Genomic DNA, 42,103 nt, shown 5'->3' on the forward strand with positions numbered 1-42,103 from the left:
CCTCCCGCGTCAACACCTTCCCCCCCCCCCCCCGGGCCGGCCCCCCCCTCTCCCCCACCACCCCCCCCAACTCCCATTACCCGCGGGGCCCCCCCGCCCACAACCCCCGGGGGCCCACCGTCGGTGTCGGGCCTACTTCACATTGACGACGTGCTCGGGCGGCGTCGCGGCGTAGAGCTGCTCGATGTCGGCGGCGTACTTCTTCGCGATGGGGGTGCGCTTGAGCGACATCTTGGGGGTCAGCTCGTCACCGCCCGGCTCCCACAGCGTCTCCACGATGACGAAACGCTTGATCTGCTCCACTCGCGAGAGCTTGCGGTTGCCCGCGGTGATCGCGGCCTTGACCTCCTCGACGATCTCGGCGCGGCGCGCGAGCTCGGCGTGGGTGGCGTCGGTGGCGCCGAACTCCTTGGCGCGCAAGGCCGCCACATCGGGATCGAGCATGATCAGCGCGGTGATGTAGGGGCGTGCGTCACCGATCGCCACAGCCTGACCGATCATCGAGGACGCGGCCTTCATCGCGTTCTCGATGTTGGACGGGGCGATGTTCTTGCCCGCCTCGCTGATGATCAGTTCCTTCTTGCGGTCGACGATGCGCAGGTAGCCGTCGGCGTCGAGGGTGCCGATGTCACCGGTATGCAGCCAGCCCGCGTCGTCGATGGCCTCGGCGGTCTTTTCCGGCATGTTCCGGTAGCCGGGGGTGACGATCGGGCCGCGGATGAGCACCTCGCCGTCGGCGTCGAGCCGCAGTTCGACGCCGTCCATCACGCGCCCGACCGAGCCGGGGCGCGGCTTGTCGATCTCGGTGAAGGTGCCGACACCGGTGGTCTCGGACATGCCCCACACCTCGCTGACCGCGAAACCGAGGCCGAGGAAGTACTCCAGGGTCTCCGCGGGCACCGGGGCCGCGCCGGAGGCGGCGACCTTGAGCTCGGCGAACCCGAGCGCCGCGCGCAGCTTCGACAGCACCAGCGCGTCGGCGGCCTTGTGCTGCACGCCGAGCAGCAGCGAGGAACCCTCACCGGACAGCTTGGCCTTGGCCTGGGCCACGCCGACCCCGATCGCCCAGTTGGCCAGCGCCTTCTTCACCGGTGACGGCTCGACCGCCAGCTTGTTCTCGATACCGGCCTTGATCTTCTGCCACACGCGCGGCACGCCGAAGAACACGGTGGGCTTGGCGTCGGGCAGTGCGGCGGCGATCTCGCGGGGGTCGGTGACCGTGGTGATCTGGATGCCGGTCAGCAGGCTCATCGCGTGCGCGGAGATGCGGTCGGCCACGTGCGCGGCGGGCAGGTACGACACGGCCCGATCGTCGAAACCGACCGGCAGCGGACCCGACACCAGGCCGACCACCTGCGCGATCACATTGCTCTGGGTGAGCTCGACGCCCTTGGACGGGCCGGTGGTGCCCGAGGTGTAGATCAGCGTGGCCAGGTCGGTGGGCTGCACGGCCTGCCAGGCGGCGTCGAAATCGAAATCCGGCGCCGGGTCGGCTTCCAGTTCGGCCAGCCCGATCGTGCCCTCGGCGGTGCCGTCGACGAGCACCGTGTGCTCGACCTCGCCGCCCGCCTCGCGGATGACGTCGAGGAACGCCTGCTCGGTGATCACGACCTTGTTGCCCGCGTTGCCGAACACGTGCGCGATCTGCTCGGCGGAGCTGGTGTTGTACACCGAGAACGGGGTGGCGCCCAGGTGCAGGGCGGCGGTGTCGATGAGGTTGAACTCGGGCCGGTTGGTGAGCATGATGCCCACCGCGTCACCGTGGCCGACGCCGAGTTTCGCGAGGCCGGCCGCGAGTGCCCGCACCCGGGTCGCGTACTCGGCCCACGTGATCTCCTGGGTTCCGCCGACGGTGCGCAAGGCGACCTGGTCGGGCCGCAACGCGGCGGTCTGCTGGAAGGCGGCGGGCACGGTGTGCACCGTGACCCCGGAAGCGTGCGCGAAACCGATGTCTGTCATATCCCTGTTCCCGATAGGCCGTGCCGGATACCGAGCCAATGCGAGTGAATCTGTCTCATCGTCTCGAGCGATGGGCGTCAACAGTGGCGCGGCTCACTCATCGTAACCGGACATACGGGATTGTGGCGCGGGTTACCGACGACGGCCGAACAGCCACCGCCTGCGGGTTCGCGGTCGTTCCGCCGCGTCGGGCCGCGCCTGAGCGGTGTATTCGGGCGCCCACGGGCCGACCTCGCCCGGGATCATGTGCTTGCGTTGACGCACCTTGGCATCGAGGTAGCGTTGCCCGCGTTCGGTGGTCAGCCGCACCGCCAGCGGCAGCACCTCGACCTCGATACCCGCCTCGGCCAGCGCCTGGAGCTTGTCCGGGTTGTTGGTGAGCAACCGCAGCCGATGCACGCCGATGTTCAGCAGGGCCTTGGCGACCGGTTCGTATCGGCGCGCGTCGGGGTCGAGCCCGAGCTTGGCGTAGCTGTCGAAGGTGTCGAGATCGTAGCGTTCGCTGGTGCGGTAGCCGATCGCCTTGAGCACCAGGCCGGCGCCGCGGCCCTCCTGCTCGAGGTAGGCCAGCACCCCGGCGCCCTCGGCCTGGATCATGTCCATCGACAGGGCCAGTTCCGGACCGCAATCGCAGTCGTCGGAGCCGAGCGCGTCACCGTAGAGACAGCGCGAATGCACGCGGACCAGGGGCGCGGGACCGAGGTCGCCGAAGACCAGCAGATAGCCGCCGTTGTCGGAGTCGTCGATCTGGTGCACGCGCACGCGTAGCTGGGCGCCGCGGCGGCTGAATTGATGCTCCGGCTGCAGATCGTCCGCGCCGAGTCCGGGCGCCGCGATGGGCGGGACCGGGGTGGCGTCGATGATCGTCAAGCGCTCCTCCGAGACGGTGTCGGCATCGGGAATCCGCTGCGTGGACGGTATGGGGCAGGGCAACGGCGCGACTCTACTCCGGCTGTGTCGTCGCGCACATCAACCGGGGGTCACGCCGGTGTTACGGGTATCGGCGACGCCGGGCGCGTAGAGCTGCACGATCCGGTCCACCTCGGCGACATCGGGGAACCCGGCCGAAACCGCGCCGAGCTTCTGGGTCGGGATCATCGCCGCGGTCGCCCACCGGAAATCGTCGGCGGTGAGCGAATCGTCGGACCGCGCGACGCGATGGGCCAGGGCGGCGGCGAAGGCCGCGGCCGCGCCGACGGCGGCCTTGAGCACGCGCGGGAAATGGTCGATGACGATGTCGTCGTGATCGGAATACACCGTGCAGCCGAAGTTGTCGACGGCGCACACCACCGAGACACCGAGTCCGCGCAGCCTGCGCGCGGTGTCCGCGGGAGACTCGGTATCGACCTCTGGCAGCAGCGCGTCGAGTTCGACCGAGCTGCCCACCAGGTAGTCGACGACATCCAGGTACAGGTACAACCCTTGGGGGACAGCGATACTCGGGGCCGCGCAGACGATCACCTGGGGGCGCTCGGACAGCTCCCGCAGGAACGCGAGAACCCCTTCGATGATCGGCGCGGGCTGTTCGAAGGTGAGTACGACGACGTCGGAACCGGCCAGCGCGGCACGGATATCGGGCCGGGCGAAGTCCTCGTCGAGCAGTTGCACACGCGCGTCGCGGCAGGCGATCAGGCGCACTTCGCCGCTGTGGTTCATGACCACCGCCGTGACCAGGGTGGCCGCGGCGGGCACGACCTTCACCAGGTCGCGGGTGACGCCGAATTCGTCGAGCAGGCCGAGGATCTTGGCGCCGTTCTCGTCGTCGCCGACGGCCGCGATCAACCGGACGTCGAGGCCGAGCAGGGCGGCGGCGACGGCGCGATTGAGACCCTTGCCGCCGGGCTGGCCGGCGAAGGAACCGTCGACGGGGGCGTTGCGGCCGGGGAAGGTGTCGACCCGGTAGAGGTGGTCGATGACGGCGTCACCGACCACGGTCACCGTGCGGCCGGTGGGCGGGGCCGAGCGCGGGGTCTCGCTGGGGCGCGCGGGCGTGGTGACCGGGTCGGTGAGCAGTCCGGCGAGCGCGGTGAGAGCGCCGCGTTCGGCGGTGGTGCGCAGGCGTTTGACCGTCGGCGCCGCGGTGGTGAGCGGCGCCCCGATCGCGACGTGCAGGGCGTCCCAGCACTGGGCGAGGTATTCGCGGCGGGCGCCGAGATTGGCGGCGTAGAGCTGGTCGACGTCGACGGATTCGGCCGACAGCTCCCGCAGCAACCCCAGGGCCAGGGTCGCGTCGGCGATGAGCCGGTCGGCCGGCGGCAATTGCCGGGCGGTCTCGCGCAGGACCGGCAGCACGGCTTCTTCCCTGGAGATGCCCGAACGCCGCGCGCGGTCGCCGACGATCGGCAGGTCCAGGATCGGCTCGGCGCCGATCTCGGTGTGGCGCAGGCGTTCCGCGCTGAGGCCGGAGAACTTCCCCAGCCGGGCGAGGATGCCGCGTACCACGTCGGTTCGTGCGTCCTGCGGAATCATCGGCACGCGTTCGGCCCTCCACGGTCGGGACTTCGGTGGTTTATGCACCCGCTTCGCTGGCAATTATCAATGTACAGCGGCAATTGACCATCCCGAAGGGCAAATGCCACACTGGAACGGGGGATATCACCCACCAGGCAACGAGTTCCACCGGCATCGCCGTCGGAACTCAGGTGCGATTCGGCGCCGCCGACGCACACGCCGAACCCGCCACGCGCGCGTCCGGCACTCAGCACACCGGAGCCGCCAGCTCCCCTTCGTGGAATCGGAGCTTCCGATGACCATTCACATCACCCCGGACGACATGCGCAGCACCCACAGCCCCGAATACGCGGAACGGGTGAGTGCCGACCCCGAGATCTGGCGCCTGAGCTGGCTGCCCGAACGCAGGCTCAACCGGGACCAGGCCTACGCGGGCATGGAACTCGACGAGCTGATCAGCGATCTCACCGCCGCCCACGACCGCCTCACCCACGCCCAGATCAACGCCCTCGCCGACACCATCGGCATCGTCTGGGAGCAGGCGATCATCCGCCTCTACAAGCGGATGCTCGACCGTTTCGACACCGACGAGGCCGAGGAGGGCGCCCCACGCCCGCCGCTGACCAGGCCGCGGGCCACCCAGCTGTTCGGGCACGGCGGCACACGGCACGTCAACTACGGGTAGCGCCTCAGACCGAGCGCGCGCGGTGCTCGGCGCCGACCGCGTCGGCCAGGGAGGCGAAACCCTCCGCGCGCAGGCGGGCGGCGATGCCGCGATGGATGCGGGTGGTCCAGAACAGGCCACCGTAGATGAAGCCGGTGTAGCCCTGCAGCAGGGTGGCGCCGGCGAGGATGCGGGCCCAGGCCTGCTCGGGGGTCTCGATGCCACCGACCGAGATCAGCACGACCCGATCGCCCACCCGCGCGTAGAGGCGGCGCAGGACCTCGAGGGAGCGCTCGGCCACGGGCGCGCCGGACAGGCCGCCCGCGCCCATGGCCTCGACCTCGGCGGCCGGGGTGTTGAGCCCGTCGCGGCGGATGGTGGTGTTGGTGGCGACGATGCCGGCCAGGCCCAGTTCGACGGCGAGATCGGCCACCGCGTCGATGTCCTCGTCGGACAGGTCGGGGGCGATCTTCACCAGCACCGGCACCGAGACACTGTTGAGCACGGCCTGCAGGATCGGGCGCAGCGATTCCACCGCCTGCAGATCACGCAGGCCGGGGGTGTTGGGGGAGGACACGTTGACCACGACGAAGTCGGCGAGCGGGCCGAGCAGCCGGGCGCTGGTGGCGTAGTCGTCGGCGGCCTGCTCGGGCTCGGTGACCTTGGTCTTGCCGATGTTCGCGCCGATCGGCACGCTCGGGTGCGCGCCGTGCAGGCGGGCGGCGGCCGCGGCGGCGCCGTGGTTGTTGAAACCCATGCGGTTGATCAGGCCGTGGTCGGCGGGCAGCCGGAACAGGCGCGGCGCGGGATTACCCGGCTGGGCGTGCGCGGTGACGGTGCCGATCTCGGCGAAACCGAAACCGAGCGAACCCCAGGTGTTCGCGCCGTCGGCGTTCTTGTCGAACCCGGCGGCCAGGCCGAGCGGGGCGGGGAACTCGACACCGAAGGCGGTGGTGGCCAGGATCGGATCCCGCACCACGGTCAGCTTGCGGACCAGCCAGCGGGTCGGCGGGAACCAGGTGGCGAATCGCAGGGCGCCGAAGACCAAATGGTGCACCCGCTCCGGCGGCACCAGGAACATCAGGCGTAGTAACAGGGCGTACATGGGTCGGCTCACACTCCGGGTTCGGGCACAGGAAGGACGGCACTCTTGCGGCGGCGCAACAACACCCGGCGGCTGCCGTCGGTGTAGGCGCGTACCCGCGACAACTCCCAGCCACCGAATTCGGCCTGGATGGCCAGCCGCATCGAGGCGGTGACCCGGGTGACCTCGGGTGGCAGCCGCAGTGGCACGTATTCGTAGTCGTCGTTGCTGGTCTCCCAGCTCGGCGGAACCGCCGAGCGAGACCCGCGAGGCTTGGCCGCCATCACTGCCCCTTCCTCCGCTCCTGCGCGCCGATCCGCTGCAGGCCCTCGCCCGCGGCCGAGGCCACGAACAGGTCACCGGTGCGTTCGTCGACGGTCACCGCGTCGGGCTGGCGCACGGTGGGGAACCGTCCCACCTCGACACCGATCCCGGTGGACAGGTCGAAACCGACCACCTCGTTGCTCTGCGTGCAGGACACCCAGACCGTGTTCGACCGCGAGTCGTAGGCGAGCGCGTAAGGCGACGATGATACCGGGAAACGCTGACGCAGTACGAGCGGACCGGCCGTGTAGACGAGCAGTTCCCCGCCCGCGGTGTCGGTGACCAGAATGCGGCCCTGGGTGTCGGCGATCGCGTTGGTCGCGCCGTCGCCCGCGCGCAGCATCAGGCCGAGCGCGTCGTCACCGACGCCGACGACCGCGGTCTGCTCGCGGTCCAGGACGGTGATGTGGTCGCCGGTCAGGGCGAGCGCGTCGGCGGAGACCAGGCCGGTGACGGTGCGGACGGTGCTGCCGTCGGCGCGCAGTTCGCGGACGGTGCCGTCGGCGGTGCCGACCACGAGGTTGCCGTCGCTGCGAGTTTGCACGGTGTGCACGTCACCTTCGACGGCGGTCTCGGTGACCGCGCCGGTCGCGACGTCGACCCGCAGCACCCGGCCCGGCGCCGCGACGAGGATCTCACCCGCGCCGCCCTGCGCCAGCGCGGCACCCGGGGCGGGCAGCGTCACGGTGCGCGCGCTCTCCGGCGCCGCCGGGTCGATCAGCGTGAGCGCGGTGCCCGCGGCGTCCAGTGCGGCGACACGCCCGGACTCACGTTCGGCCAGCAGCGCCTTCGTCGCCGCGAGCGGGACGACCCGGCCCGCGGGTGCGGCCGTGGTGGCGGGGGAGGCCGCGGCGGTGGCCGGCTCGCGCGTCGGCACGTCGGGGCCGTCGTCCCCACCGGCACATCCGGTCAGCATCACCAGTGCCGCCGCGCCGAACAACGCTGAGGCGACCGAGCCGCGAGGGCGCATGCACCGTACTCCTAATCTCACGAGGTGACCGCTGATCACCATCTGACCATGATGACTCACCGGTAGCTTCGACCGGGTGGCGCGCGTCGGGCCTGTCGGTGACGCAGGTTACTGTTGACGTGTCGACAATCGAACGCCCGTCCACGGCAGGAGATCACCACGATGACCGACCGGACAGCAGCGGGTTTCGGCATCGATGACATCTCCGTCGGCCCCTTCGCCCACGGTTTCGGCACGACCGACGAGGGCAGCGCCTTCAGCTTCCGCACCAATCGCGGCATCCTGACCCTGCAGATCTACCGCGCCGACCTGGGCGAGGACGTGCCCGGCGCCGACGACGTGGTCGCGGTCGCGCGCGCTCAGGTCACCGACATCGATCTCGGCGACGAACGCAGCGTGGCCGCCTTCGTACGCGACCTGATCCCCACCGCGGTATCCGTCGCCCCGGCCGCCGGGCGCGACGCCACGGCGGTCCGGTCGCTGTTGGGACGGATCAGTTCCGTCATTGATGGTATGTAGATGGTGATGTCTTCCACACTTTCCGCCAGGGCCGCTGCGGCCACCGCCTGCCTCACGGCCCTCGTCGCCCTCACCGCCGCGTGCGGCGGGGGAGCCGACGAGGCCTCGGTCGACGCCGCACGGTCCTCGGCCAACGCCTCCCTGTCCGCCTCCATCGCGGTGTCGTCGAGCAAGGCCAACGCGCCGTTGCCCACCGCCGCCGAGCTCGACGCGCAGATCAAGCGCGCGCTCGACCCGAATCTGCCCGACGTCGAGCGCACCGACCTCATCGAGGACGGCGCCGCGTTCAAGGACGCCATCCCGGACATGTACAAGGCGCTGCGCGACAACCCGCACGCCGTCTACGGCGTCGTCGACCCCGTCTTCGACAATCGCGACGGCACCCTGACCGCCACGATGCGCCTGGACAAGGACGGCTCCGGCACCAATGTCCGCACGACCATCGTGCATTTCGTGCTGCTCGACGGGAAGTGGAAGATCTCGCGCACCGATCTGTGCGGCATTCTGCGCTCGGCCGACTACCGCACCGCCGCCTGCGGCTGACCATGCGGGAATCGCGTTCGATGCGGTGGGGCCGTTTCGTGCACCGGCACCGCTTCCTGGTGCTCGGCCTGTTCATCCTCGCGGTGGTGATCTCGGGCTGGTTCGGTCGTGACCTGGCGGGCCGCTACACCCAGGAGGGATGGTTCGACGAGTCCAGCGAGTCGGTGGCGGCCTCGAAACTGGCCGACGACACCTTCGGCCGCGACACCGACGGCGACCTGATCGTCATCTACACCGCGCCGCCGGGCACCACCGTCGACGATCCCGCGGTCCGCGGGCCCGTCGTCGCCGCGTTGAACGATCTGCGCGCCCGCTACGGCGAGCACATCCACAAGATCGACAGCTACTGGGACAGCCCGTTCTCGGCGAACGCCTCCGATCCGAGCAAACAGCACGCCTTCGCCAGCATCGGACTGGCCGGTGGCGGCGGGACGGCGACGGTCAACAACTACCTCGCGCTGAAGCCACACCTGAACGCCGAGGTGCCCGGCGGTGGACCCGGCGGAACCACCGTGCAGCTGGCCGGCTTGCAGCCCGTGGTGGAGGGCATCAACATCGGGATGCAGCACGACATCCGGCGCGCGGAGATCATCGCGTTGCCGATCGTGGCGATCCTGCTGTACTTCGTGTTCGGCGGGGTGATCGGCGCGCTGTTGCCGGTACTGATCGGTGGGCTCACCGTGCTCGGAACCTCGGGCATCCTGCGGGTGCTCACCGATCACATCGAGGTCAACGTGTTCGCCAGCGCCGTGATGACGCTGGTCAGTCTCGGCTTGGCGATCGACTACGGGCTGTTCACGGTGACCAGGTTCCGGGAGGAACTCGCCGCGGGCCGCAGCGTGGAGGACTCGACGGCCCGCACCGTCGCGACGGCGGGCCGCACCGTGCTGTTCTCGGCCGCGATCATCGCGCTGAGCCTGGGCGCGCTGTTCATCTTCCCCAACGGCGTCCTGCGCTCGGTGCCCTACGGCGGCATCTCGGCGGTCATGCTGGCCGCGCTGCTGTCGGTGACCGCGCTGCCCGCGGCGTTGAGCATCGCGGGGCGGCGCATCGACTGGCTCGGCTGGAAACGGTTCTCCCGCAGCAAGACCGAGGACGAGATCGACGCCGGGTTCTTCTCCCGGCTGGCGCAGTGGTCGATGCGGCGGCCGTGGGCGGTGGTGATCCCCATCGTGCTCGGCCTGCTGGCCCTGAGTATCCCGTTGCGCCACATCGAGTTCGGCGGCATCAGCGAGAAGTACCTCGCCCAGGACAACCCCGCGCGGGTGGCGCAGGAGGACTTCGACCGGCTCTTCCCCGGCTTCCGCACCGAACCGGTGAAACTGATCGTGGTGGGCGCCTCCCCGCAGCAACTCGGCGACATCCGGTACGAGGCCAATCGGATTCCCGGACTGACCGGGCGGTTCGAGCCCGCGTCGCCGACGAAGAACGACATGAACGTCCTCTCGGCGGGGCTGGCCGACAAGCGGGACGCCGACGCGGTGATCGGCGCGTTGCGCGCGCTCCCGGAACCGCCGGGGGTGCGGGTGATGGTCGCGGGGATCCCGGCGCTGGAACGCGACAGCATCAACGGTCTCATCGAGGGACTGCCGCTGCTGGTGCTGATCCTGATGGTGGCGGCGATGGCGATGATGGTGATCGCGTTCCGGTCGGTGATCCTGGCGGTGAAGGCCGTGGCGATGAGCGCGCTCAGCCTGGTGTCGACGCTGGGTGTGCTGACCTGGATCTTCGTGGAGGGACACGGATCCGGGGTCTTCCACTTCACGCCGGGGCCGCTGATGTTCGCGGTGGTGGCGTTGATCGTCACGGTGATCTTCGGGTTGTCCACCGACTACGAGGTGTTCCTGCTCTCGCGGATCGCGGAGAAACGCGCCGCGGGCGCCGACGCCACCGAATCCATCCGCTACGGCGTGGCCCACACCGGCAGCGTGATCACCTCGGCGGCCGCCATCCTCATCGTGGTCACCGGCGCGTTCGGATTCTCGGATCTGGTGCTGATGAAATACATCGCCTACGGGATGATCGTGGCGCTGATCATCGACGCCACGATCATCCGCATGGTCCTCACCCCGGCCCTGCTCAAGATCATCTGGCGGTGAGTGCCGCTCACCGTGAACGACCGGCGGGGCCGCGCTCGGGGAGCACCAGTTGGGCGCCGGTGCTCGGATGGTCGAAGACGTCGACCGGGTGGCGGTAGACGGCGGTGAGCAGTTCGGGGGTCAGGACCTCGCGCGGGGGGCCGTCCGCGGCGACGCGGCCTTCGTCGAGGACGGTGACGCGGTCGGCGTAGGCGGCCGCGACGCCGAGGTCGTGGACGACAACGACCACCGCGGCGCCCTCGGCGGCACGGGTGGCGGCCAGGCGCAGGACGGCCTCCTGATGGCCGAGATCCAGGGCCGCGGTCGGCTCGTCCAGGAGCAGGGTGGCGGTGTCCTGGGCCAGGACCCTGGCCAGGGCGACCCTGGCGCGTTCGCCACCGGACAGGGACGGGAACACCCGGCCGGCGAGGTGGCTGACGTCGGTCGCGGCGAGGGCGGCCGCGATGAGTTCCTCGTCGCGGCCGGCGGCGGGCGTGCGCAGCCACGGCGCGCGGCCCATCGCGACGACCTCCTGTGCGGTGAACGGGAATCCGACCGAGTGCGATTGCGGCAGCACGGCCCGCCTGCGCGCCATCTCGACGTGTGTCCAGTGGGTGAGGGCGTGGCCTTCCAGCTCCACCGTCCCGCTGCTCGGGGTGAGCTCACCGGCCAGGGCCGCGAGCAGACTCGATTTGCCCGCGCCGTTGGGACCGACGAGGGCGACGATCTCACCCGCGGCCACCTCGAAGTCGACCTTCTCCAGCACCGTGCGGTGGCCACGCGCGACGGTGAGATCTCGCGCCCGCAGCGTGACCGCGCCCGGTGCGGGCCGGGTGGGCAGGTCCGCGGTCCTGGCGAACAGGGTCCGCAGTGTCCGCCTCGCGCCGGTGGTCTCGCGCAGGTCGGTCATCCCCAGCCTCCCGCCTTGGCCCTGGTGCGGCGCAGCAGCCAGAAGAAGAACGGGCCGCCGATCAGCGAGGTCAGCATGCCCAGCGGCAGGTCGGCATTGTGCACGAGCGTGCGCGCCAGCACGTCGGCGCCGAGCAGCACCACCGACCCGAGGACCGCGCTGAGCGGCACCAGCACCCGATGCCCCGGCCCGACGAGCATGCGCACCACGTGCGGCACGATCAGCCCGACGAACAGGATGATGCCGCTGAACGCGACGCCCGCCGCGGTCAGCACGGCCACGATCACGATCACCTGCCTGCGCAGCCGCTCCACGTCCACGCCGAGGTGGCGGGCCGCGGAATCACCCAGCGCCAGCAGATCGAGCCGTCCCGCGATGACGATCGCGGTGGCGACACCGACCGCGGCCAGCGTCGCGACGACCCCGACCGCCGACCAGGTCGCCCCGTTGAGGCTGCCGAGCTGCCAGAACACGATCTGATCGCGCGCCGCGGGCGTGGCGACGAACAGCAACAGCGCGATCAGGCCGCCCGCGAACGCGTTGATCGCCACACCGGTCAGGATCAGCGTGACCACCTCGGTGCGGCCGCCGGAGCGCGACAGCAGATAGACCAGCGCCGTGGTGAACAGTCCGGCGGCGAACGCGGCCGCGGCCACCGACCAGGACGCCACGAAGGCGCCACCGATCACGATGACGGTGCCCGCCCCGACCGCGGCACCCGCCGACACCCCGATCACGCCGGGCTCGGCCAGTGGGTTGGCGAACACACCCTGCAACAACGCACCCGCTGTCGCGAGGGACGCGCCGACGAGTATTGCCAGCAGCACACGCGGGAAGCGCACCTCCCACAACGTCACCTCACCGGCGGGATGGGCGGGCATCGGGCCCAGATCCAGGCCGATCCGGTGCGCGACACTGCCGAGCACCTCGGCGGCTGTCGTCGGCACCTGTCCCAGCACCGCCGACACCACCGCCAGCGCCACCAGGGCGACCACGGCCGCGGCGAAGACCACGGTGACCCGGGTCCTCCGGTGCCGCGGCGAGGGCAGCGGATCGGGTGTCGCGTCGTCGATCCGCGGTGCGGTGGCGGGCTCGGTCAGGTCGGGCGTCTCGCTCATGCGGTCTTGCCGTAGACGGCCTCCGACAGTGCCGAGATGACGCGTCCGGTGTTGGGGCCGAAGCTCAGCAGCACCGCGTCGGCCATGTCGACGACTCGCTTGCCGCGCCCGGCCGGGGTCTGGGCGATGCCGGGGATCTTCACCAGTCCGTCGACGCCGCCGACCGACTTCAGGCCGTCCGACATCACGAGCACCACGTCGGGGGCGGCCGCGATCATGGCCTCGCTGGTGATCGCGGTGAACGGTTCGCTCATGCCCGCCGCGGTGCCGGCGTCGACGCCGCCGATCGCGGTGATCAGCGAGTCGGCGCCCGATCCCGGTCCGGCGATCATGGTGATCGCGGTGCTGCGCAGGTAGAGGAAGGCGATCTTGGGCGCGGGGTCCTGTTTCGGGACGCGCGCGGTGGCGGCGGCGATCTCGTCGCGGGTGCGCTGCCCGAGCCGGGTGCCCGCGTCGGGCACGCCGAGCGCGCCGGCGACCGCTTCGATCTGCGGCACCACACCGTCCATGGTGCGGTCCGGATCGAAATAGACGACGTTGACGCCGGCGGCACGTAACTGGTCGCGCACCGCGGGGGCGGCACTGGTGGTGTCGGTGAGGAACACCGACGGCCGCAGCGCCAGCACCGCCTCGACACTGAGCGCGCCGTTGCCGCCCGCGACGTTCGGCACATCGGCCACCGCCGGGAAGGAAGCCGAGGTGCTGCGGCCGACCAGGTTGGCGCCGAGCCCGAGGGCGTAGACGGTCTGCGCGAGGGTGCCGTAACGGTCAACGGCGATGATCCTGGACGCGTCGGTGACGGTCACGTCGCTGCCGTCGAAGGACTTCGCGGTGGCAGGCAGGCGGGGCGTGGGCGGCGGGCCGATCGGGACCGGGTCCAGGTCGGCGAGCTGGGCGGTCGCCGGGCCACCGGAAGTGGCAGTCGATGCGGGGTTGCTCGTCGTGCAGGCGACGGTGCCGGTGAGCACCGTCGCCGCGATCACCGTCGTCAGCACACCGCGCAGTCTCATGCAGGTAAGGCTAGCCATCATTCCGAACGCGCGCTCACGTCGTCCAGGGCCGCCGCGATCGCACGCGGCAACTCGAGTGTCTCCGCGGCCAGCACCCCGGTGAGCTGGCCGATGTCGCGGGCACCGACGATCATGCTCGCGATGCCGGGCCGATCCCGGATCCAGGCCAGCGCCACCGCCAGCGGCGAGGTGCCGAGTCCGTCGGCTGCGGTGACCAGGGCGTCGACCACGCGCACCGCCCGGTCGTCGTCGAGCCTGCGGCGGATCTCCGCGGCCGTCGCCTCGTCGGCGCCCCGGGAGTCGGCGGGCACCCCGTCGCGGTACTTGCCGGTGAGGATGCCGCCCGCCAGCGGCGCCGAGGCGATCACCCCGACCCCGTGATGCCGAGCGGCCGGAATCACCTCGGCCTCGGTGCCGCGCGCCAGCAGCGAGTACGGCGTCTGCGCCGCCGTCACCGGCGCGATCGCCGCGAGACTGGCCAACTGCCACGCCGAGAACCCGCGCACGCCCGCGTACCTGGTGCGACCGGAGCTGATCGCGGTGTCCAGAGTCGCCGCCACCTCGTCCAGCGGGGTGTAGGGGTCCCAGGCCGCGATACTCCAGATGTCGAGATGATCGGTGCCCAGTTCGCGCAGCGTCTGGTCCAGCTGGGCCAGCAGGGTGCGCCGCGACGCGTCCACGACCGGACCGGTCGCCGCGGGCGCCGGCACCGTGTCGCCGACGCCCGCGCCGGGACCGTGCCACACCACCCCGGCGCTGCCACTGAGCACCAGTTCGTCGCGCGAGACCAGATCACCGAGCAGGTCGGCCATGATCCGCTGCGCCTTGCCGTCGCCGTAGACGGGGGAGAGGTCGACGAGCGTCCCACCGGCCTCGGTGAACGCCGCCAACTGCACCGCGGCCTCGTCGGCGTCGGTATGGGTCCCCCAGGTATGGGTCGCCAGGCCGATTCGCGACACCCGCAGGCCGCTGCGCCCCACCGTTCGCTGTTCCATCACCGCGCCCGTGTTTTCGTCACGGCGCCCAGCCTAATGGGCGCACCGCCGGGTTCTCCGCCGACGACCCGCCGACAGCGCGCAGGGGCCGTGGACGGGTAGGGTCGCTGCGAGGTCGCGCCCACGGGGCGGGCCGACGTGGCAAAAGCCCAGGAGGACGACATCTTTCGGGCATGAAGCAGCAGGAGGACAGTTGGTGGGCGAGTCGATGACCTGGTTCCAGGCATTGCTGCTCGGGCTCGTACAGGGACTCACCGAGTTCCTGCCGATCTCTTCCTCCGGACATCTGCGCATCGTGTCGGAGGTGTTCTTCGGCAGCGACGCGGGCGCGTCGTTCACCGCGGTCACCCAGCTCGGCACCGAAGCGGCCGTGCTGGTGTACTTCGCCAAGGACATCCAGCGCATCGTCATCGCCTGGTTCACCACGCTGGCCATGCGCTGGCGGGAACGATCGCAGCAGTCGATCGCCGTCGGTGACCGCGTGACCACGAAATTGCCGGTGATGGATCGCAGCGCGCGCGAGGCCCACGAACGCGACACCCAGCGCGAACTGGACTATCGCATCGGCTGGTACGTGATCATCGCCACCATCCCGATCGGCGTGCTCGGCTTCCTGTTCAAGGACGAGATCCGCACCGGTGCCCGCAACCTGTGGCTGGTCTCCTTCATGCTCATCGCGTTCGCGCTGGTCATCGCCGCCGGTGAGCACTTCGGCAAGAAGGAGCGCTCGATCGAGCAGCTCACCACCCGCGACGGCCTGATCATGGGCTTCGCGCAGTGCCTGGCCCTGGTCCCCGGCGTGTCCCGCTCCGGCGCGACCTCCACCGCGGGTCTGTTCCTGGGACTCGAGCGGGAGGCGGCGGTGCGGTTCTCGTTCCTGCTGGCCATCCCGGCGGTGACCGCGTCGGGTCTGTTCAGCCTGCCCGACGCCTTCGAACCGGCCGGTGAGGGACTCAACGCCAGCGGCCCGCAGCTGCTGGTCGCGACGGTGCTGGCCTTCGTCGTCGGCTACGCCTCGGTCGCCTGGCTGCTGAAGTTCGTCAGCAAGCATTCGCTGTACTGGTTCGTCGGGTACCGCATCATCATCGGCCTGGTCGTGATGGGTTTGCTCGCCGCCGGTGTCATCTCGGCGACCTGAGCGGGCGGCAGGCGATGGTTAGGCTGGTCCCATGACGGTGATCCTGCTCCGGCACGGAGTGTCCACGTCCAACATCGGTCGCACCCTGGCCGGGCGCACCCCGGGTGTGGAGCTCACCGAGCGCGGCACCGAGCAGGCCGCCGCGGTCGCCGACCGGCTCGCGACGCTGCCGATCGAACACATCGCCAGCTCGCCGCTGCTGCGCTGCCAGCGCACCGTCGCCCCGCTGGCGGAGAAACTCGGCCTCGAACCCGAGCACGACGAACGGCTCATCGAGGTCGACTACGGCGAGTGGACCGGCCGCCCGCTGGCCGAACTGCTCACCGAACCGCTGTGGAAGGTCGTCCAGGGGCACGCTTCCGGCGCGGTCTTCCCCGGCGGCGAGGGACTCGCCCAGGTCCAGCAGCGCGCCGTCGCCGCCATCCGCGACATCGAGCGCAGGCTGGCCGACCGGGCCGGCCGCGACGTGCTGTGGGTGGCGTGCGCGCACGGCGACATCATCAAAGCCATCCTGGCCGACGCGCTCGGCCTGCATCTGGACAGCTTCCAGCGGATCGCGGTCGAACCCGCCTCGATCAGCGTGGTCCGATACGGAACCATGGGGCCGTCGGTGTGGAAGTTCAACGACACCGGGGCCGACCTGTCCGCGCTCGCCGTCACCGCCGCACCGGTGCCGGGCGGGGAGGTGTCACCCGCGCCCGGCGCGGATAATGGGAATGCGGGACACCGCGATTCTCCTTAGAGGGAATGTTGTTCGTGAGTGTCGATCAGGGTCACGTATCAGGAGGTGCATGTGTCACGCGCAATCCATGTATTTCGCACCCCCGATCGTTTCGTCGCCGGGACCGTCGGTGAACCGGGCGATCGTTCGTTCTACCTGCAGGCCGTGCAGGAACCGCGCGTGGTCAGCGTGCTGCTGGAGAAGCAGCAGGTGAAGGTGCTCGCCGACCGGATGGGACTGCTGCTCGACGAGGTCGCGCGCCGCTTCGGCGCCGATGTGCCACCCCAGGGCGACGACGTCCGCGACGTCGACCCCCTGGTGACGCCCATCGACACCGAATTCCGGGTCGGCACCATGGGTCTGGGCTGGGACGCCGACGCGGGCGCCGTGGTGGTGGAACTGCTGGCGATCACCGAGACCGAGGTCGACGAATCGGTGGTGCTCGACGACACCGACGAGGGGCCCGACGCGGTGCGGGTGTTCCTCACCCCCATCCAGGCGCGCGAGTTCGCGCTGCGCTCGGCCCGGGTCATCGCGGCGGGCAGGCCGCCGTGCCCGCTGTGCGGTGAACCGCTGTCCTCGCGCGGGCACATGTGCGTGCGCACCAACGGCTACAAGCGCGGCGAGATCTTCGGCGCGGCCGAGCTCGACGAGGAGTGATCGCGTGCCGGTGCTCACCGAGGGCGAGCTGGACATCGTCGGCCGGGTCGGTATCGCCAGCAATCTGACGCTGGTCTGCGAGATCGCCGCGCCCGAACCCGACGGCGCCCCGCTGCGCGTGGTGTACAAGCCGGTGCGCGGGGAACGCCCGCTGTGGGACTTCCCCGACGGGACCCTGGCCGGCCGCGAGGTCGCCTCGTATCTGATCTCGGAACATCTGGGCTGGGGCGTCATCCCGGAGACGGTGCTGCGCGACGGTCCGTTCGGGCCAGGCATGGTGCAGCGCTGGGTGACCGCCGTCGACAACCACACCGACACCAGACAGCGGCTGGACCTGGTCGATCTGGTGCGGCCCGGCACGGTGCCCGACGGCTTCTGCGAAGTGCTGCGCGCCCTCGACGGCGAGGGCAAGGAGGTCTCGCTCGTCCACGCCGACGATCCACGCCTGCAACGGATGGCGGTGCTGGATCTGCTGCTCAACAACGCCGACCGCAAGGGCGGACACGCGCTCGAAGGCGTCGACGGGCAGGTGTACGGCGTCGACCACGGCATCTGCCTACACAGTGAACCGAAGCTGCGCACGGTGCTGTGGGGGTGGGCGGGACGCCCGGTACACGAATCGCTGATCACCGACATCACCACGTTCGCCGCGAATCTGCCCGGCGCCGTGGCCGATTCGCTGGCTGCCCACATCACCGACGCCGAGATCACCGCGCTGATCGAACGCACGAAGGGGCTGCTCGAACATCCGGTGATGCCGGTGCCGAACTCGTCTCGCCCGATTCCCTGGCCCGCGTTCTGATCCGCGGGTAGCGCCGTTCCGGTGCGCGCACCCCCTGGCGTGGGGTATCGTGACGCTGTTTCCGGGTCGGGGCCGGTGCTACTGTGCTGCAAGCACTTTCGTCTTACCACGCGAGATCAGAGGAATTTCATGTCGACCCGATCCATCGTCACCACCACCGCTGCCGCGATGCTGCTCACCGGAGCGGCCGCCGCCGTCGCCGCGCCCGCCCAGGCGTTCCCCGCCGGCTGGTGGACCGAGAAGACCTTCGTGTGCACCGCCACCGACCGCAACACCGGCGCGGCGCTGCCCGAGGTCACCGTGGAGGCCGCCGACCAGGTCGGCGCCGCCTACTACGCGCTGCCCCACTTCGGCCAGAACGCCGACACCCTGAACGTGCAGTGCTACGAGCAGGCCTGATCCTGCGATGAGGTCGGTGTCGCCGCTCCCGACGCGCGGCGACACCGAACCCGTCACCGCCGGGCGTCCCGCTCGACGTGCGCGTCGAGGAACTGCCTGATCGGCACGGTCTGCTCCAGGATGGCGTGACCGACGCCGGGCAGGACGTGGACCTCGCCCCGTGTGAACGCCCCGCGGGCCCGCCGCGCGGTACGCGCCGAATCGAAGAGCGCGTCGCGCTCGCCGACGATCACCAGGACGGGGATCGCCACGGTGCGCAGGCGCTCGTCGGAGAAGATCGGCAGCCGCCCGGAACGCGCCGAGAAATGCGCGAACGTCACCTCGACATCATCGAGGATCGGCCCCGCCACCGCCTCGTCGAGCCCGAGCCCGGCGCGCGCCATGTCGCGCACGGTGCCGCGGCCGGCCAATCGCCGCAGCAGGCCCTTCACCATCCACCCGTATCGATGCGGCCCCAAGCCGCCCGGGCACAACAGCGCCAGCGCCGTGACGCGCCCCGGCCTGCGCAGCACGTAGTCCAGGGCCGTCCAGCCACCCAGCGACATCCCGACCATGGCGACCGTCGTCAGCCCGAGCGCGTCGATGACCTCGTCGAGCCAGCCCGCGGTCGCGTCGGTGTCGAGCGACAATCGCGCCGGTGCGCTGAAACCGGGCTCACCGGGCAGATCGACCGCGAACACCCGGTACCCGCGCGACCAGTCGGCGACGTCCCCGCGCCAGGCCGACGCGTTCGATCCCGATCCGTGCAGCAGGACCAGCGGTGGCGCGTCGACGGGCCCGGAGGCGACGACGAAGGTCTCGCCCGCGCGGGTCGGTACCCGCAACTCGTCGCGGGGGACCGGCCAGGCGTCGAGGTGGGCGCGATAGCGCTGCTCGACGACTCGTCTGCCCTCGGGGGTTTTGTAGATGCCGGTCATGAGCTGAGGACTCCGTCCATGTAGTCGAGCAGTCGGGCGGTGTCGGCGAGACCGCCGAGCACGATGACCTTCAGCCGCGAGCGTTCCGGGTCGTAGCCGGTTTCCACGCGCAGTGCCCGGCCGCCCGGACCCCGGGTGGCGGCGGTCGTGGTGAGCAGGGTGGTGATGCGGTCCGCGGTGGCGCGGTCGACGGCATCCACCTCGACGATGCAGGACACATCGGCCTGGTCGGCGGCGGCCGCGGGCGGCGGTGCGGTGAGGGGCAGTCCGGTGAACGCCTCGAGGTCGTCGTGGGCGATGCGGTACTGCTTGCCGATGCGCGCCGCGGGCAGTTTGCCGTCGCGCACATAGCTGCGCACGGTGCGCACATGCAGTCCGAGCAGGTCGGCGACTTGCTCCACCGAGTAGAGACGATCTGTCATAAACCGACCCTAAACGAACGTATTTATAGGGATAAATAGGGAAGTTAAGGTAATTGTGATGTGTGAGCATTGTCGCCGTCGCCCGAGCGTGGCAACCTGTTCGCCCAGGATCGCGGCCCGCCACCCGGATGGAGCCGCGTCCAGGGCTGTGACCTGGGAATCCGGCTGAGTACAACCCTTGACCGAACCGGCCGGACACGTTTGTGTGCAGGTAGCGGGCCGTTGCCACGACACCGTCAGCAACCCCCTGACCGGCCCGCGGACCGACCACTTCCGCGGGGGCTCTACCCTCGAATCATGCAGTCCTGGTCCGATATCGCCCTACCGACCGTCCCCGGAGCAGGGCCGCCGTTGCGGTTGTACGACACCGCCGATCGCCAGGTCCGCCCGGTCACCCCCGGCGCGACCGCGAAGATGTACGTCTGCGGCATCACTCCCTACGACGCCACCCACCTCGGCCACGCCGCCACCTACCTGACGTTCGACCTGATCAACCGGCTCTGGCGCGACGCGGGCCACGACGTGCACTACGTCCAGAACGTCACCGACGTCGACGACCCGCTGTTCGAACGCGCCGCGCGCGACGGCGTCGACTGGCGCGACCTCGGCAGCTCGGAGATCGCGCTGTTCCGCGAGGACATGACCGCACTCGGCGTGCTGCCCCCGCGCGACTATATCGGCGCCATCGAATCGGTCGACGAGGTCGTCGAGCTGGTGCAGAAGCTGCTCGCCGCCGGCGCCGCCTACATCGTCGACGACGCCGAGTACCCCGACATCTACTTCCGCACCGATGCCACCGAACAGTTCGGCTACGAATCGGGCTACGACCGCGCCACCATGGAGACCCTGTTCGCCGAGCGCGGCGGCGACCCCGACCGCCCCGGCAAGCGCGACACCATCGACGCGCTGCTGTGGCGTTCCGCGCGCCCCGGTGAGCCGTCGTGGCAGGCGCCGTTCGGAGACGGACGCCCCGGCTGGCACATCGAGTGTGCCGCGATCGCGCTCAACCGCATCGGCACCGAGTTCGACGTCCAGGGCGGCGGCTCGGACCTGATGTACCCGCACCACGAATACTCCGCGGCGCACGCCGAGGCCATCACCGGCACCCGCCGCTTCGCCCGCCACTACGTGCACGCCGGGCTGATCGGGCTCGACGGCGAGAAGATGTCGAAGTCCAAGGGCAACCTGGTGTTGGTGTCGAAGCTGCGCCGCTCGGGTGTCGACCCCGCCGCGATCCGCCTCGGGCTGCTCACCGGCCACTACCGGCAGGACCGGATGTGGACCGACGAGGTCCTCACCGAGGCACAGGCCAGGCTGGCCCGCTGGCGCGAAGCCGTGGCTCTGAGCTCCGGCCCCTCGGCCACCGACACCGTCGCCCGCCTGCGTCAGCACCTCGCCGACGATCTGGACACTCCGAAGGCGCTCGACGCGATCGATAACTGGGCCACCCAGGCACTGACCTACGGCGGTACCGACACCGCGGCGCCCGGCCTGGTGCGGGACGCGGTGAACGCGCTGCTCGGCGTCAGCATCTGACCGATCGCGGGTCCGTCGACCCGCGATCCCCGCGGAGTACTGTCGCGATCGTGTGAGGCGCGTGGCGCTGTCGCGTCGTGCGTTCGACCGGCGACAGGAGCGGCGATGCCAGACAGCGACGACCCCGCCACCCCCACGGCGACCGCCGTACTGCACGTCGGCGGGGTACTGCGGGCCAGCTCCCATCTGGTTCTCACCCGTGCTCTCGGCCGCCGCCCCGGCGTGCTCGCGGTCGACACCAACCCGGCCGCGCAGACCGCCACGGTCACCTACGATCCGGCGCGGACCTCGGTCGCCGACCTGCGCGGGTGGGTCCGGGACTGCGGCTACCACTGCGCGGGTCGCGCGGTACCGAACCACCTGTGCGACCCGCTGTCCGAACCGGCACCCACCGGTGACGGCGGGCAGGCGCGGCCCGACCTCGACACGTCCGGGCACCCACACGACGACCACGCGGGCGCGCGCAATGGTGCGTCCACCGGGCACGCCGGGGACGGGGCCGAGCACGATCATGCGCACGCTGGGCACCACGGTGGGCATGCGGCCATGTCCATGGACGACATGGCCCGCGACATGCGCAACCGCTTCCTCGTGGCCCTGGTCTTCTCCACCCTGGTGATGCTGTGGTCGCCGATGGCCACCCACATGCTCGGCGTTCACCTGCCGGTCCCGTTCGGCCTGCGCGTGGACGTGTGGACGCTGATCCTGAGCCTGCCGGTGATCTTCTACTCCTCGACGATCTTCTTCACCGGCGCGTGGCAGGCCTTGCAGGCACGCACCCTCGACATGATGGTGCTGGTCGCGGTCGGGATCGGCACCGGCTGGCTGTACTCACTGGGGGTGACTCTCACCGGCGGCGGCGAGGTCTTCTACGAGGCCGCGACCATGTTGGCGACCTTCGTGCTGCTGGGCCACTGGTTCGAGATGCGGGCGCGCGGTGGCGCCAACGACGCGGTGACCACCCTGCTGGATCTGTCCCCGCCGAAAGCCGTGGTCGTGCGGGACGGCAGCGAGATCGAGATCCCCACGGCCGACGTCGCCGTCGGCGACGTGCTGCTGGTGCGCCCCGGCGCGAAGATCGCCGTCGACGGCACGGTGGTCGGCGGCTCCAGCGAGGTCGACGAGTCGATGGTCACCGGGGAGAGCCTGCCGGTGCGCAAGGAACCCGGGTCCGCGGTGATCGGCGCGACCATCAACACCACCGGCAGCCTGCGGGTCCGCGCGACCAAGGTGGGTGCCGACACCGCGCTCGCCCAGATCGTGGAACTCGTGCAGCAGGCACAGAATTCGAAGGCACCGGGGCAGCGGCTGGCCGACCGGGCGGCGTTCTGGCTGACCTTGGTCGCCCTCATCGGCAGCGTCGCGACGCTGGTGGTGTGGCTGCTCGCCGGCGCGTCACTGAGCCGGGCGCTGCTGTTCGCGATCACCGTGGTCGTGGTGACCTGTCCCGACGCGCTCGGCCTCGCGACGCCGACCGCGATCCTGGTCGGCACCGGGCTCGGCGCGAAACGGGGTGTGCTGTTCAAGAACGCCACGGCGCTGGAGGACTCGGCCCGCATCGACGTGGTCGTGCTGGACAAGACCGGCACCCTCACCAGGGGTGCGCCGGAGGTGACCGACGTGGTGACGGCGCCAGGGATCGGCACCGACCGGATGCTGGCACTGGCCGCCGCCGTGGAACGCGAATCCGAGCATCCGCTCGCGCGGGCGATCGTCGACTACGCGAAAGCCCATGACGCGCAGACATTCTCCGTGGCCGACTTCCGGAACGTGCCGGGCCGGGGCGCGAGCGCGACCGTCGACGGCCACCGTGTCCTGGTCGGCAACCGCGGGCTGCTCGACGAGGAGCAGGTCGCGCTCGGCGACCTGGCCCGCCACCGGGACGAGCTGGCGGCCGCCGGGCACACCGCGGTCCTGGTCGCCGTCGACGGCGCGGCTGCCGCGGTGATCGCCCTGGCTGACGCGCCCCGCCCGAGCTCGGCGGCGGCCGTCGCGGCCCTGCACGATCTGGGTGTGGACGTGGTGATGCTGACCGGGGACAACCAGGCCACCGCCCAGCGCATCGCCGACGATCTCGGCATCGACACCGTCATCGCCGAGGTGCTCCCGGCCGACAAGGCCGACCGCGTGGCCGAACTCCAGCGGGCGGGCAGGAAGGTGGCGATGGTCGGTGACGGCGTCAACGACGCGCCCGCGCTGGCCCGCGCCGATCTCGGTATCGCCATCGGCGCGGGCACCGATGTGGCCATCCAGACCGCCGACGTGGTGCTCATGCGCTCGGACCCGTTCACGGTGTCGACCGCACTGCGGATCGGGCGCGGTACCGTCGGCAAGGAACACCAGAATCTCGCCTGGGCGGTCGGTTACAACGGTCTGGCCCTGCCGATCGCGGCCGGCGTGTTCGCACCGTGGGGCCTGACGATGCGCCCGGAGATCGCGGCCATGGCGATGTCGGGATCGAGCCTGATCGTCGCGCTCAACGCGCTGCGCCTGAAACGCCTTCCACTGCCGGAAGCCCCCGATCAGCAGCCGGCCGGACACCGCGGAGCCGAGGCGAGCGCGGGTTCACGATCGACCACCTAGCTCCGCGGACACCCGCTGTCGGGCGCGCACCGCGACAGCCACCAGTGGATCAGCACGCGCTCGCGCGGTGTCCGGGTGCCGCGATGGTGGCCCGGCGGCCCGGTTGCTGGGAGTATGCGCCGTTTATACTGTGGGCCAAGCGCAGCTGACCCGCCGTCGATCGGAGAGCGTCACATGGGGTACCAGCGCATCGTGGTGGGGACCAACGGCTCGGAATCGGCGCGTACCGCCGTCGCGGTGGCCGGCGAGCTGGCGCTACGCCTCGAACTGGGCATCACGGTGGTCAGCGTGTGGAAAGAGGCCACGCTCAAGGCGGGCACCGACGCCCCGTGGGCCGAGGCCGTCACCGGGAGCGCCGCCGAGGTGTTGCTGGAGGCCGGTGTCCCCGAGGTGGTGCGCCGCGAGATCCCCGGCACCGCGGGCACGATGCTGCTGGAGGAAGCCGCACGTGAACCCGACACGCTGTTGGTCATCGGCGGTGGCGGGCTGGGCAGTTCCAAGGCCCGGCTGCTGGGCTCCACCGCCAATCACGTGTCGCACCACAGCGAATCCGATGTCGTGTTCACCCACAAGATCCCGAAGCGCTGGACCACGGTCGGGCTGACCACCGACGGATCGGCCAGCTCGATCATCGCGGTGCGCCGCGGCTACGACGTCGCGGTCGCCCTGGGCGCCCGCCCGTTCCTGGTGACTTCCGCCAAGACCGACGACGACGGCGCCGACACCCTCGTCGAGGTCGAAGGCGCCGCCGGCGTCGACGATCCCGCGCTGTTCGGCCGCGACGTGCTCACCGGTGTTCCGGCGGCGGAGGCGATCTGCAACGCGGCCTGGAAATACGATCTGGTCGTGATCGGCAATCGCGGAATGAGCGGCCCCGCACGGCTGCTCGGTTCGGTCGCCAACAAGGTGACCCACGATATCGACACCAATCTCCTGCTGGTCAACACGACGCACGGGGCGGTGGAGCCCTGAGCCCGCATTGCGGGTTTGCTCCGGTTTAGCGGGTAACCGCGAAAGCCGCCCGAAACCTACGGGTCGGTCACTTATGATGTCCGGACGCGCGCGGTTCGGAACACGACGGAGTGGACGCCGGATGAATGCTGGGATCGAGGCGGCGGGCTTCTTCGGCCTGCTCGACTGGGAGAAGACGACCGGCCTGAGCAAGTTCTGGGTCGACATGATCAGCATTCCGATCTTCAGTGCGATGGCCGGTCTGATCACCAACTGGACCGGCGTGATCATGCTGTTCGCGCCGGTGCGATTCACGGGCTTCTACGTGCCCGGACTCAAGACGATCTTCCCGCTGCTGCCACGCAAGGTGCAGATCCTGCCCACCTTCGCCCCCGGCGGCATCCTCGGCTTCCAGGGATTCATTCCGGCGCGCGCGGAGAAGATGGCCAGCCTCATGGTCGACAACGCGGTCGCCAAGATCGGCACCGCCAAGGACTTCTTCGACCAGATGGATCCGCGCAAGATCTCCGCACAGGTCGCCCACGTCGCCCTGCCGAACGTGCGGTCGATGGTGGATTCGATCATGACCACCGAACATCCGCAGCTGTGGGCCGATATGCCGCCGCGCGCACGGGAAGTCGTGTACACCCGGGTCGAATCGGAACTGCCCGCCATCACCGACCGTGCCTTCGACTTCATCGGCGCCAACATCGATCAGCTGCTGGATGTGAAGCTGATGGTCGTCGGCTACCTGCGACGCCGCCCCGAACTGCTCAAGGACGTCATCTACGGGCTGGGCGCGCCGGAGCTGCGGTTCATGACCCGCAGCGGCGTGCTCGGCTTCCCGTTCGGGGTGATCGTGGCGCTGTGGCTGTCGCTGCTGCATTACAGCACCCCGCACGGGGACACCCCGGCCATGATCACGCTGCCCGGCTGGCTCTACGACATCCTGCACTTCCTGCCCGCCTGGTTGTGGGTGCTGCTCGGCGGCGCCGTGGTCGGTGTGCTCGTCAACATCATCGCGATCAAGGTGGTCTTCGAGCCCGCGTCACCGCAGCCGCGCTACAAATACCCGTGGCGGGTCGCGAAATTCGCCAAGCGGCAACATCAGGCGGCCGCCGATCTCGGGCACGCCATCGGGTATCAGATCGTCACCCTCGACGTCGTCACCGAACAGCTGCTCGACGGGCCGAGCGGGGACAAGACCCGCGCGGTCATCGCCCACTTCCTCAAGGTGGAGATCGACCGGGTGCTCGGGCCGCTGCGCTCGGTCACCAGGCTGGCGGTGGGCCCGGCCCACTTCGACGCCATCCAGGCCACCGCGGGCGCGAGCCTGGCCACGGAGATGAAGCCGTGGCTGGTCGAGGACGTCGAGTTCTCCCAGACCACCGCGGCCAGCGTCGACCGGCTCGCCACCGAGAAGCTGCGCGAACTGCCGCCGGACGAATTCGTCGAAATGCTGTACACCGCTATCGAACAGGACGCCTGGCTGCTCTACCTGCACGGCGGGGTCCTCGGTGTGCTCGTCGGCGCCCTGCACCTGCTGGTCTTCGGAGTGTGACCATGGACGAGCGCGACAACCTCCCCGCCCCCGAGCCCGAGCCCGGAATCCCCACGGACCTGGCCGGATTGGCGCGCATCGCCGGACTGTCGCTGCGCCACATCGTCGGCGCCGTCACCCGCGGTGCCCTGCACACCGCCACCGACCTGGCCGACGACATCCGCGCCGGCGAGCCGATCTCCCAGATCATCGACGAGCGAGTCGAGTCGCTGCGCAAGATCGCGCTCGCCGCGCTCGGCCTGACGAGCACCGCCTCGGGGGTGTACGGATCGGGCGAGAACTCCGTGGGCGCCGAGGATCTCAAGGCGATGGGCGACGCGATGATCACCGAGGGCTGGGACTCGGCCCAGCAGCCACGCGATCTGCACCCCTCGTTCGTGCCGATCCTGCACGACCTGACCCCCGACGAGGCCCGCATCCTGCGGTTCCTCGCCGTCGCCGGGCCGCAACCGGCCATCGACATCCGCACCAAGACACCGTTCGGGATCGGATCGCAACGATTGGCCGACGGCATCAACATGATCGCCTACATGGCCGGCTGCGCGCTGCCCGAACGCGATCACCACTACCTCGGCAACCTCTCCAGGCTGGGACTGGTGCGCTTCTCCACCGAGCCGGTCGCCGATTTCCGCCGCTACGCGTTCCTGGAGGCCCAGCCCAGCGCGCAGGCCGCCTACAAGTCGGTGAACATGCGCGCCATCAGCTCCTACCGCAGCATCTATCTGTCGGTGTTCGGAAAGCAGTTCTGCGACGCGTGTTTCGTGCTCGGCGACTACACCGGGGGCGGTTGGGCCAGCGACGATCGGGGTGACGTCTATCTGGGCAAGGGCCCCCGGCTGCCGTGAGCGTCAGTCCTTGCCGCGCAGCGCGGCCAGCACGCCGTCGAACATCACCGACTTGATCGCGGTCATCGTCGGCTGGTCCTTGCCGCCGTGGGGCGCGACCATCGCCAGGGCCGCGTCGAGTACCTCGGCTTCGGCGACGGCGGCGTCGACCAGTTCGTAGGCGGCCGCGTCGGTGCCGCCGAAGCGGCGTCCGGTGGTCATGGCCGCGATCGCGGTGCGGGGCGGGACCTTGGCCTGGATCAGCGCCGCCATCCCGTTGGTGAACGGGATGCGGATGTCGGCCTCGGGGAAACAGAAGAACCCGCGATCGGCCCGCATCACCCGGTAGTCGTGGGCGATCGCGAGCATCGCGCCCGCCCCGAAGGCGTGGCCGCCGATCGCGGCGGCGGTCGGCATCGGCAGGGTGAGCATCCGGCCGAAGAGCCGGTGCACCGATTCGACGTACTCGGCGGCCCGATCGCCGTTGGCGGACAACCAGTCCAGGTCGAGACCGTTGGAGTAGATCTTGCCGGTCGCGGTGGTCACCAGCGCCGCGGCGCCCTCGGCGACGGCGGTGTCGAGGTGGGCGTGCACCTCGGCCATGAAGTCGGGGGAGAAGCGGTTCTCGCCGTCACCGAGGTCGAGGATCGCGATCGCGTCGTGGTGGCGCAGGGTGGGCATGGTGGATTTCCTTTCGGGCGGCCGAGTTCTCAGCGGGGGCCGAGTTCGAGGACGGCACGGGCGGCGGCCCGCAGCTGCGCGCGGGCCAGGGGGTCGGTGAGCCGGTCGCGGCGCAGCAGCACCGCGGTCGGCAGGTCGACCAGGCAGGTGGTCACGGTGGCGACGCCGCGCCGGTCCGCGCGGCCCCAGAGGGCGCGTGCGAGCCGGGTCAGCGCGCTCAGCAACGCCTTCTCCGTGGCGGCGATGTCGTGGGCGAGGTCGGGCGGCAAAGCGCCCGCGAGCAGTTCGGCGCGGTCGACGAGCAGCAGCAGCCGCGCGGAGTCGGGGTGCGTGTCGGCCAGGCGCCCCGGCGTCTCGGCGGCGTCGACGACCGCGGCGATGCGGGCGGCCCGGTCGGCGGCGGCCACGGCACGCTCGACATCGAGGGCTTGCAGCGCGAGGAACCGGCGCGCCGCGCGTAACCAGGTGCGCGCCAGCACTTCCTGTCGCGATCCGAAGCTGTGGTACAGCGCGCCGTTGGACACCCCGGTCGCGGCGGCGACGGCGCGCACGGTCACGGCGGCCGGACCCGACCGCGCGGCGATGCGCTCGGCGGCGTCGAGGACGGTCTCCGGGTCGTGGGTGCGGGGTCTCGGCATGAACAATAGTTTACAGAGCGTCTGCTCTGTTATTCCATTCGGGAGGTCATGTCGGCAGGTAGGGCACCGATTATGTTCCGTCCCTTGGGATTTCGATCTCGCCGTCACGGATTCGGGCACAGAGTAGTCTTCGTTATGCTCGCGCGAGCCCTCGTTGTGATCGGGTACTGTTCGCATTCTTCGGTCCTGTCCGCACGAACAGATCGGCATCGCGATGTCCCGAGTGGTCACCAAGGAGCAGTACTACGACGCCGCCGTCACGGTGCTCGCCGAGTTCGGCTTCAAAGGTCTCAACATCGGAGTGCTGTGCCGTCGCCTCGGGGTCACCAGCGGCTCGTTCTATCACCACTTCGGTTCGTGGCAGGGATTCGTCGACACCCTGCTCGAACACTGGGAGAACCGGCAGATGCTCGAGCTACGCGCCCTCGACGTCGGCCACGGCGACCCCGACGCCGACGTGCGCGCCATGTCGGCACTGGCCAGCGGCCTCGAACACGGCGCCGAAGCCGCCCTGCGCGCCTGGGCCGCCAACGACGAATCGGTCCACGTGACGGTCAAGCGGGTCGACGAATCCCGCCGCCGCACCGTGCACCGTGTCATCGACGGTGTCGTCGGCGACGCCGACACCTCCAGCGTCGTCACCGAACTCGGGATAGCCATGCTGATCGGCTACCAGCAGCTCGCTGCCACCGGCGAACCGACCGAACTGGACCGGCTGCTCGCCGAATACGCCCGGCTGATCTACTCACACCGCCGTCAGCCGAGCAACTCGTCCACGTAGCACCAGCGCCACACCTCGCCCGGTTCGACACTGCGCATCACCGGATGCGCCGTCGCCGCGAAGTGACCGGTCGCGTGATTGCCCAGTGAGGACTCACAGCAGGCGATGTTCCCGCACGCGACACACATCCGCAGGTGCACCCACGTCAGCCCCTCCTCGACACACGCGCGGCATTCGAGCGCGCCGGCCGGTTCACGCAGCAGCGGAGCGTGTTCCAGATGCGCGCAGCCGTCGGCCGCGGCGGCGCCGGCCAGCGGTTCGATCCGCGGTTCGTCGTCGCGCTCGTCGAACCGATCGATCATCGACTCCTCGAGGTCCAGCCGGGCCAGCACGTGCTGGAGCACCTCGTAGTCGACCGAGCCCGCGTCGCGCACCCGCAGCACCGCGTCGCGTTCGGCGCCGAGCATGGCCAGCCGCAGCCGCCGGTACTCCGCGGTGGGGGTCACCTGTTCGGCCTCGGGGCGGCCCAGCCGTTCCCAGGCGGCGTTGGTGCGCCAGATCAGCCGCTGCCGCAGCGATTCGATCACCGGTTCCGGAGTGTCCGGGCCGATCCGCTTGTCCAGCTCGGCCAGGCCTGCGGCCGAGGCCTGTTGCAGCAGATCGGCTTTCGCGAGCGCGTCCTCGGCGCGGCTGGGACCACGCAACCGCAGCAACCGCACCAGCCACGGCAGCGACGTCCCCTGCACCAGCAGGGTGCCACCGACCACGACCAGCGCCAGCAACTCCAGCACCGGCAGGTGCGGGGTGGAAGCGGGCAGCAACAACACCGCGGCCAGGGTCACCACACCGCGCATGCCCGCCCACGACACCACCGCGGCATGGCTCCACGGTTCACTGCCGCGCCCGAACAACCTCGCCACCACGACCGGAGTGAAGACCCAGACGGGGCGGGCCAGCATCACCGCCGCCAGCACCGCCGCCGCGGCGACCAGCAGAGTCGTACGGTCGAGACCGCTGTGCCAGGCACCCTCCACGATCCAGCGCACCTGCAAGCCGATCACCAGGAACACCGCGCTCTCGAGAATGAACTGGATGGTGCGCCAGTTCGTCGTCTCGGCGACCCGCGAGGCCGCGCCCTGCCAGCGCTGCGCACCGTGGCCCAGGATCATCCCGCACACCACCACCGCGATCACCCCGGACGCGTGGAAGTGCTCGGCGGGCAGATACGCCACGAACGGCGCGAGCAGCGACGCCGAGGTGTCGAGCACCGGATCGCTGATGCGCTTGCGCACCAGCACCAGCGCGGCCGCCACGGCGGCACCGATCACCGCACCACCGACCGCGGCGAGCAGGAAGTCACCGCCGATCTGCACCACCGTCACCGCGCCCGCCATCGCCGCGATCGCACTGCGCAGCGACACCAGCGCCGTCGCGTCGTTGAACAGCGACTCGTCCTCGAGCACCGTGACGATACTGCGCGGCATCCCGGTGCGCCGCGCGATCGCCGTGGCCGCCACCGCGTCCGGGGGAGCGACCACCGCGCCCAGCGCCACCGCCGCCGCGAACGGGATCGGCAACAGCCACCACGCCACCACCGCCACCGCGAACGTGGTGAACAGCACCAACCCCACCGAGAGCGAGGCGATCGTGCGCAGGTTGTCCTTGAAGTCCACCAGCGAAGTGCGCAACGCCGCGGTGTAGAGCAGCGGCGGCAGCAGGCCGAGCAGCACCACCTCCGGCTCGAGGTGCACCTGCGGCACCATCGGCAGATAGGACGCGGCCACCCCCGCCAGAGTCAGCACCAGAGGTTCCGACACCCCGAATCGCCGGGCCAGCGCCGCCAGCGCGGTCGCCGAACCGATCAGGACCACCAAGCCGATCGCCACATGCACGACCAGCATTCTTCCACCGGGACTACTTCGGCAACGGCACCGAGGCGAACCGCGCCACCAGCGACCACAGATACACCCCGAGGCCGGCGCCGATGCCCAACCCCACGCACACCGCGCCCGCCTGCACGAAATAGCTCACGCCCGCGACCTCGTACACCGCCAGGATCAACCCCTGGCACACGATCAGACCCGGCAGCAACGCCCCGGTGATGCCGACCAGCGCCAGCGCCGACATCGGCAACCGCAACGCCTCCGACACCGAGGACGCCACGAACCCCAGCACCACCGCCGCCAGCGGACCCGCCCACGCGCCGGGCAGATGCGCGGCATGGATGAGGGTCTGGTTCACCGCGGCGGTCAGCAACCCGGCGACGGCCGCGGGCACCAGCAGCGCGGGCCCGCCCACATTGAACAGGGCGTTGCCCACCGCGCCGAGCACGGCGAACACGATGCCGAGCCAGATCGGCAGCACCGGCAGCGTGGGATCGGCCGCCACACCCAGATCGAAGCGCCACGCCAGCGACAGGATCAGCACCCCGCCCAGCGCGATTCCGGCGATGATCGAAGCCGCGCTCACCGCTCTCGCCAGCGCGGTGAGACTGTCGGCACTGATGAGATCGATCGCGGTCGAGATCAGTTGGGGCAGTGGGGCGATCAGCACCCAGGTGGTGGCGACGACGGTGGCCGCCTGCGCGACCGTCAGCCAGCCGAGCAGATGGAACGCGCCGCCGAAGAATCCGGCCAGCGCCGCCTGCACCGCCACCGCGAACAGTTTGGGCACCCGCGCCGCGCCGAAGCCGCGCGCGCTCAGGTTCACCACCAGCTGGCTCAGTGCCGCCAGCACACCGGCCAGCGGCTTGCCGCCGATCTGCACGCAGATGCAGAATGCCAGCACCATGCCACCGGCCTGGACCGACCACCACGGAAACGGCGGTGGGCCGACATCGGCCGAATCCAGTCGCGCGCAGGCCGAATCCGGGTCCAGCCGCCGCACCACCACCTCTCGCGCGACATCTTTGAGCCTGCGCATCCGGTCGCAGTCGAAACTGTCCAGCGCCGCCGCCTCGCCGAGCCGGGAGGTGGACCCGCCGCTCCCGTCGGCGCACTCCACGAGCACCACCCGCCCGATCCCGACCACGCGCACGTCGTCGAGTCCGAGCGCGCCCGCGCACGGCAGCACCATCAGCTCCATCGCCTCGGTCGCGTACCCGGATTCGAGCATCGAGGCGCCGAGCCTGGTCAGGAAGCGCAGCGCCGCCTCGACCCGGTGATGATCGATCGCGGGGGTCGCCATCTCGACAATCTACTGTCGGCATGCGGCCGCCCGGCCCGCACACGCCGGACTCAGCCCACGTGCTCGGCCCCGCCGAGATGGGCGACCTCGCCCCACACCCGCAAACCCAGTCGCGCACCCTCGCGGCGCCACTGCGACACCGACGCGTTCGGTACCGGCTCGAGTGAATCCGGTACCGCCGCACCCATTCCCGCCAGGATGTAGCGCATCGACGCCACGACCGCGTCGTGGGTGACCACCAGGACCTGTTCGCCGGCTGCCACCACATCCAGCTCGTCGAGGAAACCGCGCACCCGCACCGCCACATCGGCCAGCGACTCCCCGCCGGGCGGGCGATACACCCAGTTGCCGACCCGTTCCCGGCGCATCGCCTCCTCCGGGGCGCGGCGCCGGATCGCCTTGTAGGGATGTAGTTCGAACACCCCCATCTCGCGATCCCGCAGCCGCTCGTCGACCAGGGTGCGAATCGGGCGCAGGTGCCGATTGCGGGTCGCGGCGGCCTCGGCCATCACCGCCCACGTGAGCCGCGTCCGCAGATACGGCGAGCACACCACCAACGTCGGCGTCTGCGCGCTCGCCAGCCCGGCCAGCCATTCGCCCAAGCACCGGGCCTGCCATTGCCCGTACTCGGTGAGGTCCACCTCCGCGTCGGTGCCACGCATCGGACGCTGCTCGGTCGCCGGATCCGCGTACCAGGCGTTGGCCACGCTCTGGGCGTGCCGCACCGCCCACAGACCCCCGAGCGCGCGCGGCACCGCCAGTCCCTCCGTCACCGGCACCCACCCCCTTCGCTGCTCCATCGCCACCCGGACCCCCTCCGTGCTCGTCCCGTCGTGCTCGGACGCGCCAGGGAATAGCGGCGTCACTGCTGATGTTCGTCAGAGATGTTCGGCGGACCGCCGCCGAGAGGAGGCCCGCTTGAGCACCAGAGTAGAGATCTGGACCGACATCAACTGCCCGTTCTGCTACCTCGGCAAAGCCCGATTCGAGGCGGCACTGGCCGAATTCGTGCACCGCGACGACGTCGACGTCGTGCACCGCTCCTTCGAACTCGACCCCACCCTGCCCGCCGACGAGACCGGCCCCGTCATCCCGCGCATCGCCGCCAAGTACGGCATCCCCGTCGAGCAGGCCGCCGCCAACGAGCGCGCCATCGCCGCCCAGGCCGCCGAACTCGGCCTGCCGTACCAGAGCAGCGGCCGCGACTACGGCAACAGCTTCGACATGCACCGGCTCCTGCACTTCGCCCTCGACCAGGGCAAACAGGACGTGCTGCTCGACGCGCTCTACGCGGGCAACTTCGCCGACCCCGAACCCGTCTTCGGTGACCGGGAACGACTGGTCGCCCTCGCGGTCCGCGCCGGACTCGACGAGACCGAGGTCAGAGACGTCCTCGCCGACCCCGACGCCTACGCCGCCGCGGTGCGCCAGGACGAACGCGAGGCCGATCAGCTCGGCGTGACCGGTGTGCCGTTCTTCGTGTTCGACAACAAGTACGCCGTCTCCGGCGCCCAGCCCACCGAAGTGTTCACCCAGGCGCTGACCACCGCGTGGAACGACCGCCCCGCACCGCTGGTGCAGGTATCCGCCGGCGACGCACCCGCCTGCGGCCCCGACGGCTGCGCGAGCTGAGCCCTACAGGTCGATGACGACCTTGATGTCGGCGTGATCACCCGGATCGAACGCTTCGAGCGCCCGCTCCAACGGCAACCGCCGGGTGATCAGCCGGCCCAGCCACGCCGCGTCGGCCTTGGCCAGCGCCTGCGCGGCCAGCTCGTAGTGGTGCCGGTTGGCGTTGACCGACCCGAACACCAGCGCGTTGTCCAGCACGATATTGCGGTTGAGCGCGCCCACATCCACCGGCGCGTCGGTGCCCGGTGTCGAGACACCGGTCAGGCAGACGATCACGCCCGGATTGTTGATCTCGGCCGCGCTCAGCGCGACCGCGGGCGCGCCGGTCGCCTCGATCACCACGTCCGGATCGATCCGTTCGGCCAGCTCCGAGGCCGAACCCGTGTGGAAGGTGGCGCCGAGATCGGCGACCAGACCCGGCTTCGGTCCCTCCGTCGTCCGGTCGAGCACGTGCACATCCAGGCCACGCTGCACACCCAGTAATGCCGCGAGCAGCCCGATCGGGCCGGCTCCGGTGACCATCGCGGTCTTGGGCTCGAACCAGGCGCGCTGGTTGATCCGCTCGATCTGGTCCCAGGCCTTGGCCACCACTGTCGTCGGCTCCATCAGCACGCCGACCTGTTCGAGCGCGGGATCCAGCTTCACCGCGTAGTCGACCGGCACCACCCAGCTCGTCGAGCCGAACCCGTCGATCTGCTTGATCCCGCGCTCGACGTACTGCCCGTTGCGGCACATGTCGAACTCGCCGCGCGCACACGCGCCACACGGCACCGGATCCGGCCTGCGCACGATGCCGACCACGAGATCGCCCGCGGTGAAACCACTTCCGGCGGGCGCCGTGCGTACCCGCCCCAGCGATTCGTGTCCGAGGACCAGCCGCTCGCGGCCCGGCGGTGCCCACCCGTAGCTGCCCTCGGCGATCTCGCGGTCGGTGCCGCAGATGCCCAGCGCCACTCCGTCGACGAGCAATTCGTCCGGCCCTGGCTCCGGATCCGGTACCTCCGCGATGCTCAACGAGCCCGCCCGATTCGGAATCACGGTCAATGCACGCATGTCGGCAACCCTTCCGCCACCTCGGCGACGCTGTCGGAACCTGCACGAATACCTGCGACAACGCTACGGGAACCCCGCCCGGTCACGCAGTATCGACAAGATCGCGAATAGCTTGCGATGTGCCGGCGAATGCTGCCACGATCGAGGAAGCCGCCGACAGCTGCTCGACCACGACGTGGGAGGTAACAGTGCAGGCCGTCCAATATCGCACCCCGGGCTCAGCCCCCGAAGTCGTCACCGTGCCCGACCCCGAACCAGGCCCCGGCCAGGTCCTGCTGAAGGTCGCCGCCGCCGGTGTCTGCCACTCCGACATCGCCGTGATGGGCATGCCCGCCGACCAGCTCGGCTTCCCGCTCCCACTGACCCTGGGCCACGAAGGCGCCGGCACCGTCGCCGCGCTCGGCGCCGGCGTGGAAGGCATCGAACTCGGCGCCATGATGGCCGTCTACGGGCCGTGGGGGTGCGGCCGCTGCCGCATGTGCGCCAACGGCATCGAGAACTACTGCCTGCGCGCGAAGGAACTCGGGATCTTCCCACCCGGACTCGGCGCACCCGGCGCCATGGCCGAATACCTGATCGTCGACGATGCCCGCCACCTCGTGCCGCTCGGTGACCTCGACCCCGTGCAGAACGTCTCGCTCACCGACGCGGGCCTCACGCCCTATCACGCGATCAGCCTGTCGCTGCCCAAACTGGTCCCCGGCAGCACCTGCGTCGTCATCGGCGCGGGCGGGCTCGGCCATGTCGCCATCCAGCTGCTGCGCGCCATGACCGCGACCAGGATCATCGCCCTCGATCTGTCCGAGGAGCGGCTCGAGCTGGCCCGAGAGGTCGGCGCCCACGACACCGTCCTCTCCGACGCCGACGCGGCCGAGCGCATCCGCGCCCTCACCGACGGCGACGGCGCGCAGGTGATCCTCGACTTCGTCGGCGCCCCACCCACCACCGCCACCGCGGCGGCCGCCGCGGGCGTGGCCGCCGACATCACCGTCGTCGGGCTCGGCGGCGGCACGGTCGAGGTCGGGTTCGGCAGCCTGCCGTACGAGACCACCGTGTGTTCGCCGTACTGGGGAACCCGCTCCGAACTCATCGAGGTCCTCGACATCGCGCGCCAGGGCGAGGTATCGGTGCACGTGGAGACCTTCACACTCGACGAAGCGCCACTGGCCTACGAACGTCTGCACGCCGGAAAGATCACCGGCCGCGCCGTCATCGTTCCCGGCAGCTGAACCGTCACGCTACGGTGGACACCGATCGACCGTCGGCTGCTGGAGGCGTCTTGCGCATCATCGTCCCGATCCTGCTCGTGCTCGCCGCCTTCCTCGGCGCCACCGCACCCGCTTCGAGCGCACCGGCCCTCGACGACGTCACCAGCCGCAAGATCGACGAACTGCTGGCCGTCCGCGCCGAAGCAGGCGGCATCGACCGCGGCGAGCTGCTCGCCCGGCTCGGCGCGCGCCTGCTCGACACCCCCTACGGCGCGAACATGCTCGTCGGGTCCGCCACCCAACCCGAACAACTCGTCATCGACCTGCGCCGCGTCGACTGCTTCACCTACCTCGACTACCTCGAGGCCGCCTCCCGCTCCGGCGACCGCGACCAGTTCGTCGCCAACCTGCTCGCCACCCGCTACGTCGACAGCCGCGTGGAATTCGCCCAGCGCAAGCACTTCTTCACCGACTGGGCCGCCACCGGCCGCCGCGCCGCCACCGACATCACCGCGACCCTGAGCCCCGCCGCGGTCACCACCACCAAGCACCTCAACGCCAAGGCCGACGGCGGCACCTACCTGCCCGGCATCCCCGTCGGGGGGGGCCGCCCCCCCCCCCCCCCACACCCGCCCCGGCCCCCGCGCGGGGGGGGGCCGCCCCGCCCCCCCCCCCGCCCCCCCCCCCCGGGCCCCCCCCCCCCCCCCCCCAAACCCCCGCGCCCGCGGGCGCCGGGGGAGTGATCGCCGGCCTGCGCACCGGCGACTTCCTCGGCGCCTATGCGCCCGACACGGGACTCGACGTCACCCACGTCGGCCTGGTCGTGCACACGCCCAGCGGGCCGGTCTTCCGCAACGCCTCCTCCCTCGCGGAATACCGCGTCGTGGACACCCCACTGGCCGACTACATCCGCACCACCCCGGGCATCGTCGTCCTGCGCCCCCTGTGAACCACGCTGCGGCACTTGACTTCAGGTCGACCTGAAGCGGCACCGTGAACGCATGACCACCTTCGACCACGCCACCAGCCTCGGCTACGACCGCCGCGCCACCCGCCTGCTCGGCAGCCTCTACCGGCGCATCGCCGCCGACATCGACACCGCGACCGCTCCCGGCGCCCGCGTCGCCGACATCGGCACCGGCCCAGGACGGCTGCTGTCGTGTCTGGCGGCCCGCCGCCCCGACCTGCGCCTGCACGGCGTCGACCTGTCCCCACACATGATCGAGATCGCCCACCGCAACCTCGCCGGGCACCCGGTCGCACTCGCCGTCGCCGACGTGGGAGACCTGCCCTACGCCGACGCCTCCGTCGACCTGGCGGTGTCCAGCCTGAGCATGCACGAATGGCCCGACCTCGACGCCGCCGCCCGCGAACTGCGCCGCGTCCTGGCACCCGGCGGCGCCCTCACCGTCTACGACTTCCGGTTCGCGCGCACCACGACCGCCCGGCGCGCACTGGCCACCCACTTCGGCACCGTGCGGACCGCCGCCGTCCGCCTGCCGTGGCATCCGCTCGCGCTCGTCACCCGCTACCATGCCGCCGCCTAGGCTCGACGAATGACGGGGACCCACACCACGATCGGCGCGGCGGCGGCCCACTTCGGACTGGGCACCCACGTTCTCCGGCACTGGGAGGACTGCGGTCTGCTCACCCCCGACCGCGACGCCGCGGGCCGCCGCCGCTACCGCGACACCGACCTGGACACCATCGCCATGATCGTCCTCGGCAAGCAGGCCGGGCTCTCCCCGGATGATCTGGCCCTGCTGTTCACGGGTGCCCCCGACCGGGTCACCCGTACCCAGGTGCTGCGCGACCACCACGCCCGCCTCGCCGCACAGCTGGTCCGCACCAGGGCCGCCCTCGACGCGGTCGCCCACGTCCTCGACTGCGACGCCGACGACTTCCGCACCTGCCCACACTTCCGCGACCGGATCGCGGCCGTCCGCCGGGACGACACGATCGCTGAGCGGTAACCGGGCTGTGCGTATCCGCGCCGTCGTGAGACGATCACGCAGGTGACCAGCACGTCGGACCGGCCCCAGCACCTCAGGGATCTCGCGCTGCTGCGTCGCGTCCGCGACCGGATCGACCGCGACTACGCACAACCCCTCGACGTCGAAGCCCTCGCCCGCGGCGTTCACCTCTCGGCAGGGCATCTGAGCAGGCAATTCCGGGCAGCCTACGGCGAATCCGTGTACTCCTACCTGATGACCCGCCGTATCGAACGCGCCATGGCGCTGCTGCGCCGCGGCGACATGAGCGTCACCGAGGTGTGTTTCGCCGTCGGTTCGTCCTCGCTGGGCACCTTCAGCACCCGCTTCACCGAACTGGTCGGCGTGCCGCCCAGCGTCTACCGGCAGCAACAGGCCGAAGCCACCGAGGGGATGCCGTCGTGCGTGGCCAAGAAGGTGACCAGACCGATCAGGAATCGAGAAGCACCGACCACCAGCGGCCATTAGCGTGGTCGTCATGAACATCACCATTCACCAGACCTACCTGCCCCACGACGACCCCGACGCCGCCCTCGCCTTCTACCGCGACGCACTCGGCTTCGAGGTCCGCAACGACGTCGGCTACAACGGCTTGCGCTGGATCACCGTCGGCCCCGCCAACCAGCCCGACACCGCCATCGTGCTGCACCCGCCCGCCGCCGACCCCGGCATCACCGACGAGGAACGCCGCGTCATCACCGAGATGATGGCCAAGGGCACCTACGCCGGGGTCAACCTCGCCACCGAGGACCTCGACGGGCTCTTCGCCAAACTGCAGGCCGGTGACATCGAGGTCGTGCAGGAACCCACCGACCAGCCCTACGGCGTGCGCGACTGCGCCTTCCGCGATCCCGCGGGCAACATGATCCGGATTCAGCAGACGAAGTAAGTCGGACACCGAGACTACGATCGACCGGCGACGCCGAACGACCTAGGAGACCCATGAGTACGGCCACGAAGACCACCACCCCGACCGTGGAACCGGCCGACAGCCACGACCTCATCCGGGTACACGGCGCCCGGGTCAACAACCTGCGCGACATCAGTGTCGAGCTCCCCAAGCGCAGGCTCACCGTGTTCACCGGCGTCTCCGGGTCCGGCAAGAGCTCGCTGGTCTTCGGCACCATCGCCGCGGAATCCCAGCGCCTGATCAACGAGACCTACAGCGCCTTCGTGCAGGGCTTCATGCCCACCCAGTCGCGCCCCGACGTCGACGTCCTCGAGGGCCTCACCACCGCCATCCTCGTCGACCAGTCCCGCCTCGGCGCCGACCCGCGCTCCACGGTCGGCACCGTCACCGACGCCAACGCGATGCTGCGCATCCTGTTCAGCCGCCTCGGTGATCCCCACATCGGCTCCTCGCAGGCGTTCTCCTTCAACGTCGCCTCGATCAGCGGTTCCGGCGCCGTCGCCGTCGAGAAGAACGGCGTCACCGTCAAGGAACGCCGCAGCTTCTCCATCACCGGCGGCATGTGCCCCACCTGCGAGGGCAAGGGCACCGTCAACGACATCGACCTCACCCAGCTCTACGACGAGAACAAGTCCCTCGACGAGGGTCCCTTCACCATCCCCGGCTACAGCATGGACGGCTGGATGGGGCGCATCTACAAGGGCAGCGGCTTCTTCGACCCGGCCAAGCCGATCAAGAAGTACACCAAGAAGCAGCTCGCCGACCTGCTCTACAAGGAACCCACCAAGATCAAGGTCGAGGGCATCAACCTCACCTACGAGGGCCTGATCCCCAAGATCCGCAAGTCCATGCTGTCCAAGGACGTCGAAGCGCTGCAGCCGCACGTGCGGGCCTTCGTCGAACGCGCCGTCACCTTCGGCACCTGTCCGGACTGCGACGGCACCCGCCTGTCCGCCGAAGCCCGCTCCTCCAAGATCGACGGCGTCAGCATCGCCGACGCCTGCGCCATGCAGATCACCGATCTCGCCGAATGGGTGAAGAGCGTCGAGGACCCGTCGGTCGCGCCGCTGCTGGAATCGCTGCGCCAGACCCTGGACTCCTTCGTCGAAATCGGCCTCGGCTACCTGTCGCTGTCGCGACCCTCGGGCACCCTGTCCGGCGGTGAAGCCCAGCGCGTCAAGATGATCCGCCACCTCGGCTCCTCGCTCACCGACGTCACCTACGTCTTCGACGAGCCCACCGCGGGCCTGCACCCGCACGACATCCAGCGCATGAACGACCTGCTGCTGCGCCTGCGCGACAAGGGCAACACGGTGCTCGTCGTCGAACACAAGCCCGAGACCATCGTCATCGCAGACCACATCGTCGACCTCGGCCCCGCCGCCGGTTCCAAGGGCGGCACCATCTGCTTCGAGGGCACCGTCGACGGACTGCGGGCCAGTGACACCGTCACCGGTCGCCACTTCGACGACCGCGCCGCCGTCAAGGAGACCGTGCGTAAGCCCAAGGGCGCGCTGAAGATCCGCGGCGCGAAGGCCAACAACCTGCGCGACGTCGACGTCGACATCCCCCTCGGCGTGCTGGTGGCGATCACCGGTGTCGCCGGCTCCGGCAAGAGCTCGCTCGTGCACGGCTCCATCCCGCTCGACGAGGGCGTCATCTCCGTCGACCAGGCCCCCATCAAGGGCTCGCGGCGCAGCAACCCCGCCACCTACACCGGCCTGCTCGACCACATCCGCAAGGCCTTCGCCAAAGCCACCGGCGCCAAGCCGGCTCTGTTCAGCGCCAACTCCGAAGGGGCGTGCCCGAACTGCAACGGCGCGGGCGTCGTCTACACCGACCTCGCCATGATGGCCGGGGTGTCGACCGTGTGCGAGGTGTGCGAGGGCAAGCGGTTCATGGCCGAGGTCCTCGACTACACCTTCGCGGGCAAGAACATCAGCGAAGTCCTGTCGATGCCCGTCGACGAGGCCCGGGAGTTCTTCGGCGCAGGGGAGGCCCGCACCCCCGCCGCGCACAAGATCCTGACCCACCTCACCGAGGTCGGCCTGGGCTATCTCACCATCGGTCAGCCGCTCACCACCCTGTCCGGCGGTGAGCGCCAGCGCCTGAAGCTGGCCACCCACATGGCCGACAAGGGCGGCGTCTACATCCTCGACGAGCCGACCACCGGCCTGCACCTCGCCGACGTCGAACAGCTGCTCGGTCTGCTCGACCGCCTCGTCGACGCGGGCAAGTCCGTCATCGTGGTCGAACACCACCAGGCCGTGATGGCCCACGCCGACTGGATCATCGACCTCGGCCCCGGCGCCGGTCACGACGGCGGTCAGATCGTCTTCGAGGGCACGCCCGCCGATCTCGTCGCGGCCCGCTCCACCCTCACCGGCGAACACCTCGCCGACTACGTGGGCGCGTGACCCCGCTGTCCCCTCCCCGGCCGATGGATCGTGGGGGAGGGGACGGGTAGTGCCCTCGATGTGACGTATCTCGCCGCCGTGACCCCTGGTTCCGGTCGCACCCACCGGCCTAGCCTGGGTTTCTCGCACGCGAAATCGCCTGCACCAGAGGGATATTCGGTACCAATCGGACATTCCGGCGCTGGACGGTGCCGCGCTGATTTCGGCGTGCCCCGAGAGCGTGACCGCGCGGGCGGCATCGACCGGCCGAGCGGGACACGCCGCCCTGGACCGAGGAGTCGCGCCGGTGTCGCATCGAACAGTCCTGAATCGCCGAGGGGCGCTGGCCGCCCTGGCCCTGCTCGCCGTCGCGGGGGGGGGGGGGGGCGCTCCCCCCCCCCCCCCCCCCCCCGGGGGCGACGCCCCCCCAGGGCCCCCCCCCAGGGGCGCCCACGCCCAGCAGGAACCGCCCAGCCGCAACCGCCCCGCCCCCTTGGCGGGGGCCCCCCGGCGGGGGCCCCGCGGCCCGAGTCGGTGATCAGATAGTG

At 70.4% G+C, this 42,103-nt stretch carries 43 protein-coding genes; 25 read left to right on the forward strand and 18 right to left on the reverse strand.

Features of this window, described 5'->3' with window-relative positions; all coding sequences use genetic code 11:
• Positions 1-132: 132 nt before the first annotated feature.
• From QH270_RS05735 to QH270_RS05745, 3 genes are all read right to left on the reverse strand, one after another.
• Positions 133-1,959: an AMP-dependent synthetase/ligase gene (locus QH270_RS05735; RefSeq protein ID WP_280339317.1), complete on the reverse strand. Its 1,827-nt coding sequence runs from the start codon at positions 1,957-1,959 to the stop codon at positions 133-135.
• 132 nt (positions 1,960-2,091) lie between these two features.
• Positions 2,092-2,892 (reverse strand): GTP cyclohydrolase II, encoded by an 801-nt coding sequence (locus QH270_RS05740; RefSeq protein ID WP_280339319.1) that lies wholly within the window; start codon positions 2,890-2,892, stop codon positions 2,092-2,094.
• A gap of 36 nt (positions 2,893-2,928) precedes the next feature.
• On the reverse strand, positions 2,929-4,428 hold the full coding sequence (locus QH270_RS05745; RefSeq protein ID WP_280339367.1) for a PfkB family carbohydrate kinase: 1,500 nt from the start codon (positions 4,426-4,428) through the stop codon (positions 2,929-2,931).
• A gap of 277 nt (positions 4,429-4,705) precedes the next feature.
• On the opposite strand from QH270_RS05745, the gene QH270_RS05750 reads away from it, so the two are divergent.
• Entirely contained in the window at positions 4,706-5,095 is a 390-nt protein-coding gene (locus QH270_RS05750) for a hypothetical protein (protein ID WP_280339320.1), read from the forward strand.
• Positions 5,096-5,099: 4 nt separating this feature from the next.
• On the opposite strand, the gene QH270_RS05755 is transcribed toward QH270_RS05750, so the two are convergent.
• Genes QH270_RS05755 through QH270_RS05765 form a run of 3 tightly spaced genes read right to left on the reverse strand, consistent with a single transcriptional unit; the run spans position 5,100 to position 7,452 of the window.
• Positions 5,100-6,179: a quinone-dependent dihydroorotate dehydrogenase gene (locus QH270_RS05755; RefSeq protein WP_280339321.1), complete on the reverse strand. Its 1,080-nt coding sequence runs from the start codon at positions 6,177-6,179 to the stop codon at positions 5,100-5,102.
• A gap of 8 nt (positions 6,180-6,187) precedes the next feature.
• A complete protein-coding gene (locus QH270_RS05760; protein ID WP_110039982.1) occupies positions 6,188-6,442 on the reverse strand; it encodes a DUF5703 family protein in 255 nt (84 codons plus the stop codon).
• Entirely contained in the window at positions 6,442-7,452 is a 1,011-nt protein-coding gene (locus QH270_RS05765; RefSeq protein ID WP_280339322.1) for a YncE family protein, read from the reverse strand. Before QH270_RS05765 ends, QH270_RS05760 begins: the two co-directional genes overlap by 1 nt.
• A 162-nt stretch (positions 7,453-7,614) precedes the next feature.
• On the opposite strand from QH270_RS05765, the gene QH270_RS05770 reads away from it, so the two are divergent.
• Genes QH270_RS05770 through QH270_RS05780 form a run of 3 tightly spaced genes read left to right on the forward strand, consistent with a single transcriptional unit; the run spans position 7,615 to position 10,613 of the window.
• On the forward strand, positions 7,615-7,971 hold the full coding sequence (locus QH270_RS05770) for a hypothetical protein (protein ID WP_280339323.1): 357 nt from the start codon (positions 7,615-7,617) through the stop codon (positions 7,969-7,971).
• Between the two features lie 6 nt (positions 7,972-7,977).
• Positions 7,978-8,514 carry a hypothetical protein gene (locus QH270_RS05775; RefSeq protein ID WP_280339324.1) on the forward strand — a complete coding sequence of 179 codons (537 nt, stop codon included), beginning with the start codon at positions 7,978-7,980 and terminating at the stop codon, positions 8,512-8,514.
• Between the two features lie 2 nt (positions 8,515-8,516).
• Complete coding sequence (locus tag QH270_RS05780; RefSeq protein ID WP_432420302.1) at positions 8,517-10,613, forward strand: MMPL family transporter; 2,097 nt, start codon at positions 8,517-8,519, stop codon at positions 10,611-10,613.
• A gap of 7 nt (positions 10,614-10,620) precedes the next feature.
• Here QH270_RS05780 and QH270_RS05785 read toward each other — a convergent pair whose 3' ends face one another.
• The 4 genes from QH270_RS05785 to QH270_RS05800 are packed head-to-tail and all read right to left on the reverse strand — an operon-like array spanning position 10,621 to position 14,625.
• On the reverse strand, positions 10,621-11,502 hold the full coding sequence (locus tag QH270_RS05785; protein WP_280339327.1) for a heme ABC transporter ATP-binding protein: 882 nt from the start codon (positions 11,500-11,502) through the stop codon (positions 10,621-10,623).
• Positions 11,499-12,620, reverse strand: a complete 1,122-nt coding sequence (locus tag QH270_RS05790) for a FecCD family ABC transporter permease (protein ID WP_280339329.1) — start codon at positions 12,618-12,620, stop codon at positions 11,499-11,501. The genes QH270_RS05785 and QH270_RS05790 overlap by 4 nt, the downstream gene beginning before the upstream one ends.
• Complete coding sequence (locus QH270_RS05795) at positions 12,617-13,630, reverse strand: heme/hemin ABC transporter substrate-binding protein (protein ID WP_280339331.1); 1,014 nt, start codon at positions 13,628-13,630, stop codon at positions 12,617-12,619. Before QH270_RS05795 ends, QH270_RS05790 begins: the two co-directional genes overlap by 4 nt.
• A gap of 17 nt (positions 13,631-13,647) precedes the next feature.
• Positions 13,648-14,625, reverse strand: coding sequence for an aldo/keto reductase (locus QH270_RS05800; protein ID WP_280339332.1), 978 nt, complete (start codon positions 14,623-14,625; stop codon positions 13,648-13,650).
• Between the two features lie 208 nt (positions 14,626-14,833).
• Here QH270_RS05800 and QH270_RS05805 point away from each other — a divergent pair, with 208 nt between their 5' ends.
• The 5 genes from QH270_RS05805 to QH270_RS05825 all read left to right on the forward strand — a co-directional run bounded on the left by QH270_RS05805 (position 14,834) and on the right by QH270_RS05825 (position 18,345).
• Positions 14,834-15,763 (forward strand): undecaprenyl-diphosphate phosphatase, encoded by a 930-nt coding sequence (locus tag QH270_RS05805; protein ID WP_280339369.1) that lies wholly within the window; start codon positions 14,834-14,836, stop codon positions 15,761-15,763.
• Positions 15,764-15,794: 31 nt separating this feature from the next.
• Positions 15,795-16,505, forward strand: a complete 711-nt coding sequence (locus QH270_RS05810; RefSeq protein ID WP_280339334.1) for a histidine phosphatase family protein — start codon at positions 15,795-15,797, stop codon at positions 16,503-16,505.
• A 51-nt stretch (positions 16,506-16,556) separates the two neighbouring features.
• Positions 16,557-17,144 carry a DUF3090 domain-containing protein gene (locus tag QH270_RS05815; RefSeq protein WP_110040094.1) on the forward strand — a complete coding sequence of 196 codons (588 nt, stop codon included), beginning with the start codon at positions 16,557-16,559 and terminating at the stop codon, positions 17,142-17,144.
• Between the two features lie 4 nt (positions 17,145-17,148).
• Positions 17,149-17,946, forward strand: a complete 798-nt coding sequence (locus tag QH270_RS05820) for an SCO1664 family protein (protein WP_280339335.1) — start codon at positions 17,149-17,151, stop codon at positions 17,944-17,946.
• Positions 17,947-18,075: 129 nt separating this feature from the next.
• Entirely contained in the window at positions 18,076-18,345 is a 270-nt protein-coding gene (locus tag QH270_RS05825) for a hypothetical protein (RefSeq protein ID WP_232998897.1), read from the forward strand.
• A gap of 53 nt (positions 18,346-18,398) precedes the next feature.
• Here the strand turns inward: QH270_RS05825 and QH270_RS05830 are convergent, their stop codons facing one another.
• Entirely contained in the window at positions 18,399-19,262 is an 864-nt protein-coding gene (locus QH270_RS05830) for an alpha/beta fold hydrolase (protein ID WP_280339336.1), read from the reverse strand.
• Positions 19,259-19,684, reverse strand: a complete 426-nt coding sequence (locus tag QH270_RS05835) for a helix-turn-helix domain-containing protein (RefSeq protein WP_280339337.1) — start codon at positions 19,682-19,684, stop codon at positions 19,259-19,261. Before QH270_RS05835 ends, QH270_RS05830 begins: the two co-directional genes overlap by 4 nt.
• Positions 19,685-19,981: 297 nt before the next feature.
• On the opposite strand from QH270_RS05835, the gene mshC reads away from it, so the two are divergent.
• The 5 genes from mshC to QH270_RS05860 all read left to right on the forward strand — a co-directional run bounded on the left by mshC (position 19,982) and on the right by QH270_RS05860 (position 27,160).
• The gene (mshC, locus tag QH270_RS05840) at positions 19,982-21,220 is read left to right on the forward strand and encodes a cysteine--1-D-myo-inosityl 2-amino-2-deoxy-alpha-D-glucopyranoside ligase (RefSeq protein ID WP_280339339.1); all 1,239 of its coding nucleotides are present in this window, start codon (positions 19,982-19,984) and stop codon (positions 21,218-21,220) included.
• Positions 21,221-21,325: 105 nt separating this feature from the next.
• Complete coding sequence (locus QH270_RS05845) at positions 21,326-23,803, forward strand: heavy metal translocating P-type ATPase (RefSeq protein ID WP_280339340.1); 2,478 nt, start codon at positions 21,326-21,328, stop codon at positions 23,801-23,803.
• A 174-nt stretch (positions 23,804-23,977) separates the two neighbouring features.
• Positions 23,978-24,775 (forward strand): universal stress protein, encoded by a 798-nt coding sequence (locus QH270_RS05850; RefSeq protein WP_280339341.1) that lies wholly within the window; start codon positions 23,978-23,980, stop codon positions 24,773-24,775.
• A 121-nt stretch (positions 24,776-24,896) separates the two neighbouring features.
• Entirely contained in the window at positions 24,897-26,315 is a 1,419-nt protein-coding gene (locus tag QH270_RS05855) for a hypothetical protein (protein ID WP_280339343.1), read from the forward strand.
• Between the two features lie 2 nt (positions 26,316-26,317).
• On the forward strand, positions 26,318-27,160 hold the full coding sequence (locus tag QH270_RS05860; protein ID WP_280339344.1) for an Abi-alpha family protein: 843 nt from the start codon (positions 26,318-26,320) through the stop codon (positions 27,158-27,160).
• A gap of 3 nt (positions 27,161-27,163) precedes the next feature.
• Here QH270_RS05860 and QH270_RS05865 read toward each other — a convergent pair whose 3' ends face one another.
• Entirely contained in the window at positions 27,164-27,820 is a 657-nt protein-coding gene (locus QH270_RS05865; RefSeq protein WP_280339346.1) for an enoyl-CoA hydratase-related protein, read from the reverse strand.
• A gap of 29 nt (positions 27,821-27,849) precedes the next feature.
• Positions 27,850-28,458 carry a TetR family transcriptional regulator gene (locus QH270_RS05870; RefSeq protein ID WP_280339347.1) on the reverse strand — a complete coding sequence of 203 codons (609 nt, stop codon included), beginning with the start codon at positions 28,456-28,458 and terminating at the stop codon, positions 27,850-27,852.
• A gap of 214 nt (positions 28,459-28,672) precedes the next feature.
• Between QH270_RS05870 and QH270_RS05875 the strand changes: the two genes are divergently transcribed.
• On the forward strand, positions 28,673-29,239 hold the full coding sequence (locus tag QH270_RS05875; RefSeq protein WP_280339348.1) for a TetR/AcrR family transcriptional regulator: 567 nt from the start codon (positions 28,673-28,675) through the stop codon (positions 29,237-29,239).
• Here the strand turns inward: QH270_RS05875 and QH270_RS05880 are convergent.
• The 3 genes from QH270_RS05880 to QH270_RS05890 are packed head-to-tail and all read right to left on the reverse strand — an operon-like array spanning position 29,215 to position 33,138.
• Positions 29,215-31,080, reverse strand: a complete 1,866-nt coding sequence (locus tag QH270_RS05880; RefSeq protein ID WP_280339349.1) for a Na+/H+ antiporter — start codon at positions 31,078-31,080, stop codon at positions 29,215-29,217. The two genes, QH270_RS05875 and QH270_RS05880, sit on opposite strands and share 25 nt — an antisense overlap.
• 13 nt (positions 31,081-31,093) lie before the next feature.
• A complete protein-coding gene (locus tag QH270_RS05885) occupies positions 31,094-32,365 on the reverse strand; it encodes a threonine/serine exporter family protein (protein WP_280339350.1) in 1,272 nt (423 codons plus the stop codon).
• A 50-nt stretch (positions 32,366-32,415) separates the two neighbouring features.
• The gene (locus tag QH270_RS05890; RefSeq protein WP_280339351.1) at positions 32,416-33,138 is read right to left on the reverse strand and encodes a histidine phosphatase family protein; all 723 of its coding nucleotides are present in this window, start codon (positions 33,136-33,138) and stop codon (positions 32,416-32,418) included.
• A gap of 145 nt (positions 33,139-33,283) precedes the next feature.
• Here QH270_RS05890 and QH270_RS05895 point away from each other — a divergent pair, with 145 nt between their 5' ends.
• Entirely contained in the window at positions 33,284-33,997 is a 714-nt protein-coding gene (locus QH270_RS05895; protein WP_280339353.1) for a DsbA family oxidoreductase, read from the forward strand.
• 3 nt (positions 33,998-34,000) lie between these two features.
• Here the strand turns inward: QH270_RS05895 and QH270_RS05900 are convergent, their stop codons facing one another.
• On the reverse strand, positions 34,001-35,050 hold the full coding sequence (locus QH270_RS05900) for a glucose 1-dehydrogenase (RefSeq protein ID WP_280339355.1): 1,050 nt from the start codon (positions 35,048-35,050) through the stop codon (positions 34,001-34,003).
• A 188-nt stretch (positions 35,051-35,238) separates the two neighbouring features.
• Here QH270_RS05900 and QH270_RS05905 point away from each other — a divergent pair, with 188 nt between their 5' ends.
• The 9 genes from QH270_RS05905 (at position 35,239) to QH270_RS34625 (ending at position 42,093) form a co-directional block, all read left to right on the forward strand.
• The gene (locus QH270_RS05905; protein WP_280339371.1) at positions 35,239-36,279 is read left to right on the forward strand and encodes an NAD(P)-dependent alcohol dehydrogenase; all 1,041 of its coding nucleotides are present in this window, start codon (positions 35,239-35,241) and stop codon (positions 36,277-36,279) included.
• Between the two features lie 50 nt (positions 36,280-36,329).
• The gene (locus QH270_RS05910; RefSeq protein WP_432420299.1) at positions 36,330-37,001 is read left to right on the forward strand and encodes an N-acetylmuramoyl-L-alanine amidase-like domain-containing protein; all 672 of its coding nucleotides are present in this window, start codon (positions 36,330-36,332) and stop codon (positions 36,999-37,001) included.
• On the forward strand, positions 36,998-37,207 hold the full coding sequence (locus QH270_RS34620; protein WP_432420300.1) for an N-acetylmuramoyl-L-alanine amidase-like domain-containing protein: 210 nt from the start codon (positions 36,998-37,000) through the stop codon (positions 37,205-37,207). Before QH270_RS05910 ends, QH270_RS34620 begins: the two co-directional genes overlap by 4 nt.
• Before the next feature lie 52 nt (positions 37,208-37,259).
• Positions 37,260-37,805: a class I SAM-dependent methyltransferase gene (locus tag QH270_RS05915; RefSeq protein WP_280339357.1), complete on the forward strand. Its 546-nt coding sequence runs from the start codon at positions 37,260-37,262 to the stop codon at positions 37,803-37,805.
• Positions 37,806-37,814: 9 nt separating this feature from the next.
• A complete protein-coding gene (locus QH270_RS05920) occupies positions 37,815-38,231 on the forward strand; it encodes a MerR family transcriptional regulator (RefSeq protein WP_280339359.1) in 417 nt (138 codons plus the stop codon).
• A 42-nt stretch (positions 38,232-38,273) separates the two neighbouring features.
• The gene (locus QH270_RS05925; protein ID WP_280339361.1) at positions 38,274-38,717 is read left to right on the forward strand and encodes a helix-turn-helix transcriptional regulator; all 444 of its coding nucleotides are present in this window, start codon (positions 38,274-38,276) and stop codon (positions 38,715-38,717) included.
• A gap of 10 nt (positions 38,718-38,727) precedes the next feature.
• Complete coding sequence (locus tag QH270_RS05930; RefSeq protein ID WP_280339363.1) at positions 38,728-39,138, forward strand: VOC family protein; 411 nt, start codon at positions 38,728-38,730, stop codon at positions 39,136-39,138.
• A 53-nt stretch (positions 39,139-39,191) separates the two neighbouring features.
• Entirely contained in the window at positions 39,192-41,576 is a 2,385-nt protein-coding gene (locus QH270_RS05935) for an excinuclease ABC subunit UvrA (RefSeq protein ID WP_280339365.1), read from the forward strand.
• A 286-nt stretch (positions 41,577-41,862) separates the two neighbouring features.
• Entirely contained in the window at positions 41,863-42,093 is a 231-nt protein-coding gene (locus QH270_RS34625) for a twin-arginine translocation signal domain-containing protein (RefSeq protein ID WP_432420301.1), read from the forward strand.
• Positions 42,094-42,103: the final 10 nt, after the last annotated feature.

The organism is Nocardia neocaledoniensis (assembly GCF_029868625.1).
Lineage (GTDB): Bacteria > Actinomycetota > Actinomycetes > Mycobacteriales > Mycobacteriaceae > Nocardia > Nocardia neocaledoniensis_A.

What these genes read in the sequence shown, in the direction of transcription:
- QH270_RS05735 (WP_280339317.1), bottom strand. Translation starts at nt 1,959, where the DNA reads ATGACAGACATCGGTTTCGCGCACGCTTCCGGGGTCACGGTGCACACC.
- QH270_RS05745 (WP_280339367.1), bottom strand. Translation starts at nt 4,428, where the DNA reads ATGATTCCGCAGGACGCACGAACCGACGTGGTACGCGGCATCCTCGCC.
- QH270_RS05750 (WP_280339320.1), top strand. Translation starts at nt 4,706, where the DNA reads ATGACCATTCACATCACCCCGGACGACATGCGCAGCACCCACAGCCCC.
- QH270_RS05755 (WP_280339321.1), bottom strand. Translation starts at nt 6,179, where the DNA reads ATGTACGCCCTGTTACTACGCCTGATGTTCCTGGTGCCGCCGGAGCGG.
- QH270_RS05760 (WP_110039982.1), bottom strand. Translation starts at nt 6,442, where the DNA reads ATGGCGGCCAAGCCTCGCGGGTCTCGCTCGGCGGTTCCGCCGAGCTGG.
- QH270_RS05765 (WP_280339322.1), bottom strand. Translation starts at nt 7,452, where the DNA reads ATGCGCCCTCGCGGCTCGGTCGCCTCAGCGTTGTTCGGCGCGGCGGCA.
- QH270_RS05770 (WP_280339323.1), top strand. Translation starts at nt 7,615, where the DNA reads ATGACCGACCGGACAGCAGCGGGTTTCGGCATCGATGACATCTCCGTC.
- QH270_RS05775 (WP_280339324.1), top strand. Translation starts at nt 7,978, where the DNA reads ATGTCTTCCACACTTTCCGCCAGGGCCGCTGCGGCCACCGCCTGCCTC.
- QH270_RS05780 (WP_432420302.1), top strand. Translation starts at nt 8,517, where the DNA reads ATGCGGGAATCGCGTTCGATGCGGTGGGGCCGTTTCGTGCACCGGCAC.
- QH270_RS05785 (WP_280339327.1), bottom strand. Translation starts at nt 11,502, where the DNA reads ATGACCGACCTGCGCGAGACCACCGGCGCGAGGCGGACACTGCGGACC.
- QH270_RS05790 (WP_280339329.1), bottom strand. Translation starts at nt 12,620, where the DNA reads ATGAGCGAGACGCCCGACCTGACCGAGCCCGCCACCGCACCGCGGATC.
- QH270_RS05795 (WP_280339331.1), bottom strand. Translation starts at nt 13,630, where the DNA reads ATGAGACTGCGCGGTGTGCTGACGACGGTGATCGCGGCGACGGTGCTC.
- QH270_RS05800 (WP_280339332.1), bottom strand. Translation starts at nt 14,625, where the DNA reads ATGGAACAGCGAACGGTGGGGCGCAGCGGCCTGCGGGTGTCGCGAATC.
- QH270_RS05805 (WP_280339369.1), top strand. Translation starts at nt 14,834, where the DNA reads ATGACCTGGTTCCAGGCATTGCTGCTCGGGCTCGTACAGGGACTCACC.
- QH270_RS05810 (WP_280339334.1), top strand. Translation starts at nt 15,795, where the DNA reads ATGACGGTGATCCTGCTCCGGCACGGAGTGTCCACGTCCAACATCGGT.
- QH270_RS05825 (WP_232998897.1), top strand. Translation starts at nt 18,076, where the DNA reads ATGTCGACCCGATCCATCGTCACCACCACCGCTGCCGCGATGCTGCTC.
- QH270_RS05830 (WP_280339336.1), bottom strand. Translation starts at nt 19,262, where the DNA reads ATGACCGGCATCTACAAAACCCCCGAGGGCAGACGAGTCGTCGAGCAG.
- QH270_RS05835 (WP_280339337.1), bottom strand. Translation starts at nt 19,684, where the DNA reads ATGACAGATCGTCTCTACTCGGTGGAGCAAGTCGCCGACCTGCTCGGA.
- mshC (WP_280339339.1), top strand. Translation starts at nt 19,982, where the DNA reads ATGCAGTCCTGGTCCGATATCGCCCTACCGACCGTCCCCGGAGCAGGG.
- QH270_RS05845 (WP_280339340.1), top strand. Translation starts at nt 21,326, where the DNA reads ATGCCAGACAGCGACGACCCCGCCACCCCCACGGCGACCGCCGTACTG.
- QH270_RS05850 (WP_280339341.1), top strand. Translation starts at nt 23,978, where the DNA reads ATGGGGTACCAGCGCATCGTGGTGGGGACCAACGGCTCGGAATCGGCG.
- QH270_RS05855 (WP_280339343.1), top strand. Translation starts at nt 24,897, where the DNA reads ATGAATGCTGGGATCGAGGCGGCGGGCTTCTTCGGCCTGCTCGACTGG.
- QH270_RS05860 (WP_280339344.1), top strand. Translation starts at nt 26,318, where the DNA reads ATGGACGAGCGCGACAACCTCCCCGCCCCCGAGCCCGAGCCCGGAATC.
- QH270_RS05865 (WP_280339346.1), bottom strand. Translation starts at nt 27,820, where the DNA reads ATGCCCACCCTGCGCCACCACGACGCGATCGCGATCCTCGACCTCGGT.
- QH270_RS05870 (WP_280339347.1), bottom strand. Translation starts at nt 28,458, where the DNA reads ATGCCGAGACCCCGCACCCACGACCCGGAGACCGTCCTCGACGCCGCC.
- QH270_RS05875 (WP_280339348.1), top strand. Translation starts at nt 28,673, where the DNA reads ATGTCCCGAGTGGTCACCAAGGAGCAGTACTACGACGCCGCCGTCACG.
- QH270_RS05880 (WP_280339349.1), bottom strand. Translation starts at nt 31,080, where the DNA reads ATGCTGGTCGTGCATGTGGCGATCGGCTTGGTGGTCCTGATCGGTTCG.
- QH270_RS05885 (WP_280339350.1), bottom strand. Translation starts at nt 32,365, where the DNA reads ATGGCGACCCCCGCGATCGATCATCACCGGGTCGAGGCGGCGCTGCGC.
- QH270_RS05900 (WP_280339355.1), bottom strand. Translation starts at nt 35,050, where the DNA reads ATGCGTGCATTGACCGTGATTCCGAATCGGGCGGGCTCGTTGAGCATC.
- QH270_RS05915 (WP_280339357.1), top strand. Translation starts at nt 37,260, where the DNA reads ATGACCACCTTCGACCACGCCACCAGCCTCGGCTACGACCGCCGCGCC.
- QH270_RS05920 (WP_280339359.1), top strand. Translation starts at nt 37,815, where the DNA reads ATGACGGGGACCCACACCACGATCGGCGCGGCGGCGGCCCACTTCGGA.
- QH270_RS05930 (WP_280339363.1), top strand. Translation starts at nt 38,728, where the DNA reads ATGAACATCACCATTCACCAGACCTACCTGCCCCACGACGACCCCGAC.
- QH270_RS05935 (WP_280339365.1), top strand. Translation starts at nt 39,192, where the DNA reads ATGAGTACGGCCACGAAGACCACCACCCCGACCGTGGAACCGGCCGAC.